The organism is Croceibacter sp. (assembly GCF_002716225.1).
Lineage (GTDB): Bacteria > Bacteroidota > Bacteroidia > Flavobacteriales > Flavobacteriaceae > Croceibacter > Croceibacter atlanticus.
The window spans coordinates 173,014-230,684 of sequence record NZ_PAZX01000010.1; the positions used below are offsets into that span (position 1 = coordinate 173,014).

54 protein-coding genes (2 of these 54 only partly in view) are annotated in these 57,671 nt (G+C 34.3%); 27 read left to right on the plus strand and 27 right to left on the minus strand.

Annotated features, from left to right (window positions below):
* Positions 1-133, minus strand: the 5' portion of a protein-coding gene (locus tag CL818_RS08040) for a riboflavin synthase (protein ID WP_272972982.1). 464 nt of this gene lie to the left of the window's left edge; 133 of the gene's 597 nt are visible here — the first part of the coding sequence; it begins with the start codon at positions 131-133; its stop codon lies off the left edge, out of view.
* Between the two features lie 48 nt (positions 134-181).
* Between CL818_RS08040 and pdxA the strand changes: the two genes are divergently transcribed.
* The 10 genes from pdxA (at position 182) to CL818_RS08090 (ending at position 8,114) form a co-directional block, all read left to right on the plus strand.
* A complete protein-coding gene (pdxA, locus tag CL818_RS08045) occupies positions 182-1,237 on the plus strand; it encodes a 4-hydroxythreonine-4-phosphate dehydrogenase PdxA (protein ID WP_272972981.1) in 1,056 nt (351 codons plus the stop codon).
* Positions 1,238-1,346: 109 nt separating this feature from the next.
* Positions 1,347-1,874 (plus strand): YceD family protein, encoded by a 528-nt coding sequence (locus CL818_RS08050; RefSeq protein ID WP_272972980.1) that lies wholly within the window; start codon positions 1,347-1,349, stop codon positions 1,872-1,874.
* 9 nt (positions 1,875-1,883) lie between these two features.
* On the plus strand, positions 1,884-2,081 hold the full coding sequence (rpmF, locus tag CL818_RS08055; RefSeq protein ID WP_013186235.1) for a 50S ribosomal protein L32: 198 nt from the start codon (positions 1,884-1,886) through the stop codon (positions 2,079-2,081).
* Between the two features lie 167 nt (positions 2,082-2,248).
* Positions 2,249-3,244, plus strand: coding sequence for a beta-ketoacyl-ACP synthase III (locus tag CL818_RS08060; RefSeq protein ID WP_272972979.1), 996 nt, complete (start codon positions 2,249-2,251; stop codon positions 3,242-3,244).
* Positions 3,245-3,278: 34 nt separating this feature from the next.
* Positions 3,279-3,776, plus strand: a complete 498-nt coding sequence (gene accB / locus CL818_RS08065) for an acetyl-CoA carboxylase biotin carboxyl carrier protein (RefSeq protein ID WP_272972978.1) — start codon at positions 3,279-3,281, stop codon at positions 3,774-3,776.
* 60 nt (positions 3,777-3,836) lie between these two features.
* Positions 3,837-5,180 (plus strand): acetyl-CoA carboxylase biotin carboxylase subunit, encoded by a 1,344-nt coding sequence (accC, locus tag CL818_RS08070; protein WP_041241086.1) that lies wholly within the window; start codon positions 3,837-3,839, stop codon positions 5,178-5,180.
* 123 nt (positions 5,181-5,303) lie between these two features.
* The gene (locus tag CL818_RS08075) at positions 5,304-6,434 is read left to right on the plus strand and encodes an NAD(P)/FAD-dependent oxidoreductase (RefSeq protein WP_272972977.1); all 1,131 of its coding nucleotides are present in this window, start codon (positions 5,304-5,306) and stop codon (positions 6,432-6,434) included.
* Positions 6,431-7,129, plus strand: a complete 699-nt coding sequence (gene mtgA, locus CL818_RS08080) for a monofunctional biosynthetic peptidoglycan transglycosylase (RefSeq protein WP_272972976.1) — start codon at positions 6,431-6,433, stop codon at positions 7,127-7,129. The genes CL818_RS08075 and mtgA overlap by 4 nt, the downstream gene beginning before the upstream one ends.
* A 42-nt stretch (positions 7,130-7,171) precedes the next feature.
* Positions 7,172-7,663 carry a very short patch repair endonuclease gene (locus CL818_RS08085; RefSeq protein ID WP_272972975.1) on the plus strand — a complete coding sequence of 164 codons (492 nt, stop codon included), beginning with the start codon at positions 7,172-7,174 and terminating at the stop codon, positions 7,661-7,663.
* Positions 7,647-8,114, plus strand: coding sequence for a hypothetical protein (locus CL818_RS08090; RefSeq protein WP_013186242.1), 468 nt, complete (start codon positions 7,647-7,649; stop codon positions 8,112-8,114). Before CL818_RS08085 ends, CL818_RS08090 begins: the two co-directional genes overlap by 17 nt.
* Here the strand turns inward: CL818_RS08090 and CL818_RS08095 are convergent.
* The 8 genes from CL818_RS08095 to CL818_RS08130 all read right to left on the minus strand — a co-directional run bounded on the left by CL818_RS08095 (position 8,111) and on the right by CL818_RS08130 (position 15,717).
* Positions 8,111-9,025 carry an ABC transporter ATP-binding protein gene (locus tag CL818_RS08095; RefSeq protein WP_272972974.1) on the minus strand — a complete coding sequence of 305 codons (915 nt, stop codon included), beginning with the start codon at positions 9,023-9,025 and terminating at the stop codon, positions 8,111-8,113. The two genes, CL818_RS08090 and CL818_RS08095, sit on opposite strands and share 4 nt — an antisense overlap.
* A 63-nt stretch (positions 9,026-9,088) precedes the next feature.
* Positions 9,089-11,248: a prolyl oligopeptidase family serine peptidase gene (locus CL818_RS08100; RefSeq protein ID WP_272972973.1), complete on the minus strand. Its 2,160-nt coding sequence runs from the start codon at positions 11,246-11,248 to the stop codon at positions 9,089-9,091.
* 86 nt (positions 11,249-11,334) lie between these two features.
* Positions 11,335-11,709: a DoxX family membrane protein gene (locus tag CL818_RS08105; protein WP_272972972.1), complete on the minus strand. Its 375-nt coding sequence runs from the start codon at positions 11,707-11,709 to the stop codon at positions 11,335-11,337.
* 98 nt (positions 11,710-11,807) lie between these two features.
* Entirely contained in the window at positions 11,808-12,206 is a 399-nt protein-coding gene (locus CL818_RS08110) for a DoxX family membrane protein (protein WP_272972971.1), read from the minus strand.
* Positions 12,207-12,246: 40 nt separating this feature from the next.
* Complete coding sequence (locus tag CL818_RS08115; protein WP_272972970.1) at positions 12,247-13,266, minus strand: aspartate-semialdehyde dehydrogenase; 1,020 nt, start codon at positions 13,264-13,266, stop codon at positions 12,247-12,249.
* A gap of 189 nt (positions 13,267-13,455) precedes the next feature.
* On the minus strand, positions 13,456-13,878 hold the full coding sequence (mscL, locus tag CL818_RS08120) for a large conductance mechanosensitive channel protein MscL (protein ID WP_013186248.1): 423 nt from the start codon (positions 13,876-13,878) through the stop codon (positions 13,456-13,458).
* A gap of 79 nt (positions 13,879-13,957) precedes the next feature.
* The gene (alr, locus tag CL818_RS08125) at positions 13,958-15,064 is read right to left on the minus strand and encodes an alanine racemase (protein ID WP_272972969.1); all 1,107 of its coding nucleotides are present in this window, start codon (positions 15,062-15,064) and stop codon (positions 13,958-13,960) included.
* 5 nt (positions 15,065-15,069) lie between these two features.
* The gene (locus tag CL818_RS08130) at positions 15,070-15,717 is read right to left on the minus strand and encodes a thymidine kinase (RefSeq protein WP_272972968.1); all 648 of its coding nucleotides are present in this window, start codon (positions 15,715-15,717) and stop codon (positions 15,070-15,072) included.
* Positions 15,718-15,792: 75 nt separating this feature from the next.
* Between CL818_RS08130 and CL818_RS08135 the strand changes: the two genes are divergently transcribed.
* From CL818_RS08135 to rsmI, 3 genes are read left to right on the plus strand one after another with little or no spacing between them, the layout of a single operon-like run.
* Positions 15,793-16,602 (plus strand): DUF8457 domain-containing protein, encoded by an 810-nt coding sequence (locus CL818_RS08135; protein ID WP_272972967.1) that lies wholly within the window; start codon positions 15,793-15,795, stop codon positions 16,600-16,602.
* A gap of 21 nt (positions 16,603-16,623) precedes the next feature.
* A complete protein-coding gene (locus CL818_RS08140; RefSeq protein WP_013186252.1) occupies positions 16,624-16,977 on the plus strand; it encodes a DoxX family protein in 354 nt (117 codons plus the stop codon).
* Between the two features lie 3 nt (positions 16,978-16,980).
* Positions 16,981-17,649: a 16S rRNA (cytidine(1402)-2'-O)-methyltransferase gene (gene rsmI, locus CL818_RS08145; protein ID WP_272972966.1), complete on the plus strand. Its 669-nt coding sequence runs from the start codon at positions 16,981-16,983 to the stop codon at positions 17,647-17,649.
* Between the two features lie 18 nt (positions 17,650-17,667).
* Here the strand turns inward: rsmI and CL818_RS08150 are convergent, their stop codons facing one another.
* The 3 genes from CL818_RS08150 to CL818_RS08160 all read right to left on the minus strand — a co-directional run bounded on the left by CL818_RS08150 (position 17,668) and on the right by CL818_RS08160 (position 21,663).
* Complete coding sequence (locus tag CL818_RS08150; protein ID WP_272972965.1) at positions 17,668-19,416, minus strand: M1 family metallopeptidase; 1,749 nt, start codon at positions 19,414-19,416, stop codon at positions 17,668-17,670.
* Positions 19,417-19,500: 84 nt separating this feature from the next.
* Positions 19,501-21,054, minus strand: a complete 1,554-nt coding sequence (gene amaB / locus CL818_RS08155; protein ID WP_272972964.1) for an L-piperidine-6-carboxylate dehydrogenase — start codon at positions 21,052-21,054, stop codon at positions 19,501-19,503.
* A gap of 69 nt (positions 21,055-21,123) precedes the next feature.
* The gene (locus CL818_RS08160; protein WP_272972963.1) at positions 21,124-21,663 is read right to left on the minus strand and encodes a 3-hydroxyanthranilate 3,4-dioxygenase; all 540 of its coding nucleotides are present in this window, start codon (positions 21,661-21,663) and stop codon (positions 21,124-21,126) included.
* Positions 21,664-21,746: 83 nt separating this feature from the next.
* On the opposite strand from CL818_RS08160, the gene CL818_RS08165 reads away from it, so the two are divergent.
* The 5 genes from CL818_RS08165 to CL818_RS08185 all read left to right on the plus strand — a co-directional run bounded on the left by CL818_RS08165 (position 21,747) and on the right by CL818_RS08185 (position 25,670).
* Complete coding sequence (locus CL818_RS08165) at positions 21,747-22,625, plus strand: RimK family alpha-L-glutamate ligase (protein ID WP_272972962.1); 879 nt, start codon at positions 21,747-21,749, stop codon at positions 22,623-22,625.
* A 119-nt stretch (positions 22,626-22,744) separates the two neighbouring features.
* Entirely contained in the window at positions 22,745-23,203 is a 459-nt protein-coding gene (locus CL818_RS08170; RefSeq protein ID WP_272972961.1) for an ATP-dependent zinc protease family protein, read from the plus strand.
* A 52-nt stretch (positions 23,204-23,255) separates the two neighbouring features.
* On the plus strand, positions 23,256-24,128 hold the full coding sequence (rimK, locus tag CL818_RS08175) for a 30S ribosomal protein S6--L-glutamate ligase (protein WP_013186259.1): 873 nt from the start codon (positions 23,256-23,258) through the stop codon (positions 24,126-24,128).
* Positions 24,128-25,132 carry a succinylglutamate desuccinylase/aspartoacylase family protein gene (locus tag CL818_RS08180; RefSeq protein WP_013186260.1) on the plus strand — a complete coding sequence of 335 codons (1,005 nt, stop codon included), beginning with the start codon at positions 24,128-24,130 and terminating at the stop codon, positions 25,130-25,132. The genes rimK and CL818_RS08180 overlap by 1 nt, the downstream gene beginning before the upstream one ends.
* Positions 25,104-25,670: a 5-formyltetrahydrofolate cyclo-ligase gene (locus CL818_RS08185; protein WP_272972960.1), complete on the plus strand. Its 567-nt coding sequence runs from the start codon at positions 25,104-25,106 to the stop codon at positions 25,668-25,670. The genes CL818_RS08180 and CL818_RS08185 overlap by 29 nt, the downstream gene beginning before the upstream one ends.
* Here the strand turns inward: CL818_RS08185 and CL818_RS08190 are convergent.
* The 9 genes from CL818_RS08190 to gdhA form a co-directional block, all read right to left on the minus strand.
* Positions 25,667-26,281, minus strand: a complete 615-nt coding sequence (locus tag CL818_RS08190) for a lipoprotein signal peptidase (RefSeq protein ID WP_272972959.1) — start codon at positions 26,279-26,281, stop codon at positions 25,667-25,669. The genes CL818_RS08185 and CL818_RS08190 overlap by 4 nt on opposite strands.
* Before the next feature lie 86 nt (positions 26,282-26,367).
* Positions 26,368-27,012, minus strand: a complete 645-nt coding sequence (locus CL818_RS08195; protein ID WP_272972958.1) for a DUF4097 family beta strand repeat-containing protein — start codon at positions 27,010-27,012, stop codon at positions 26,368-26,370.
* Between the two features lie 62 nt (positions 27,013-27,074).
* Positions 27,075-27,461: a TraR/DksA family transcriptional regulator gene (locus CL818_RS08200; protein WP_013186264.1), complete on the minus strand. Its 387-nt coding sequence runs from the start codon at positions 27,459-27,461 to the stop codon at positions 27,075-27,077.
* 6 nt (positions 27,462-27,467) lie between these two features.
* Positions 27,468-30,872 (minus strand): isoleucine--tRNA ligase, encoded by a 3,405-nt coding sequence (gene ileS / locus CL818_RS08205; RefSeq protein ID WP_272972957.1) that lies wholly within the window; start codon positions 30,870-30,872, stop codon positions 27,468-27,470.
* A 147-nt stretch (positions 30,873-31,019) separates the two neighbouring features.
* Positions 31,020-33,422: a TonB-dependent receptor plug domain-containing protein gene (locus tag CL818_RS08210; protein WP_272972956.1), complete on the minus strand. Its 2,403-nt coding sequence runs from the start codon at positions 33,420-33,422 to the stop codon at positions 31,020-31,022.
* Positions 33,422-34,138, minus strand: coding sequence for a DNA repair protein RecO (recO, locus tag CL818_RS08215; protein WP_272972955.1), 717 nt, complete (start codon positions 34,136-34,138; stop codon positions 33,422-33,424). The genes CL818_RS08210 and recO overlap by 1 nt, the downstream gene beginning before the upstream one ends.
* Positions 34,138-36,423: a type IX secretion system anionic LPS delivery protein PorZ gene (porZ, locus tag CL818_RS08220; RefSeq protein ID WP_272972954.1), complete on the minus strand. Its 2,286-nt coding sequence runs from the start codon at positions 36,421-36,423 to the stop codon at positions 34,138-34,140. The genes recO and porZ overlap by 1 nt, the downstream gene beginning before the upstream one ends.
* On the minus strand, positions 36,420-37,742 hold the full coding sequence (locus CL818_RS08225; protein WP_272972953.1) for an ArnT family glycosyltransferase: 1,323 nt from the start codon (positions 37,740-37,742) through the stop codon (positions 36,420-36,422). The genes porZ and CL818_RS08225 overlap by 4 nt, the downstream gene beginning before the upstream one ends.
* A 79-nt stretch (positions 37,743-37,821) precedes the next feature.
* Complete coding sequence (gdhA, locus tag CL818_RS08230; RefSeq protein ID WP_272972952.1) at positions 37,822-39,165, minus strand: NADP-specific glutamate dehydrogenase; 1,344 nt, start codon at positions 39,163-39,165, stop codon at positions 37,822-37,824.
* Positions 39,166-39,370: 205 nt separating this feature from the next.
* Here gdhA and CL818_RS08235 point away from each other — a divergent pair, with 205 nt between their 5' ends.
* Positions 39,371-40,174 carry a THC0290_0291 family protein gene (locus CL818_RS08235; RefSeq protein WP_272972951.1) on the plus strand — a complete coding sequence of 268 codons (804 nt, stop codon included), beginning with the start codon at positions 39,371-39,373 and terminating at the stop codon, positions 40,172-40,174.
* Positions 40,175-40,217: 43 nt separating this feature from the next.
* Here CL818_RS08235 and CL818_RS08240 read toward each other — a convergent pair whose 3' ends face one another.
* Both CL818_RS08240 and CL818_RS08245 read right to left on the minus strand, forming a co-directional pair.
* Complete coding sequence (locus tag CL818_RS08240; protein WP_286972634.1) at positions 40,218-41,390, minus strand: cystathionine gamma-synthase; 1,173 nt, start codon at positions 41,388-41,390, stop codon at positions 40,218-40,220.
* 12 nt (positions 41,391-41,402) lie between these two features.
* Positions 41,403-41,858, minus strand: a complete 456-nt coding sequence (locus tag CL818_RS08245; protein ID WP_286972636.1) for a DinB family protein — start codon at positions 41,856-41,858, stop codon at positions 41,403-41,405.
* Positions 41,859-41,947: 89 nt separating this feature from the next.
* Between CL818_RS08245 and CL818_RS08250 the strand changes: the two genes are divergently transcribed.
* From CL818_RS08250 to CL818_RS08260, 3 genes are all read left to right on the plus strand, one after another.
* Positions 41,948-42,295, plus strand: a complete 348-nt coding sequence (locus CL818_RS08250; RefSeq protein WP_286972638.1) for an arsenate reductase family protein — start codon at positions 41,948-41,950, stop codon at positions 42,293-42,295.
* Between the two features lie 63 nt (positions 42,296-42,358).
* A complete protein-coding gene (locus CL818_RS08255; protein ID WP_286972640.1) occupies positions 42,359-43,273 on the plus strand; it encodes a DMT family transporter in 915 nt (304 codons plus the stop codon).
* 45 nt (positions 43,274-43,318) lie between these two features.
* Complete coding sequence (locus CL818_RS08260) at positions 43,319-43,699, plus strand: nuclear transport factor 2 family protein (protein ID WP_286972642.1); 381 nt, start codon at positions 43,319-43,321, stop codon at positions 43,697-43,699.
* Between the two features lie 36 nt (positions 43,700-43,735).
* Here the strand turns inward: CL818_RS08260 and CL818_RS08265 are convergent, their stop codons facing one another.
* Together CL818_RS08265 and mfd are read right to left on the minus strand one after the other, a co-directional pair.
* Positions 43,736-44,767 carry a flavin-containing monooxygenase gene (locus CL818_RS08265; RefSeq protein WP_286972644.1) on the minus strand — a complete coding sequence of 344 codons (1,032 nt, stop codon included), beginning with the start codon at positions 44,765-44,767 and terminating at the stop codon, positions 43,736-43,738.
* A gap of 1,036 nt (positions 44,768-45,803) precedes the next feature.
* A complete protein-coding gene (mfd, locus tag CL818_RS08275) occupies positions 45,804-49,184 on the minus strand; it encodes a transcription-repair coupling factor (protein WP_286972648.1) in 3,381 nt (1,126 codons plus the stop codon).
* Between the two features lie 126 nt (positions 49,185-49,310).
* Between mfd and CL818_RS08280 the strand changes: the two genes are divergently transcribed.
* From CL818_RS08280 to CL818_RS08295, 4 genes are all read left to right on the plus strand, one after another.
* Positions 49,311-49,736 carry a lipocalin-like domain-containing protein gene (locus tag CL818_RS08280; RefSeq protein ID WP_272972942.1) on the plus strand — a complete coding sequence of 142 codons (426 nt, stop codon included), beginning with the start codon at positions 49,311-49,313 and terminating at the stop codon, positions 49,734-49,736.
* Between the two features lie 74 nt (positions 49,737-49,810).
* On the plus strand, positions 49,811-50,251 hold the full coding sequence (locus CL818_RS08285) for a lipocalin-like domain-containing protein (RefSeq protein ID WP_013186281.1): 441 nt from the start codon (positions 49,811-49,813) through the stop codon (positions 50,249-50,251).
* 204 nt (positions 50,252-50,455) lie between these two features.
* On the plus strand, positions 50,456-51,823 hold the full coding sequence (locus tag CL818_RS08290; protein WP_013186282.1) for a dihydrolipoyl dehydrogenase family protein: 1,368 nt from the start codon (positions 50,456-50,458) through the stop codon (positions 51,821-51,823).
* Between the two features lie 130 nt (positions 51,824-51,953).
* Positions 51,954-52,697, plus strand: coding sequence for a phage tail-like protein (locus CL818_RS08295; RefSeq protein ID WP_286972652.1), 744 nt, complete (start codon positions 51,954-51,956; stop codon positions 52,695-52,697).
* On the opposite strand, the gene CL818_RS08300 is transcribed toward CL818_RS08295, so the two are convergent.
* Positions 52,694-53,503, minus strand: coding sequence for a TspO-related membrane protein (locus CL818_RS08300; protein WP_272972941.1), 810 nt, complete (start codon positions 53,501-53,503; stop codon positions 52,694-52,696). The two genes, CL818_RS08295 and CL818_RS08300, sit on opposite strands and share 4 nt — an antisense overlap.
* A gap of 19 nt (positions 53,504-53,522) precedes the next feature.
* Positions 53,523-56,393 (minus strand): DNA polymerase I, encoded by a 2,871-nt coding sequence (polA, locus tag CL818_RS08305; protein WP_272972940.1) that lies wholly within the window; start codon positions 56,391-56,393, stop codon positions 53,523-53,525.
* Between the two features lie 238 nt (positions 56,394-56,631).
* On the opposite strand from polA, the gene CL818_RS08310 reads away from it, so the two are divergent.
* Positions 56,632-57,671, plus strand: partial view of a homogentisate 1,2-dioxygenase gene (locus CL818_RS08310; protein ID WP_013186286.1) — the 5' portion only. 121 nt of this gene lie beyond the right edge of the window; the window shows 1,040 of its 1,161 coding nt (coding positions 1-1,040); its start codon is at positions 56,632-56,634; its stop codon lies off the right edge, out of view.

Here is a 57,671-nt window from a genome sequence, read left to right on the forward strand (position 1 = left end):
CGCCATTATGAGCAACACTTTGATCAATTTTTAATTCTGAAGACATATGTGCTTCAATAGAAATATGAAGATTATCTCCTTCTTTAGTCAAATCTTTAACTCTACCTAATTCCTCTACTATTCCTGTAAACATTCAGTATTTATTTAGTTACCTTTATCTTTGCAAAAATAGTTATAATTAATGACCCAAAAACAACAGTTGAAAATAGGAATAAGTATAGGAGACCTAAATGGCATAGGAGCAGAAGTTGTGCTTAAAACTTTTGAAGATGAGCGTATATTAGAATTTTGCACGCCTGTTATTTTTGCAAACTCAAAAGTGCTTTCATTTATAAAGAAACACTTAAATATAGATCTTCAATTTCAAGGTATTTCAGACCTTAATAAGATTATAGATGGTAAAGTAAACGTTTATAATGTTTGGAAAGAAAATGTAAATATCAACTTCGGGACGCCAGACACTAAAGTAGGAAGCTATGCTTTAAAATCTTTGGAAGCTGCAACAGAAGCTTTAAAAAATAAGCAAGTAGATATATTGGTAACAGCACCAATTAACAAAAACACTATACAATCTGAAGCATTTAATTTTCCTGGTCACACAGACTACCTTGCCAAAGAATTACAAGGAGATAGTTTAATGTTTATGGTTTCAGACTCTTTGAGAGTTGGTTTACTTACAGACCACGTAGCCGTAAAAGATGTTGCTTCTACAATTACGCCACAATTAATAGAAAAGAAGGTTAATAGCATATATCATTCATTAGAAGAAGATTTTAGGATCAGGCAACCAAAAATCGCTGTATTAGGCATTAACCCACATAGTGGCGATAATGGTGTAATAGGTAAAGAAGACGAAGAAGTATTAAAACCTACCCTAAAAAATATAAACAACAACGGTAAATTAGTTTATGGTCCATATTCTGCAGATAGTTTTTTTGGCTCACAGAATTATAAAAATTTCGATGCAGTAATCGCAGCATATCATGACCAAGGTCTAATCCCGTTTAAAACTTTGTCTTTTGGTAATGGCGTAAACTACACTGCAGGACTATCAAGAGTAAGAACCTCTCCAGATCACGGTACCGCGTTCGAAATAGCCGGAAAAGGAGAAGCAGACGAAACCTCATTTAAGCAGGCTGTTTTTACAGGAATGCAAATTTTTAAAAACAGAAAAGAGTATAAAGAGCTCACTAAAAACCCTTTAAAAAAACAGCCAAGAAGGAAAGAGAGAAAATAAAATGAACTTACATGTTCATTTTGAATGAAATAAAGTTTTTTAATTCCGTAAAATTACTATCTTTGCACCCGCCTTTTCACAAGGCTAGTGTAAGAGAATAGATGTAGAGATGAAGCAGTTAAAAGAATTTACGATCCCTTTTGTGGGATTGAAAGTAGGAAAACATCAGTTTAATTATACTATAGGACAATCGTTTTTTGACGTTTTTGAGTACGACGAGTTTAATGACGCTAATGTTAATGTGACCTTAGATTTTGAAAAAAAACCAACTATGTTTGAGTTGCTTTTTCATATTTCTGGTACTGTTAATGTTAATGGAGACTTAACTAATGAGCCGTATGACCAGCCTATAGAAAATGAATTAAAGCTGGTTGTAAAATTTGGCCCAGAGTTTAATGACGAAAATGAAGAGCTTCTTATTTTACCTCACGGTGAATATGAAATAAATGTACAGCAATATATCTATGAAGCCATAGTTTTAGCTGTACCATTAAAGCGAATTCATCCAGGCATTGAAGACGGTACTTTAAAGACAGTTGTTTTAAAGAAGCTAGAAGAACTTAGTCCTAAACAAAAAGAGAACGAAGAGGTTGATCCTCGTTGGAATAAATTAAAAGAATTACTAAAAGATAAATAACCCATAGCCATGGCACATCCTAAAAGAAAAATCTCGAAAACTAGAAGAGATAAGAGAAGAACTCATTATAAGGCTAAAGCTCCAACTTTGGCAAAAGATCCTGTAACAGGTGAAACTCACTTGTTTCACAGAGCACACTGGCATGAAGGTAAATTATATTACCGTGGTCAAGTTCTTATAGACAATACTACAGAGGTAGAAGCATAAGCTTCTTACACTCATTTATATTAAAAACTCCCCTTTGGGAGTTTTTGTTTTTTATGCACGAATTATAAAAAACTTCTATTTTTTGAGTCATTACGGGAAATTTTAGTAATTTTCCAACCATTTTTTAGCGTGATAGCCAAATTTTGGCTCTTACTAAAAAGAACTATATGAGCAACATCACAGCAGCAATCACAGCTGTAGGAGGCTATGTCCCAGAATACGTGTTAAGCAACAAGGTCTTAGAGACTATGGTTGATACAAATGATGAATGGATTACCACTAGAACTGGTATAAAAGAACGTCGTTTGTTAAAGGAAGAAGGAAAAGGCACGTCATATTTAGGTATAAAAGCCGCAGAAGATCTAATTCAAAAAATAGATCTAGACCCAACAACAATAGACTTAGTTATTTTTGCAACAGCAACACCAGATATGCCAGTAGCATCTTCTGGAGCATATTTAGCTTCTCAAATAGGAGCTAAAAATGCCTTTTCTTATGATCTGCAAGCAGCTTGCTCTAGCTTTCTATACGGTATGTCAACAGCTGCCAGTTATATACAAAGTGGTCGCTACAAAAAAGTACTATTAGTAGGCGCAGATAAAATGTCTTCTATCATAGACTATACAGACAGAGCAACTTGCATAATTTTTGGAGACGGCGGTGGCGCAGTTTTGTTCGAGCCAAATGAAGATGGTTTAGGACTACAAGATGAAATTTTAAGAAGTGACGGTATTGGTCGTGAATTTTTAAAAATAGATGCAGGCGGATCCATATTGCCAGCTAGCGAAGAAACTGTGGCTAACAAACAACATTTTGTACAGCAAGATGGCAAAACAGTATTTAAATTTGCTGTGTCAAACATGGCAGATGTAAGTGCAAGCATTATGGAGCGCAACAACCTAACAAATGAGGATGTAAGCTGGTTAGTAGCACACCAAGCCAATAAAAGGATTATAGATGCTACTGCTAGAAGAATGAACCTAGACGAGTCTAAGGTTCTTATGAACATACAACGCTATGGTAATACAACTTCAGCCACATTACCATTATTATTACACGATTACGAAAAAAAATTAAAGCGAGGTGACAACCTCATTTTCGCCTCTTTTGGAGGTGGCTTTACTTGGGGTTCAATTTACCTTAAGTGGGCATATAATTCCTAACAAAACTAAATAAACACCTAAACAACGTATCATTATGGAGTTAAAGGACATTCAGAATTTAATAAAATTCGTAGCCAAATCTGGCGCAAGCGAGGTAAAGCTCGAAATGGAAGATGTAAAAATCACCATTAAAACTGGTTCAGACGAAAAAGAAACTATCGTACAGCACATGCAAATGCCTGCACAAATGCCACAACAGATGGCTGCTGCATCTGCACCAGCACCAGCACAACCTGTAGCGCAAGCCGCAGCTGCTGCACCAGCTGATTCTAATAATGGAGATGACTCTAAGTATATTACTGTAAAGTCTCCAATTATTGGTACTTTTTATCGCAAACCATCTCCGGATAAAGATCTTTTCTGTGAAGTAGGAGACTCTATCAAAGAAGGTGATGTACTTTGTATTATTGAAGCAATGAAGCTTTTCAATGAAATAGAAAGTGAAGTGTCAGGAAAAATCGTGAAAGTATTAGTAGACGATTCTTCTCCTGTAGAGTTTGATCAACCATTATTCTTGGTAGATCCTTCTTAATCACCTTTTGTTTTAATCTGAGTTGGTATGATTATATCAACTTCAAATGCTGAAACAGTTATGTTCAAAAAAATTCTAATTGCCAATAGAGGCGAGATTGCATTACGTATTATACGTACTTGTAAAGAAATGGGTATAAGCACTGTTGCTGTTTATTCTACTGCAGATGCAGAAAGTTTGCACGTTAAGTTTGCAGACGAAGCTGTTTGTATAGGACCAGCACCAAGTAACTTATCCTATTTAAAAATTCCAAATATTATTGCTGCCGCAGAAATAACAAATGCAGATGCTATTCATCCTGGATATGGTTTCTTGGCAGAAAATTCGAAGTTTTCTAAAATATGTGAAGAGCACGATATTAAGTTTATTGGTGCTTCTCCAGATATGATTGATAAAATGGGAGACAAAGCTTCTGCAAGAGCTACAATGCAAGCTGCAGGTGTGCCTTGTATTCCTGGATCAGATGGCCTTTTAAAAGATTTTGCAGAATGTAAGAAAGTTGCAAAAGACATGGGTTATCCAGTTATGCTTAAAGCTACTGCCGGTGGTGGTGGTAAAGGTATGCGTGCCGTATGGAAACCTGAAGACCTTGAAGATGCTTGGGATAGCGCAAGACAAGAAGCAGGCGCTGCCTTTGGTAACGATGGTATGTATATGGAAAAGCTTATTGAAGAGCCTAGACATATTGAAATACAAGTTGTTGGAGACAGTACAGGTAAAGCTTGTCACTTATCAGAAAGAGATTGTTCTGTACAACGCCGTCATCAAAAACTTACAGAAGAAACTCCTTCTCCATTTATGACAACTGCCCTTCGTAAAAAGATGGGTGAAGCTGCTGTAAAAGCTGCTGAGTATATTAAATATGAAGGTGCAGGTACTGTAGAGTTTTTAGTGGATAAGCATCGTAACTTCTACTTCATGGAGATGAATACCCGTATTCAAGTAGAGCACCCTATTACAGAACAAGTTATTGATTTTGATTTAATTAGGGAGCAAATCTTAGTTGCTGCTGGTGTGCCAATTTCTGGTAAAAACTATACTCCTAAACTACACTCGATAGAGTGTCGTATAAATGCAGAAGATCCTTATAATGGATTTAGACCTTCTCCTGGCCGTATTGAGATACTTCACGCTCCAGGCGGACATGGAGTTCGCTTAGACACTCATGTTTATGCAGGTTATAGTATTCCTCCAAACTACGATTCTATGGTGGCAAAACTTATTACAACGGCTCAAACAAGAGAAGAAGCTATTAATAAGATGAAGCGTGCTTTAGATGAGTTTGTAATCGAAGGCGTAAAAACAACTATTCCTTTTCATAGACAACTTATGGATCATCCAGATTATATAGCTGGAAATTATACTACTAAGTTTATGGAAGACTTTAAAATGAAAGAAGAATAAAACGTTAACTAACTAACCAATGTTTTAAGGCCTCGATATCGAGGTCTTTTTTTTGCTTTATATTAAACGTAAAATTATTAGATATTTTAGTGGATTTATGGAACAATAAGTATCTTACAATATATGGAAATACTTAATTCAAAAAGCTATTGGGATAGGCAAACCTGGTTTACAACCAACGATTTTATTATAATTGGAAGTGGTATTGTTGGTATAAATACTGCATTAACACTTCGTGAAAAATTTCCAAAAGCAACTATTACTATATTAGAACGCGGCCCTTGGCCACAAGGTGCCAGCACCAAAAATGCTGGCTTTGCTTGTTTAGGTAGCATCTCTGAATTACTGAAAGATTTTAAAACACACTCTTCTGAAGATATTTTTAAACTAGTTGAACAGCGTTTTTTAGGGTTAGAAAGACTTCGTAACATAGTGGGAGATGATCACTTAGAATACAAACAGCTTGGCGGCTATGAAGTTTTTCTTGAAAAACACAAGTCGCTTTTAGAAAAAAGCCTAGATCATCTCAATGAGATAAATGACTTACTATACTCATTGTATAAAGCACCTCTGTTTTCTGTTACTGAAAACACATTTGGATTTTCTGGAATAAATTCAAAGCTTATAGTAAATGCTTTTGAAGGCCAACTTAATACTGGTAAAATGATGCAGGCGCTTATCAAGAAAGCACAAGATGCCAATATTACTATTTTAAATAATTGTAATGTTAATGAATATGTGGAACAACCCACTAATGTGCTTTTACAAACTAATTTAGGTGACTTTAAAACAAAAACATTGCTAATTGCCACTAACGGGTTTTCTGAGCAACTTAACATCTCTAATGTAAAACCTGGAAGAGCTCAAGTATTAATCACTAAGCCAATTAAGAACTTAAATATAAAAGGCACATTTCATATAGATGAGGGCTATTTTTACTTTAGAAATGTGGGTAACCGGTTATTATTTGGAGGTGGAAGAAACCTAGCACTAAAAGAAGAAGAGACCACTAATTTTGGAGAAACAGAATTAATACAAAGTACATTAGACACATATTTAAAAAAACACATATTACCAAAAACTCCTTACGAAATAGACATGCGATGGAGCGGAATATTAGGTGTAGGAAATCAAAAAAAGCCTATTTTAAAAAAAGTATCTAAAAATGTTTACTGCGGTGTCCGTTTAGGTGGTATGGGTGTTGCTATAGGAAGTCTTGTAGGTAAAGATTTAGCAAATTTAGCAACAGAATGATAAAACGTATTTTTAAATTTTTTGGAAAAATTCTACTTTGGTTTTTTGCAATGAGTATTATATGGGTTGCCCTACTCAAATTCATACCTGTTTATATTACACCTTTAATGGTTATCAGGTATTTTGAAAATAATGAACAAAATAAATGGACTCATAAGTGGGTGCCGTTAAAAGATATATCTAAAAACCTTCAGCTTGCGGTTATTTGTTCAGAAGATCAAAAGTTTGTGTATCATAATGGATTTGATACCGAAGCAATTGAAAAGGCATATGAAGCTAACCAAAAAGGAAAAAAACTACGCGGTGCAAGCACCATTTCTCAGCAAACAGCTAAAAATGTCTTTTTATGGCCACAACGAAGTTGGACGAGAAAAGGACTCGAGGTTTATTTCACGTTTTTAATTGAGCTTATTTGGGATAAAGAACGCATTCTAGAGGTGTACTTAAATAGTATTGAAATGGGAGATTCTGTTTACGGAGCTTCTGCAGCAGGTACGTATTGGTTTGGAAAATCTGCTGCTACATTAAGTATAGATGAAGCAGCTGCAATTGCTGCAATTTTACCTAACCCAAGGCGCTATAGAGCCAACCCTGCATCACCATATGTAAAAAGACAAAAAGCCTGGATAAGACAACAAATGTATTATTATGGCCCGTTGATTTTAACTAAAACCAGTACTGAAACTAAAAAATAAATCTGGTTTAATTTTTGAAGTAATTGCTATAAAAAAGCTGTAATGTCTTTACATATAAATAGCAAATCTGTGAACACCTCTATGCGAGGAAATAAAAGCAAGCATACCAAACCAGAATTACTTTTAAGAAAAGCATTATGGGCATCAGGACTAAGAGGTTATAGATTACATTTTAAAAAATTAGCAGGTTCTCCAGATATTGTTTTTTCAACCAAAAAAATCGCCATATTTGTAAATGTTTGTTTTTGGCACAGGTGCCCTAAGTGCAACCTAAATCTTCCCAAAACTAACACTGAGTTTTGGAAAGATAAGTTTGATGCTAATATTAAACGAGACCAGAATAATTACGTAACATTAATAAGATCTAATTGGACCGTTCTCACTATTTGGGAGTGTGACATCAAGAAAAATTTAAAAGAGCAAGTACTTAAAATTGAATCTTTAATAAAAGATGTAAATGCTTACTCTATTACCACTAACGAACCACTGCAATTAGCTGCAGAAGACCTTTTAACCTATGGCTATAACATCTGAATTTAAAATTAAATTACTTTCCCATTGTGAATCTTTAGTATCTACCAAACTAGAAAAGATTAAACATGCAATAGCAGATATTGTAGAATCTTTAGAGTCTGAAACAAAGAGTACTGCTGGAGACAAACACGAGACAGATAGAGCCATGATGGATATTGAGCGTGAACAACTTGGAGCTCGTTTAGATGTTGCAGAACAACAATATCAAATTCTTAAAAATATTAGACAACGTGATATTAAACCTTCTAAAAACATTCATATAGGAAGTTTAGTAAAAACCACTAAAGCTATATACTACATTGCTGTTTCTGTGGGTGCTATTACCTTAGACAACGAAACAGTTTATGTCATTTCAAAAGAATCTCCTATTGGTATGCTTCTTATGAATAAGACTGAGAAAGACACTTTTGAGTTTAATGGTGAAACCATGACTATTAAGAGTGTTTACTAACGATCATTAAAATTTATAAGTATTTCTGTATGTATTGGTAGTGCAGTATTGTGTTTTAAAAGCAAATTATCATTATTAAATACAGCTTCAATTAACCAAAAATCACCTTTAAAATAAGATTGCTTTACAGTTGCCTTATGTTTTCCTAATTCTTCAACCGTAATTTGATAAGGGTAATAAACTTGTTGTTTGTATTTAAATACATCATCAAAAAAAGAGCAAACATATAAATCTTGGGATGTTTTGTAAATAGTCTCAGGCGTGTCTTGTGCAACAAATTTACCGTCTTTCATTACCAAGATTCTATCAGAAAATGATAATGCCTCTTCACTTACGTGTGTTGCTGTAATACAAGAGATTTGTTTGTCTTTTAAATACTTATACAACCGCCTACGCAGCTTATTTTTTCTAAAGTTATCAATATGGCTAAACGGTTCGTCTAACAAAAGTAGTTCTGGTTCTTTAGCTAGAGCTCTTGCTAGTGCAACACGTTGCTGTTGACCTCCACTTAATGTTTTAACTTTTTTAGTTTTAAATGAAGTCATTTCTACAACTTCTAAAAGTTCTGCAATACGTTCTTTTCTAAGAGACATATCTAAACGGGACAAGTGCTTACCAATGTTATCCTCTACAGTTGTATAAGGCATCAAATTAAAGTCTTGTGATACATATTTTATAAAAGGTTCTCCAGGTACAAGATTAAAATCTGGACCTAGCAGCTTCTTATTATTCCAATAAATCTCTCCTGCTTTAAGTTGAAGCGTTCCATACACAAGTTCCAGCAATGTACTTTTACCACATCCACTTTCTCCTAAAATAGAAATATGTTCACCTTTAATAAGCTTAAAGTTTATAGCTTTTAAAACAGGTGTTTTAGCATATTTAAAGGCTTGTATATTTACGTTTAGCATAATGCAAAAATAAACCTGTTAGAGAGTAATCTAACAGGTTATAATTTATATTTAGGAATTATCTTAGTCTTTAAATTGTTTCTTTACCGGCAACTCATCATAACCCATATTGTAAAGCGTAAAACCAAAAATATCTGCGTACTGCTCTATAGTTTTACTTACTGGTGTTCCTGCACCATGGCCAGCATTAGTTTCAATTCTAATTAATGTAGGAGCATTTCCAGCTTGTTTATCTTGCAACTCTGCAGCATACTTAAAACTATGCGCTGGTACTACGCGATCATCATGATCTCCAGTAGTTACCATTGTAGCAGGATAAGAAACACCTTCTTTTACATTGTGTACTGGCGAGTATCCTTTTAGGTATTGAAACATTTCATTGGAATCTTCTGCCGTTCCATAATCATATGCCCAACCTGCGCCTGCTGTAAAGGTATGATAGCGTAACATATCCATCACGCCTACTGCAGGTAATGCTACTTGCATTAAATCTGGTTGTTGTGTCATTGTGGCTCCGACTAATAATCCACCATTTGAACCGCCTCTAATTGCCAAATATTCTTTTGATGTGTAGTTCTTCTCAATTAAATATTCTGCCGCAGCTATAAAGTCATTAAATACATTTTGCTTTTGTAGTTTAGTACCAGCATCATGCCAAGCTTTACCATATTCTCCACCACCGCGCAAATTAGGAACTGCATAAATACCACCTTGCTCCATCCACACAGCGTTTGCTATACTAAAACTTGGTGTTAAACTTATATTGAAACCTCCATAACCATATAATATCGTAGGGTTCTTACCATTAAGCTCTGTCCCTTTTTTATAGGTTATAATCATTGGTATTTTTGTACCATCTTTAGAGTTAAAGAACACCTGTTCACTCTTATAATGGTCTGGATTAAAATCTATTTCTGGTTTTACATATAGCTCTGAAGTCCCATCTTCAATATCATACTTATATATGCTGCCTGGTGTTACATAATTTGTAAAAGAGAAATACAGTTCTTTATCTTCTTTTTTAGCACCAAAGCCACCAACTGTTCCAACTCCTGGAAGTTTAACTTCACGTATTAATTTACCATCATAATCATATTGTTTTACTTCGCTTACAGCATCTACCATATATTCTGCAAAGAAGTAGCCACCAGCTTTACTAGGACTAAGCACATGTTCTGTTTCTGGAATGAAATCTACCCAATTTTCTGGTGATGGGTTTTCAGCATCAACAGTCACAATTTTTTTATTAGGTGCATTTAGGTTTGTTACAATATATAGTTTACTGCCTTCATTTTCTATAACGTATGAATCTGTTTCGTAGCCAGAAATTATAGTTTTAAAATCTGAATTTGGCTTGGTAAGATCTTTTATTCTTAAATCGTTTCCTGAGGTTGATACACTTCCTGAAACAATTAAATACTTACCATCTTCTGTTACACTGCCACCAACATATCTTCTTTTTTCTTCTTGTGTTCCTCCAAAAATAAGTTTATCCTCTTTTTGAGAGGTTCCTAGCTTGTGATAATATAGTTTATGCTGGTCTGTTTTTGCAGACAACTCACTGCCTTTAGGTTTGTCATAACTTGAATAATAAAATCCTTCATTCACGTTCCATGACACACCACTAAATTTAATATCCTGTAAAGTATCTTCAACACGTTCCAAGGTTTCTGCATCTACAACAATTACTTTTCTCCAATCACTACCGCCTTCAGAAATTGAATAAGCTGCTTTACTTCCATCTTTAGAAAAGTTTAATCCTCCTAATGATGTTGTACCGTCTTCACTAAACTTATTTGGATCCAGGAATACTTTAGCATTTTCAGGGCTTTCGGTAGATTTATACCTATAAATCACACTTTGGTTTTGCAACCCATTGTTTTTAAAATAGTAGGTATACTCACCTTCTTTAAAGGGTGATCCCAACTTTTCATAATTCCACAGTTCGGTTAATCTGTTTTTAAGATCTTCTCTAAAAGGAATTTTGTCTAAATATCCAAATGTAGCTTGGTTTTGAGCTTTCACCCAATCTTCGGTTTCTTTACTGCGATCATCTTCTAACCAGCGATATGGGTCTTTCACCTCATTACCAAAATATACATCTACGGTATCTACTTTCTTTGTTTCGGGGTATGTCACTGCTATGGTTCTATCGGTTTTAGTCTCTGTTTTACAGCTAAATATTGTTGCTGCAGTTATTGTTACAAGGATGAGTTGTTTCATTAGTGTGAGTTTAATTCAGCATAAAAATACAAATTAAAAAAAGCCTCTTAATTTTGATTAAGAGGCTTTTAACACATATATACTATTTATGCAAATAGTGGTCTAAACTTAGACCAATGTTTATATATAAGTATTCCATTTAAAATAGCAACAATTAATGCGCCTCCTATTCCTGGTAAATCAAGAAAAAGGTGGAATAACAATATGTTTACAGAGATTGGCGCTAGAAGAACCAATGCAAAAGGTGTCCATTTATTAATTAATAATAAGATCCCAATAAAAATTTCGATTGCACCTACTACTGGCAATACATAACCTGTTGCTGCAAGCTCTGTCATAAACTCTGCTGCGTTTGGAGGCAACTCTGGCATTGGCAAAAGCTTTAAAAATTTATTAAGCCCAAAAACAAGTAACATTAGTGCTAATAGGTAGCGTACAATTTTAGTAAAGGTTGAATTCATAAATTATTAATTTGGTGGTTAGTTCTTTTAAAGATATAAAAAAATCCTCAAGCTTTATGCCTGAGGATTAACCTCTTAATTATTTATGAATTTACTTACTAAGTAAGTATAGATTTATATGCATCCCTATGTTTGTACATTAAATAGGCATTTACAATAGCTACTAAAATTGCTGGACCAATATTAGGAAGGTTTAAAAACGCATGAAACAGCACTATGTTAATAGATATTGGCACTAACATAGCTAACGCCAAAGGCACCCATTTTTTTGTAACAAGCATTACTCCTATAACAACCTCAGACAAGCCTACTAAATGCATTAAGTATCCTTTTCCTGTAGCTTGCTCACCAGCATATCGCAATGCTTTAAATAAATGATCTGCTTCTGGGTAACCTGTAAAATCGAAATCTGGCATAAACCAGAAAAATTTATTTAGACCGAACATTAAAAGCATTAAGCCTAGGCCAATTCTAAGAATAAGGTTTACCCATTTCATTTTTAAGTATTTAAAGTTAGTTACGGAAACTTAGTCCTAACTACACTTCATAACTTACAGTACTGGTGTTTTTAATAAGGTTGTTTTTTAGTAAATATTCAGCAATCTGCACAGCATTTGTAGCTGCTCCTTTTCTTAAATTATCACTAACAATCCAACAATTTAATGTGTTTGGTTGAGAGTGATCTCTTCGTATTCTTCCTACAAATACATCATCTTTACCTTGTGCATAAATAGGCATTGGGTATGTGTTTACGTCTGGATTATCTTGTACTTTAACACCTTCTGTATTTGAAAGAATAGCTCTTACTTCATTTAAATCAAAATCAGAATTAAACTCTAGGTTTACAGACTCACTATGACCACCTACAACTGGTATTCTTACTGCTGTTGCAGTTAGCGCAATACTTTTGTCTGATAGAATTTTTTGAGGTTCACGAGTAAGTTTTAGTTCCTCTTTAGTATACCCGTTTTCTTCAAACACATCACAATGTGGTATAGCATTCTTATGAATTGGGTAAGGGTAAGCCATTTCACCTTTTTCACCAGCAAGCTCATTTCTTAACTGTTCAACAGCTTTAACACCTGTTCCTGTTATTGATTGATAGGTAGAAACTACACACCTTTTAATACCGTATTTATCATGTAACGGCTTTAAAACCATGACTAATTGTATTGTACTACAATTAGGGTTGGCTATAATCTTATCTTCTGTAGTTAACTCATTTGCATTAATTTCTGGCACGACAAGCTTAACACCTTCATGCATTCTCCACGCAGAAGAGTTATCTATAACCGTAGTACCAACATCTGCAAATTTTGGTGCAAACTCTAATGAAGTGCTTCCTCCTGCCGAAAATATAGCGATATCTGGACGCTGTTTTATTGCATCTTCCATACTTATAACCTCGTAAGGTTGATTGTTATAAATAACCTTTTTTCCTATAGATTTCTTTGAAGCTACAGGCAGTAGCTCTGAAATTGGAAATTTACGTTCTTCTAAGACTTTAATCATAACACGGCCTACCATTCCGGTAGCGCCTACAACAGCAACTTTCATCGTTTTAATTTTAAGTTGATTTATACATATTGTAAAATTAAGGAATAGATGGTTATGTAGGTACTCTAAATATGATATTATATGCGTGTATATTTTATTCAAAAAAAGACCCCGAATCTTTTTCGCAAAAGTTCGGGGTTTAATAAAACTAAATGTGCAGTGTAGCGGTGACGCTGCGTATTTTTAATATTATTTCTTTCTTAATTCGTCACGAATTTCGATAAGTAATTCTTCTTGAGAAGGTCCTTTTGGTGCTGCAGGTGCTGCTTCTTCTTTCTTCTTTGTTTTCTCGTAACCTTTAAGTAACATATAAATTACAAATCCTATAATTACAAAGTCTATAATTGCTTGTACAAAATTACCCCAAGTCATTATTGCTGCTCCAGCTTCTTTAGCTGCTGCAATAGTTTCATAGGTCCCACTGCCGTCTAATACCAAGAATAAATCGTTTACATTTCTACCTCCTAGAAGTAGGCCTATAACTGGCATTATAACGTCTGCTACTAAAGAGCCAACAATTTTGCTAAAAGCGCCTCCAACAATTACTGCTGTTGCTAAAGCTACAATATCACCCTTCATTAAGAATGATTTAAAATCAGAAAAAAATCCCATAGTTTTGGTTTTAAGTTATTTGGTTAAATATATTTCTTATTAAATAAATTATAAAAGCATTATCAACTTTTGATAGACCTTATCGACAAAAGGTTCTTTTTACTCGTTGAGATACAGATGTGAGTATTTCGTAGGAAATTGTCTGTGCTCCTTTAGCAAATTCTGATGCATTTTGATAAGCCCCAAATATTATTACCTCATCACCTTCCTGGCACTCAATACCGGTAACATCTACCATAGTCATATCCATACATACATTTCCTAATATTGGTGCTTTTTTACCATTAACTATAAAGCAACCTTTGCCCTTACCATATTGTCTTCCTATACCATCTGCATGTCCTAAAGGAATTGTTGCAGACACAGTAGTTCTATCTGCAATAAATCCACGATTATACCCAACAGAACTGCCTTTAGGAATGTTATGTAATTGAGATATTACAGATTTTAATGTTGCAATAGGTTTAAGAGCAAGGTCTTCTATTGAAGAATTTCCGTATCCGTAAAGTCCTATACCAGAACGCACCATATCAAAATGAGCTTCAGGGTAATTTAAAATCCCCGATGTATTGCTTTGGTGCCTCAAAGGCATATATCCAAATTCAGTTTTAAAGTTTTCAGTAAATGAAACAAATGAGGAAATTTGATTGTGTGTAAAGTCTGTTAGGTTGTGATCTTCACTCGCCACAAGATGAGACATAAGTGAGGTCACTTTTACTGCAGTAGTGTTTTTAAGCAATGAATACATTTCTGGCACATCTTTTTCATTAAACCCTAACCTGTTTAAACCAGAGTTAAATTTTAAATGAATAGGATATTCTTTTTGCTTGAGTGTTTGTGCAGTAGCTATAAATTCTCTAAGCGTTTTTAAACTATAAATACTTGGTTCTAAGCACCGCTCAATTAATTCTTTAAATGCATTAGCTAATGGATGCAATACCAAAATAGGTGTCGTGATATTTTCATCTCTTAATCGTACACCTTCACTAATATATGCCACCGCAAAATAATCTGCACCCAATGTCTGCAACTCTTTAGCAACCATTACAGAATCACTACCGTAGCCAAAGGCTTTTACAACAGCCATTAATTTTACAGAAGTATTTACTTTACTTTTTAGGTAGTTGTAATTGTGCCCTAAAGCACTAAGATTTATCTCTAGGACTGTTTCTTGGGCCTTAGGCATTTTGGTTATAAATTATTTGGTGTTTTTTTAGCCTCTAATTCTTGAGCTTCTTTTACTGGCATGGTTTTTAATTTCTCTCGTAACCTTGCCTTAAAATATGCTGCTCTACTTAAAGGTTCATATTCTTCTGTTTCGCCCAACATAACAAGTTTGTCATTTTCAGACTTTCTAAAACTATATTGCGCTAAATTTCCTGTACGTGTACAAACCGCATGTACTTTAGTAACATACTCTGCTGTAGCCATAAGATTAGGCATAGGTCCAAAAGGATTGCCTTTAAAATCCATATCTAGACCAGCAACAATTACTCTAATACCTTTGTTGGCTAGATCATTACAGACCGCCACAATCTCATCATCAAAAAATTGAGCTTCATCTATTCCAACCACGTCACAACCATCTGCCAACAATCTTATATTTGCGGCAGCAGGTACTGGAGTGGAACGTATTTCGTTAGCGTCATGAGAGACTACCATGTCTTCATCATAGCGTACATCAATAGCTGGTTTAAAAATTTCAACCTTTTGTCTAGCAAATTTTGCGCGTTTTAGCCTACGGATAAGCTCTTCGGTTTTACCGGAGAACATAGATCCGCAAATGACTTCTATCCAGCCAAATTGCTCTTTGTGATTTACCGTGTTTTCAAGAAACATTTTGTAATTTTCAATTCTGAAAGTGCCACAAATTTAACCAAAATCAATTGGCTCTACCTTGAAATCTCATAAATTATGAAGAAAGCGCTTAAAGCCGAATTAACAAGTCTTGCTCATCAAATTTTACAATTGAAATCTACAGAAGATATCAAGACGTTAAAAGAGATGGCTGCAAAACTCCATGATAAGCTTACAATTTTAGAATTTACAGAACGTCATTTTGATGGCCCACAACCTACAATTGGCAGAAAAGATATTGTACAAGCAATTGAGAATGCAGATAACGATTATGAAATTACACCTTCTGAAGATGTTATTGTTCCATTAAAAGACAACACAACTTCTAAAATTGAAGAAGTAAGAGAAGAGGCACAACCAGATTTAGATATTATAAAGGCTACCGAAAAAGAAATTAAACCAAACACGTTGTCCCAAGAAGAAGTAGAGTATCAAAAAAGACAGCAGCAACTAGAAGCCTTAGAAGCTAAAAATAGGCTTATGAAAAATGATATGGTAGATATTGGTGGCGTTAGCTATGATGATTTACCAGAATTTGAACCTATAGGAACACCAGAAAAGCCAAGTACACCAAAAAAAGAGACTGCGAAAGCCACTCAGGACACAAAAAAATCTAAATCCTTAAATGATCGCCTTAATACAGGAATTGCTATTGGTTTAAATGATCGCTTAGCATTTATTAAGCATTTATTTAATGGAAGTGCTGGTGACTATAATAGAGTATTGTCTCAACTAAACACTATAGAAAGTAATGAGAATGCTCAACATTTTTTAGAAACTGTTGTTAAGCCAGATTATAAGAATTGGGAAGGCAAAGAGCTTTATGAAAATAGGTTTAAAGAAATTGTCGAAAAGAAATTTAACTAACCGACTTAAATAAGATAGATTATGAGAATTCAAAAAATTATTTACTGGGTAGCTACAGCTCTATTATGTGCATTAATGCTTTATTCTGCTTCTTTTTATTTTTTAGAAACAGACACAGTAAAAGGCCTTTTTGAAAGCTATAACTATCCTACATATATTGTTATCCCTTTAGCCATTGCAAAAGTACTTGGTGTTGTAATGATTTTATGGAGACGTAATGCTTGGTTAACATCTTGGGCTTACGCGGGCTTTTTCTTTGATATTGTGTTAGCATTTTTTGCTCATCAACAAGCTGGTGAAGACACAACTACAACGTTAATTGCCCTTATCTTTTTATTAATATCTTTTTTCTTTGGAAAAACTGTTAGAGCTTAATTTATGAGTAAACTATTTTTGGTACCTACACCAATAGGAAACTTAGATGATATGACTTTTAGGGCAATACAAACCCTAAAGGATGTAGATTTTATTTTAGCTGAAGACACTCGCACTAGTGGCAAACTCCTAAAACATTTTGAAGTTTCTACTCCTATGCACTCACACCATATGCATAACGAACATAAAAGCGTTGTAGGCGTTGTTAAGCGAATACAATCTGGAGAAACTTGTGCATTAATTTCAGATGCTGGAACACCTGCTATTAGCGATCCTGGATTTTTATTAACACGTGCCTGTATTGAAGCTAATCTAGATGTAGAGTGCCTTCCTGGAGCAACTGCATTTGTACCAGCATTGGTAAATAGTGGGTTACCAAATGACAAGTTTGTATTCGAAGGGTTTTTACCCGTTAAAAAAGGAAGGCAGACACGACTTAAACTTCTAGCTGAAGAAACTAGAACAATGGTTTTTTATGAGTCTCCACACAAGTTGGTAAAAACACTTGGAAACTTTGCTGAATATTTTGGTGCAGACAGACCCGTTTCTGTATCTCGTGAATTAAGCAAACTTTACGAAGAAACCATTAGAGGAACTGCGACTGAAGTACTTAAACATTTTGAAGAGAAAGCACCTAAAGGTGAAATAGTAATTGTAGTTGCCGGCAAGTAACTCAAGACTTTCTTAGCCTTAAAGTTTTTCAGACTCTATATAAAAGTCTTTTTTAATAACCACTTTCTTTATAGTTTCTGGAAAGGTTTCTGTAGTCCACTCTTCTGTTGGAACTATCCATTTTTCATTTCCATTTACAGAAATTGTTATAGGCATGTCAAAACCTTTAACAACGTTAGCATACCTAAAAGACATTTTACTGCCATCTACTTTATATTCTAATTTAGGAATTTTAGTGGTTCTTAAATACTGATCCCAAAACTGGGTTAGATTTATTCCTGTTTCTTCACTCAAATAATTTTCTAACTGCTCAGAAGAGATTGTTTGGTGATAAAACTCTTTATTAAGACCTCTTAAAATATCTCTCCATTTTGCATCGTCATCAACCAATTGTCTTAACGTGTGCAGTGTATTTGCACCTTTATAATACATATCTCCACTACCTTCGTGATGAACATTATAAGTTCCAATTAATGGTCTGTCGTTTCTTATGGATCTTCGGGTACCTATAACATATTCAGATGCTGCCTCTTCACCGTAATAATAGTCTAAAAACAAACTTTCAGAATATGCTGTAAAAGATTCATGTATCCACATATCTGCCACATCTATATGTGTTATATTATTTGCAAACCACTCGTGACCAGCTTCGTGAATTATAATAAAGTCAAACTTTAAACCCCAACCTGTGCCACTTAAATCGCTTCCTAAATAACCATTTTTATACTTGTTGCCATAAGTAACGCTACTTTGGTGCTCCATTCCTAAATAAGGAACTTCAACTAATTTAAAACTGTCTTCGTAAAATGGATAAGGGCCAAACCAATGCTCAAAAGCTTCCATCATTTTCGGTGCTTGCTTAAACTGAGATTTTGCTTTTTCCAAATTTTCACTCAAGACCCAATAGTCCATATCTAAAGGTCCTTTTTCACCATCATAGGCTTCAGAAAAATTAACGTAATCTCCAATATTTATATTTACACCGTAATTATTTATAGGATTAACAACTTGCCAATACCAGGTTTTTGTATTACCGTTATCTTCGGTTTTTACTAACCGACCATTACCTACTACTGTTAATTCTGCTGGTGCTGTAAATGCCATTGTCATACCGTTGTCTGGCTCATCATACGCATGATCTTTGTTAGGCCACCAGATACTAGCGCCAATTCCTTGGTTTGATGTAGCAATAAATGGTTTGCCATTACCATCTTTTTTCCAAGAAAAACCACCATCCCAAGGTGCATTTTTAGCTTCTTGAGGTTTACCAGAAAATGTGAGAACAATATTATAGTCTTCCCCTATTTCCTGCTTTTCTTGTAATGTGATAAAATGTGCTGCTCCTTCTGAAACTACTTTTAAAGGCGTTCCGTTTTGCTCTACCTTATCTAAAGACATTGGTGACTGTAAATCTATCTGTAAAACATTTCCTTCTGAAAGTACTGTATAGGTTAACGTATTAATTCCGCTTATAGATTTACTTACTGGAAATACCTCAACATTTAAATCGTAGTGTTTTAAATCCCACCACGCACGTTCTTCAGTTATACTACCTCGTAACGTATCTTGTCTTGTAAACTCTTGTGCAGAGAGTGTTAAATTCACTAATAAAAATACAATCACCCACATTCTATTTACAGTAAACCCTAATATCATAACTCTAGCCTTTAATTTTGAAATGACTACAAATATAATGCTTAGTGATAGGATATCTATAAAAGAATGTTTTTCTGCAGTAACTATTATTAAGAATATAAAAAACCTCATAAACTTAAAAGCTTATGAGGTTTAGTATTTGTAATTACTCTTTAATCGTAATAAACCTTAAAGAGCATATTGTTTGTACAACAATTACAGATCAAACTTAATACCTTGTGCTAAAGGAAGTTCTGTTGTGTAGTTAATTGTATTAGTTTGGCGACGCATGTATACTTTCCAAGCATCACTACCACTTTCGCGGCCACCACCAGTTTCTTTCTCTCCACCAAAGGCTCCACCTATTTCTGCTCCAGATGTTCCAATATTTACATTTGCAATACCACAATCACTACCTGCTACAGATAAGAAGTGTTCTGCTTCACGTAAATTATTTGTCATAATTGCAGAAGACAAACCTTGGTTTACACTGTTTTGTAAATCGATAGCATTTTCAATATCACCAGAATATTTTGTTAAATATAACACTGGCGCAAAAGTTTCGTGTTGTACGATTTCAAAGTCATTTTGAGCTTCAGCTATAGCTGGTTTTACGTAGCAACCACTTTCGTAACCTTCACCTTCTAAAACACCACCTTCAACAATAATTTTTCCGCCTTCTTCTACTACGCGCTCAAGTGCTTTGTTGTAGTTAGCCACTGCATCTTTATCTATAAGTGGACCAACGTGATTAGTTTCATCTAAAGGATTTCCAATCTTTAATTGTCCATAAGCATCGACAATAGCTTTCTTCACCTTATCATACATAGAATCGTGAATAATAAGACGACGTGTAGATGTACAACGCTGTCCTGCTGTTCCTACTGCGCCAAACACAGCACCAATTACAGTCATTTTAATATCTGCATCTGGTGTTACGATAATTGCATTGTTACCACCTAATTCTAATAAAGATTTCCCTAAACGTTCTCCTACTTTAGATGCTACAATTTTACCCATTCTAGTAGATCCTGTAGCAGAAATTAATGGCACACGTTTATCTGTAGTCATAAATTCACCAACCTTATAATCTCCATTAATTAAGCAAGAGATACCTTCTGGTAAACCATTTTCTTTAAATACACGTTGTGCAATGTTTTGACAAGCTACACCTGTTAATGGTGTTTTTTCTGAAGGTTTCCAAATACATACATCTCCACAAACCCAAGCTAAAGCAGTATTCCAAGCCCAAACAGCTACTGGAAAATTAAATGCAGAGATAATACCAACTACTCCTAATGGGTGGTATTGTTCATACATACGGTGTCCTGGACGCTCACTATGCATTGTTAAACCGTGCAATTGTCTGGAAAGTCCTACTGCAAAATCACAGATATCGATCATTTCCTGAACTTCTCCCAATCCTTCTTGGTAAGATTTTCCCATTTCATAAGATACTAACTTACCTAATGGTTCTTTAAGACGACGTAGCTCCTCATTAAATTGTCTTACAACTTCACCACGTTGTGGAGCTGGCATTTTACGCCAAGTTTTAAATGCGCTTGATGCTGTTGTAACAACTTTTTCGTAGTCGTCTTTAGTTGTTGTTTTTACTTTAGCTATTAATTGTCCGTCTACTGGAGAGTAGGAAGAGATTTCTTCACCAGAAGAAAACCAATCTGATCCTGTAGATGTGCCATTATTAACTTCATTTATGCCTAATTGCTTTAAAGCTTCGTCTATTCCGAATTCAGTTGCTACTGCGCTCATTTAGTCTATTGTTTTAAGTTGTTTTCACAAAAATAGGTAAATAGAATTGGGCTGAAAAACTTATGCAACTTATTCAGTTGCAACAAATCGTTCATCAACAGGCATAACAGTTCCGCAGTTGTCACAAGTACGTTTTTCTTTACTGCCATAAAATTCCTTAAAGTGTTTTAAAAAATCTTTTTCAATATCATTTAAAGGGAATTTTACTTCATAAAGTTTGTTATTGCAGTTATCGCAATACCACAATAAACCATCATCTACATTAAGCTTTTTACGCTTTCTCTCTACAACCAAACCAATTGAATTTTCATGACGCACTGGTGAGTGAGGTACACCTGCTGGATGTAAATACATATCTCCAGGTCCAAGTCTCATTGTTTTTTTCTCGCCATCTTCTTGAATATGCACTTCAATATGACCCTCTAACTGATAAAAAAGTTCTTCTGTTTCATTGTAATGATAATCTTTTCGAGCATTAGGTCCGGCAACAATCATCACTATGTAATCTTCTGCATCTTTATATAAATTCTTATTACCAACTGGTGGCTTTAGGTGTTCTCTATGTTCTTCAACCCACTTATTTAAGTTGAATGGTTTTGCTATTGCCATAACGTATTTTCTATATTATTTTACTATCACTAAAGATACAAAACTTTCCACGCGTTTTAAGAAAATACTATATTGCAAGCTCTATGAATATAGCCATACTTTCGCGTAGCGAGCACTTATACTCTACCAAAAGCTTGCTGAAAGCTGGAAGATCTAGAGGTCACGATATGGAAGTTATAGATCCTTTGGCTTGTAACTTAACTATTGAAAGTGGTAAGGCTGTACTAAGGTATTATGATGAGATAGTTAATGATCTGGATGCCGTTATTCCACGCATTGGCTCATCACAAACTGCAACTGGTGTTTCTGTAGTACGACAATTTGAAGCTTTACAAGTTTTTTCCACTGTTTCCTCTCAAGCAATCCTTAACTCTAGAGATAAATGGACATGTTTTCAACTTTTGGTAAGACAACAAATACCAACTCCAAAAACTGTTATTGGTAATTTTTATGGTGATGCCGAAGGATTATTAAATCAGTTTCCTGACGGGCCAATCATAATTAAACTTCTTGAAGGTACCCATGGAAATGGCGTTATATTAGCCGAAGGCCGAAAACATGCGTTAACTACTATTGAAACACTTGAATCCTTAAATGCCCGTTTTGTATTGCAGGAGTTTATTGAAGAATCTAAAGGCGCAGACCTTAGGGTTATCGTGGTAGATGGCATGGTGGTTGCCGCAATGAAACGCCAATGTGCTAAAGGAGATTTTAGAAGTAATTTACATAGAGGCGGCACTGCAAAAAGTGTTTCACTCTCAAAAGCCGAAGAACAGGTTGCGATTAAAACGGCTAAGACTTTAGGTTTAGGGGTTTGTGGTGTAGATATTTTACAGTCTAAAAATGGCCCTATGGTCTTAGAGGTAAACTCCACACCTGGTTTAGAAGGTATAGAAAAGACAACACAAAAAAGTGTTTCTAAATCTATAATAAGCTATATTGAAAGACATTATAAACTTTAAAGTTTTCTCTTCTCTTTAGTAATTAAACTTTGTATTTAATTTTTGGCGCTACTAAATATCCCATTGCTATCTTGTAACTTTGCAGCTTTGGTTTTAAATTTTATTACCTTGCAAATACTATGGACAAAAAGGTTATAGGACGTGTAGACGTGGTTAATTTCCCTAAGTTAAATCTTAATGAAATATCTATTAAAATAGATACTGGCGCTTACACCTCTAGCATACATTGCAAGGATATAGAAGAAGTTGATGGTGTTTTAAAATGTAAGTTTTTAGATGACACTCACCCAAACTATAATGGTAAAAAATTTAGCTTTACCAATTACGATGTAGTATATGTAAGAAGTAGCAACGGCCAGGTAGATGTAAGATATAGTATAGACTCTAACATTAAGATTTTTAATAAAGTTTATAAGATATCATTATCACTTAGTAGTAGAGATGATATGCGCTATCCTGTTCTTATTGGTAGAAAATTTTTAACCAAAAAGTTTATAGTAGACACAGAGTTTTCAAACCTCTCTTTTGAAGCAACTTCCCAAGAAAACACTAAAGATGTTTCTTCAGAAATTTTATAACCTTTAATTTAACGAAGCACTCAAAATTAAAGGCTTCAATTATATTGATCTTATGAATATCAAAATTTTATCTAGAAATGCTAACCTTTATTCAACACAGCGTTTAATTGAAGCATGTAAAAAAAGAAAGCACGATGTAGAGGTTATAGATCCTTTAAAGTGTGATCTTATTATTGAAAAGAGAAAACCAACTATTGTATATAAAGGTCGTGTATTAGAACACGTAGATGCTGTAATACCTCGAGTAGGTGCCTCTATCACATTTTACGGTACAGCTGTTGTACGCCAATTTGAGATGATGGGTGCTTTTACTACTACAGAATCTCAAGCTTTAGTAAGAAGTAGAGACAAACTAAGAAGTTTACAGTTGCTTACCAAAGCAAGGTTAGGTATGCCAAAAACTGTCTTTAGCAATTACTCTAAAGACGTTTCGCAAATTATTAGTCATGTTGGTGGCGCTCCAGTTATTATTAAAGTACTAGAAGGCACACAAGGATTAGGTGTGGTTTTAGCTGAAACTGAAAAGGCGGCAGAATCTGTTTTAGAAGCATTTAATGGCTTACAAGCTCGTGTTATTGTACAAGAATTTATAAAGGAGGCAAAAGGAGCAGACATTAGAGCATTTGTGGTAGATGGACAAGTTGTTGGTGCAATGAAACGTCAAGGTAAAGAAGGAGAATTTAGAAGCAACCTGCACCGTGGAGGATCTGCAAGCATTATTGAATTAACAGACGAAGAAGAGATTGCAGCAATTAAAGCCGTAAAAGTTATGGGGTTAGGTGTTGCAGGTGTAGATATGCTACAAAGTGAGCGTGGCCCATTGATACTTGAGGTAAACTCATCTCCAGGATTAGAAGGTATTGAAACAGCAACTGGAAAAGACATTGCAAAATCAATTGTTCGTTATATAGAAAAGAACATATAATGGCTCATATAGACGATCAAAACGTACTTTACATTTTTGACCAAACTATTTTACCAGGAGCAAAAGCTACCATTAATTTTAATATGGCTAAGCTTTACACTACAACCAATGTAGATGTGCCTATAATTATTGAGCGCTCTAAAGTTCCTGGCCCAACAGTACTTATAACTGGTGGTATACATGGTGATGAAGTAAATGGTGTCGAAATAGTAAGGCAACTAATATCTAAAGGCATTAATAAACCTAAAATAGGGACTATTATATGTGTTCCTGTTTTAAACGTCTTCGGATTTTTAAATATGAATCGTGAATTTCCAGATGGTCGCGACCTTAATAGAGTATTTCCAGGCTTTAAGAATGGTAGTTTAGCAAGTAGACTTGCTTACCAATTCACAAAAAATATTTTACCTGTTGCTAATTATTGTTTAGACTTTCACACTGGTGGTGCAAGTCGATTTAATGCACCACAGATTAGAGTGAAAAAAGGAGATGCAGAAGCTTTAGATTTTGCTAAGGTATTTAACGCGCCTTTCACTATGTATTCTAAAACAATCCCAAAATCTTACAGAGAAACTTGCGGAAAACTAAATATTCCTATATTACTTTTTGAAGGCGGAAAATCTCAGGATAACGATAAAACCATTGCGAAATATGGTGTTGATGGATCTATGAGAATCTTAAATCACCTAGGTATGTTAGATGATAAATTTAGTGTGCCAGACGTAAATGCTCCTACAGTAATTATAGACTCTAGCACATGGATAAGAGCTAAATATAGTGGTTTGCTACACACAAAAATAGAATGTGGTAAACACGTAGAAAAAGGAGAATATATTGCCACAATAACAGACCCATATGGTCAATTTAGACATAAGGTTAAAACTAATAATGAAGGGTATATTATTAATGTAAATCAATCTCCTATGGTATATCAAGGAGATGCCATTTTTCATATTTCAACTTCAAGTCAATCTAATGAAGAAGCAGAAGGCGAGGACAACTAATAAACTACGTAGGCAAAACCTAAGTGTAGAAACTCGTGAAGAATTAAGCATGAGAATTGCAAATAAAGCATTGCAACTTCCTATCTGGGAACATTCTTTTTATCACATTTTCCTAGCAATTGAAACACAAGCCGAAATTAATACAGAATACCTGCTACATATTTTAAATGGTAAGGACAAACAAGTAGTAATACCTAAAACAGACTTTAAAACAAGAGCTATGAAAAGCATCTTGTTATTGGACAATACACGGTTAAAGTTAAACGCCTACAATATACCAGAACCATTAGATGGTATTGAAATCACTTCTACACAAATAGATGTTGTATTTATACCTTTATTAGCTTTTGACAAAACAGGGCAACGCGCAGGTTATGGTAAAGGGTTTTATGATGCCTTTTTAGCACTATGTAAACCTGAAACCATTAAAATTGGATTAAGTTTTTTTGAAGTTGAAGAAGAATCCTTTGAAGATGTCTTAAACACAGACATACCTCTAGATTATTGTGTAACACCAGAAAAGGTGTATTCTTTTTAAGCTTCTTCCTCTTCTGTTTTAGGAAATGCTTTCTTATTGAAGATTAATAACATTACAACCCCTATAAATATTACAGAATCTGCAATATTAAAAACAGGCTCAAAGAATCTAAAATACTCACCACCCCAAAATGGCACCCATTCTGGTAAGTAACCTTGGTATAAAGGAAAGTAAAGCATATCTACTACTTTACCATGAAATAACGAAGAATAACCTCCTTCTTCCGGTAGGAAAGTAGCCACTTGATGCAAGCTGTCATTAAAAATAATCCCGTAAAATACAGAGTCTAAAATGTTTCCTAAAGCACCAGCAAATATTAATGCTATTGAAGCTATTAAAACTTTAGAACCATTTTTCTTTACACTATCCCACAACCAATATCCTATACCAGCAATAGCAACTATTCTAAATAAGGTAAGAATTAACTTTCCGTAGTTACCTGGCAACTCGAAACCCCAAGCCATTCCAGGATTTTCTATGAACCTAATTTTAAACCAACTTAATACAGCTACCTCATCACCTAGTATAAAATTAGTTTTAATGTAAATCTTAGAAATTTGGTCTATTAATAAAACCACTAGTATAAGTAAGGATGCTTTCTTTAAAGACATAAATTGTTTCTTATTATCAAAATAGTGTAAATACGCTGCTATAATAAAATTGAACGCACTTTAACGGGAGCAAAAATAAGCTTTTTTTATTGAGATTTTGTGATGGTAATATTGCCATCTATAGTTTTAAGCTTTAAGAGTTGTTGTCCTGTATAATCTAGGTTATTTGTAAGTGTACCGTGCCTGGATTCTGCTTCTACTCTTGATGGGCTTGTTGCTACTGCAATATTTCCGTTATAGGTGTTAACCAATAAATTACCATTAAAATTATTGAGGACACATTGTCCTGATTTTAATTCTAATTGTAAGTACTCAAAACTACCTTCTCCAAACACTGAGGCTACATTGCTTTGTATTTGTACAGATAAATTTTCTGGCACTTCAAGAATAACTTCCATAGCCAATACTTTGTGAGCGCTTAGCTTATCATAACCACTTGTAAGTATTTGTGGATATTTTGACGTTACTTTTAAAATTTCTCCAGTAAGTTCTGTAATTAAAGATATGTTTTGATAGTATTCACCTTCAGAGGTTGTTTTAATTGTTACAAACGGTGTCTTCGCTGTTTTTAATGTGATTTTGAAAACCTCATTACTTTCTACCAAGATGGTTGTTATACCATTTGCATCAATTTGTTGTTCTGTTTGTTTTTGAGCAAAACTATTATGTTGAACAAGAATTGCGAAAAAACAACAGACTGTAAAATAAATTTTAATACTACGTATCATCATTTTATAACATCAAAAAACGCCCCAAATAGGAGCGTTTTTAAAAATTATCTTTTAATAAACAACTACTGTTGCATATTTTTAGCCTCTATACTTAAAGTAGCATGTGGCACAAGTTTAAGACGCTCAGGATTTATTAGTTTTCCTGTTACACGACAAATACCGTACGTTTTGTTTTCTATACGTACTATTGCATTCCTAAGATCACGTATAAATTTTTCTTGTCTTCTAGCTAACTGTGCGTTGCTTTCCTTACTCATTGTTTCACTACCTTCATCAAATGCCTTAAATGTTGGCGCAGTATCTTCTGTGCCATTACCACTTAAGTTATTGTATGCTTCTTCATACATTTTAAGTTGATGTTCTGCAGATTCAATTTTTTCTAATATAATAGCTCTAAATTCTTCTAAGTGCTTATCGCTATATCTTTCTTTTACATCTGTTTGTGCCATAATGATTTAGTTTTTATCTATAAATAGCTTAGTAGTTACATCATCAAACTCAACTACTGTACCATTATCTAACTCTTCTACAAGATCGAGACTTGTAGCTAGAGTTTCGTTTTTAATATACTCCATATTGTCTGTTACGGCAGTCTCGATTTTGCCGTCTTTTTGTATTTTAATAGCAATGGTGTCTGAGACCTCATAGCCACTATCTTTACGTAGGTTTTGAATACGATTGACAAACTCTCTTGCAATTCCTTCTTTTCTAAGATCTTCAGAAATTGTCACGTCTAACGCTACCGTGATTCCAGAGTTGTTTGCAACTAGCCAACCTTCAATGTCTTGAGAGGTGATTTCGACATCTTCGAGGGTCAATTTAGTTAAATTCCCATTAACATCAATACTGATTTCGCCTTCTTGCTCAATTTTTGTGATTTCTTTAGCATTCATCTCTGATATTGCTGAAGCCACAAAGCGCATGTCTTTTCCAAAACGTGGACCAAGAACTTTAAAGTTAGGCTTAATCTGCTTTACAAGAATATCGCTTGCATCATCTAAAAGCTCTATAGTCTTAACGTTAACCTCTGTTTTTATAAGGTCTGCTACTGCTAAAATCTCGCTACGCTGTTGGTCGTTTAATACAGGTATCATAATACGCTGTAACGGCTGGCGTACTCTTATTTGTTCTTTTCTTCGTAATGAAAGTACTAAAGAAGACACTATTTGTGCCTTTTTCATTTTACTCTCTAAACTTTTGTCAATGACCGTTTCATCTGCTATCGGAAATTCGGCCAAATGTACACTTTCAAACGGTTCCTTATTTGAAGCCATTATTAAGTCTCTGTAAAGTTTGTCCATAAAAAATGGAGAGACTGGAGCTCCGAGTTTAGATACGGTTAACAAACACTCAAAAAGTGTTTGATATGCTGATATTTTATCTGTTTCATAATCGCCTTTCCAGTAACGCCTTCTGCTTAATCTTACAAACCAGTTACTAAGGTTTTCTTGTACAAACTCAGATATTGCTCTAGTTGCTCGTGTGGCATCATAATCATTATAATATGAGTCTACATCTTTAATAAGTGAATGTAACTCAGATAATATCCAACGATCTATTTCTGGGCGTTGCTCTAAAGGAATAGGGTTTTCATCATATGTAAAGCCATCTAGGTTTGCATACAGACTAAAGAATGAATAGGTGTTGTAAAGCGTTCCAAAGAATTTGCGTCTTACTTCTTCTATACCTTCAATATCAAACTTTAGGTTATCCCAAGGATTGGCATTGCTTATCATGTACCATCTTGTTGCATCTGGTCCATAAACAGAAAGTGTTTCAAAAGGATCCACAGCATTTCCTAAACGCTTAGACATTTTTTGACCATTCTTGTCTAAAACTAATCCATTAGAAACTACATTTTTGTATGCAACATCATCAAAAATCATTGTTGCAATTGCGTGCAAGGTGTAAAACCATCCTCTTGTTTGGTCTACGCCTTCTGCAATAAAATCTGCTTTACGCCACGTGGTCTCAACAAGTCTTTTATTCTCGAATGGATAGTGAAACTGTGCATATGGCATACTACCACTATCAAACCAAACATCAATTAAATCTGCTTCACGACGCATTGGTTCTCCTTTAGAAGATACCAAGATAATTTGGTCTACTATATTTTTATGTAAGTCTATCTTATCATAATTTTCTTCGGAGTTATCTCCTACTACAAATTCTTCAAAAATATCTTTCTCCATTATGCCTGCTTCAACAGACTTTTTCATTTCAATTTTAAGGTCTTCAACAGAGCCTATCATTAACTCTTCCTTACCATCTTCTGTTCTCCAAATTGGCAGTGGAATTCCCCAATAGCGAGATCTAGACAAGTTCCAGTCATTAGCATTTGCTAACCAATTTCCAAAACGGCCTTCTCCTGTTGCTTTAGGTTTCCAGTTAATTGTTGTGTTAAGCTCGTGCATACGATCTTTAACATCTGTTACTTTTATAAACCAAGAATCTAACGGATAGTACAAGATTGGCTTATCTGTACGCCAGCAGTTTGGATAACTGTGCACATATTTCTCTACGTGAAATGCTCTATTTTCTTCCTTTAGCTTTATGGCTAATTCAACATCTACAGATTTCTCAGGTGCTTGCCCTTCATCATAGTATTCATTTTTCACATATTTACCAGCAAACTCACCCATATGTTTCGTGAATTTTCCTTGTAAATTGACTAGTGGCACAAGGTTGTCATTATCATCTTTTACTAATAACGGTGGTATTTGCGGTGATGCCTGCTTAGCTACCAAAGCATCATCTGCACCAAAAGTTGGTGCTGTGTGCACTATTCCTGTACCGTCTTCTGTTGTTACAAAATCTCCAGAAATTACTCTAAATGCATCTTGAGGGTTTTCGTACGGCTTAGCATAAGATAATAGTTGCTCATAGCGTATACCTACTAAATCTTTTCCTTTATGTTCTGAAACTATTAAGTAAGGTATCTTTTTGTCGCCTTCTTTATAGGCTAAAAGTTCTTCTTCTGTTTCAACAGCGCTAAAACGCTTGTTAAATTGTTTAGTTACTAACTTTTTAGCTACAATTACTGTAATTGGCTCAAAAGTATATTGGTTATATGATTTTACAACCACATAATCTATCTTAGGTCCAACTGTTAATGCTGTATTACTTGGTAGTGTCCAAGGTGTTGTTGTCCAAGCTAAGAAGAATAAATTGTCTTTATATGCCTTTAGCTCTTCGGGCAATGTTGAAGCATCTGCTTTAAATTGTGCCACTACAGTAGTATCAGACACATCTTGATATGTTCCTGGTTGGTTAAGCTCATGAGAGCTTAAACCTGTTCCTGCTTTTGGAGAATAAGGTTGTATGGTATAGCCTTTATAAAGCAAACCTTTGCTATAAATTTGAGACAACAACCACCAAACGGTTTCCATGTATTTAGACTTGTACGTAACATATGGATCTTCCATATCTACCCAATAGCCCATTTTTTCGGTAAGGTCATTCCAAACATCTGTATATCTCATTACTGCTTTCTTACAAGCTTTATTGTAATCTTCTACAGAGATTTTAGTACCAATATCTTCTTTAGTAATGCCCAGTTCTTTTTCTACTCCAAGTTCAATTGGTAAGCCGTGAGTATCCCAACCTGCTTTACGCTTAACTTGAAAACCTTTCATACTCTTGTAACGAGGAAAAATATCCTTGATACTACGTGCTAATACGTGATGAACTCCAGGCAAACCATTTGCAGATGGTGGTCCTTCAAAAAAGATAAAGGGCTTATTGTCATCTTTAGAGCTGATAGATTTTTCGAAAATCTTGTTTTCTTTCCAGTAGTCAAGAATTTCTGATGCTATTTTAGGCAGGTCAAGTCCTTTGTATTCAGTGAACTTCGTACTCATTACTGTGCATTTTCTAATGAAGTGCGAAAGTAATGAATTTTTGGGTAAAAATTGGGGTCTTTAGTCTCTGTAAACATTGTAGTTACTTCACACTAAAGCGTTTTTATAATTTGAAAAAACTTGAGTTAAGATTTTTAAATTCTTTTATTAAAAATCATAGCTTAAGGCAAGTATAAGATTTCGTCCTGCCGCTGCTATTCCAGAAGAGTAAGTTCTGTATCTCTGGTCTGTTATATTTTCTACAGTTGCTGTTGCTTTTAGGTTATCTAAAACATCGTATTGAGCTGTAAAATTTAAGGTGTACCAAGATGGCGAATATGGATTTCCATTCTCATCAATTGCATATAAATATGGTTTATCCTGCTCACTTGGTGCTAATTCTTCAAAACTAAATTCTCCATTATATTCTGCAAATGCATCTAAAGTAATTTTGTTTTTACTGAATTTAAAGTGTGTATTTCCAAAAACTGGAGCCGCGTGTCTCAAAGGTGCTTCTGTACCATCATCTAATTCTTGTGTGCCTTCTGTAATGTTTATTTGAGATGTAAGCTGAAGGTTTTTATTGAAATTTACTTCTGTACCTGCTTCGAAGCCATATACTTTTCCACTTGCTGCATTTTGTATGGCTTGTACTTGGCTAGGTTCTCCTTGGTAATCTATGGTAGACTCTCCATTTAATGTAAAATCTCTTCTAACTAATGCATTATTTAAAAGCGTATAAAAACCACCTATATCAAACTTTACATTATTATTAAAGTTTAGTGTAAATCCTATTTCTGTATTATATGCATATTCTGGATCTAAATCTGGATTTGGTACTACTACAGAACCTGGTTCACTATCAAAAACCTTCCCTACATCGTCTATATTAGGAGCCCTAAATGCGGTTGAAAATCCTAATTTTGTTCCAAATAATTCTGTTGGTTGCCAAGATAATCCCGCACTACCTGTAAGTGCACCTGTGTTAATATCTGCTTTGTCGAATGGGAAATCGTAAAAACGGTCATTAAATGTTGCGTTAACAATCACTTGATTATATCTGGCACCAGTTGTTAATGTTAAGTCTTCTTTCAATGACCATTGTGCGCTTGCATAAGCAGCTGCAGATTGCCAAGTAGAGCCATCTGGGTATCTTGAGGCATCTTCAACAGATTCGTTTGTATTTATATTTGTTTGTTTTCCGAAGGAGCTTACTTTATTATGAACATACTCTAAACCATAAAACACCTTATGCTTCCCTAGTGATTTTGTAAAATCTAGATTGGTAGAATAGGCATTTACAACTTCATCTGTTTCAAAACGTATATTTTCACCAAAATTTCTATCATTTCTACTTTCTTCAAATTTTTGGTAAGCTAGCGTAAGATTAGCTTCATCATAAAATAATGTAGATTGCGTTTGCCTTATATCTAAATTTGTAGACAGCCAAGATTGAGGTCCATAATACCACTCTGCTGCTCTAAACTCTCCTTCACTCTTACGTATTAACCTATCATATCTTGGGTAGTCTGAGGTTTCAGAATAGCTTATTCCTAAATTAAAATCCCATTTTGTATTAGGAGAAAACCTAGCTTTTTGCATAAGATAAATTTGATTAAAACCTGTCTCTACCTGCACTTTAGGATCATCATTAAGCACAACCAGGTCTTCTCCGTTTTGAGTAGTTTGATAGTCTGGTCTTAAATACTCATCTGGACCGTGACTCCCCATTTTTAAATCGTCAAAATCACTATAACTTACACTAGTTAAGAACGCCCATTTTTCTTTTCCAAAATTTATATCTACGTGGCCTGTTTTTTCAGCATTTGCAGTAGCATATCTCACCAATGCATTTCCAGAAGTTTTTAGATTAGCATCATTAGAAAACTTAGGTTTTTTAGAATAAAAATTCATGACACCACCAACAGCGTCACTACCATAAACTACAGAGCCAGGTCCTAAAATAACCTCTGTGTTCTCTACAGCTAATGGGTCTATAGAAATAATATTCTGTACATTTCCTCCTCTAAATATTGCCGTATTAAACCGAACACCATCTACAGTTATAAGCAACCTATTTGTTGAAAATCCTCTAATAATTGGACTACCACCACCAAGTTGACTCTTTTGAACAAAGACCTGACCAGTACTCTCAAGTAAATCTGCTGAAGTTTGAGGGTTTGCAGCTATAATATCCTTAGCTTTAATACTTACTATTTTTTGAGAGACTTCTTTTTCTTTCTGAGAAAATTTAGACACAGACATTACAACTTCATCTAATGCGTTTTCTGAAGCTTCTAAATAAATCGTATTTCCTTCTTTTAAAATACTTGCTTTAGTGGTTTTAAACACTTTATGAGCAAGGTGCTTAAAGATTATAGTTTCAGTTAGTGTAAATGATTTGAGACTAACACTACCGTTAAAATCTGTTACACTACTTTTTGATTTATCTAGATTAAAAACAGCCACATTAAATAATGGGTCTTCTGTATCTTCAGACAACACTATAACTTCTTGTGCTTTTAAAGTACATACACACAGTAAACATAAGCTTAGTATAAGTAGACGCATTAGGAGTAAATTTCTTTTAAAACCGTTAAGGATTTCGGTTTTCTGAAGCCTTGCAAATGCAGCTCATAATAAAGAAGCAACATAGACAACATACCCGAACGGTTGGTTTGGTTTAGTTTTAGTTCTTCTAAACCATCAAAATTTATGCCTAATAACAGTTCTAAAGTATCTTTATGAATTCCAGAAATACAATATGAATTGGTTGAAACTCCTTGGAACGTACCATCTAACAAATTGAAAAATGATGCATTTTTGTTAGTTCCTTCTGGGTAAAATCCTAAAAACAAGCTTAGTTTGACTAAAAATAACAAGTGAAAGTTTGATGAATTATACTTATCAAACCATAAAAAAGCGGTTTCTAGAAAGCTAAATAACTCTGGATTTTTTTCCTCTTCTTGTATTGCATTCCTTAGTAATTCTGCCAAAAACATGATGACAGTTGACTTTAATAAGTCTGTGTGAAGTGTTTGATATGTTGCTAAGATTTTAGCATCTCTTAGTGTTTCAAGAGTTCCTTTATCTTTATGTTTTGCTACGACTTCCAGCAATGTTAATGGCTGAAATTGTGAAGCCCTAAATTTACCTCGCTTACTTTTTAAAATTCCTCTTAGAAGATAAGATTTTAAACCACTACTTTCTGTGAAGAGTTTTACAATAAGGTCTGCTTCTCCATACTTTATTGCACTTATAACTATTGCTTTTGTAGTTACGAGCATTAGCGAATAATCATAAGTTTATGCACCTTAGTTTCCAGCGCATCTTCTGCAGTAATTAAAATTAAATAAACGCCAGAAGCTACTCTATGTCTTCCAAATGCTGTAGTATCCCACTCAATACTTCCACCTACAGAAGTATCTTCATAAACAAGATTTCCAGTAATGTCTGTTATTTTAACATTAGCTCTTGCTGTAAGACCATCTATAACCACTACGCCATTAAAGTTTGGTCTTACTGGGTTAGGGTAAGCTCTAACATTTTCTAAATTATCTTGAGGGCTAGTTGCTGTAGCATTATAAGCCAAAAGACCATTTGGAGTACCAATATATACTCTACCAGAAGCTTCATCTATACGTATATCTGTAATAATATTTGATGGTAATGGTGAGTTTTCTTTTGTAAACCTTAATAAGGTTTCTTGTCCATTTGGTGATAAGTAAAAAACACCAGATTGTGCTGTACCTATCCATTTATTGTTTGCGCCATCAACTTCAATAGATGTTACAAACTGACTAAATAACAATTCTTGTGGCACACCATTCTCTTCAATAATAATAGGCTCTACAGTTACATTATCTTCTGTAAAGATACTTTGTGGATTAAAAAGAACTCGCAGGCCTGTTAAAGACCCTATCCACAGTCTTCCATTTTGATCAAACTCTAAAGCTCTAATATCATTATCTGGTAAGCCAGCTCCGCCAACATCATCTTTTAATTGTGTAACTATTCCTGTAGAAGGCTGGTAGCCTACTAAACCTTGTGTTTGTGATCCTATGTATAAATTATCATTTCTATCTATTACTATTTTACCTAACAAACCATCTCCTAAGGTTGGAATGTTATCTATCAAATCATCAATAGGCATAATAACATCACTGTCTTGTTCCTTTTTATATAAAGCAATATCTGTAAATCCTTGAGCTAAATACAGAGTACCTTCTGAGTTAAATGCCGTACCATTAACACGGCTCCCATCTGTACCATTAGGAATAAAATCGAAAATTGCAGAATTATTTCCTGTAAAAAATTGCGTTGGCACTTCATTATTCACTTCTAAAAGCCCATCGCCAAAAGAGCTAAAAAAGACTTGTTCGGAGTTAAATGGGTTTGAGGTAACTTCAATAATATCTAAAGCACCCATTAAACTGTCATAAGGAATATTTCGCCATTCATCTTCTACCAAATGACTTATACCTCTATCGCTTCTAGGGTAAGGGTTATAAAATATGTTATGCTCACCAAAAGTAACCCACAGCTCATTGTCTAAAGCTTCCATATTAAATATGCTGTTTAATAATGGTCCGTCTGGACTTATAACTACAAATTCTGGAGATAACGTTGTGCTTGTTGCAATTAAGCCAACCTCATCATGACCAATAAAAAACTCGCCATTTACCACAGTAGTTGCCACATAGTTCTGTGAAATATCCTGAAGCGTTGTTATGGCATTTAAAATGTTTAAATTTTCATCATAAACCCTTACAAAGCTTTGGGTTGTTAGTATTAGTTCGTTTTCATTATTTACACGCAAATCTCTAGCTCTTATTCCTAAAGATTCTTCAAACACTAAATTGGTTCCTTCTATACGGTGTAAGCTTCCGTTATTTTGAGCAGCATAGACTTGGCTTCCTACTACCTGTACTGCATCAAAACTAGATGTTGTTATGCCTTGCCACTCTTCAAAATCTATAAGATCTTCACTAGTGACATCTGCATATCTTATACCTCCTGAAAACGTTGCAGCATATATTGTTTCGCCACGAACTGTTGTTTGTTTTACTTGTAATTCTTCTCCATTATCTCCTATCCTATATGTGTCTCCAAATTCTAAGTTAGGAAGATTATATAGGACAATTCCAAAGTCTGTTGATACATAGATATTATCTTCAAACTCCATAAAATGATTAATACGTTTATCTAATGGTGAAATTGAAACTTCTTCTATAATACCTCCTACCGAAGTAACCTCTGTACTATTATCATTTATAACTTCAATTAACCCATTTTCATAACCAATAATTAAGGATTCGTATGTTTCTGAATAATGTATTGCAGTAATAAGCTCTCCAGATAATCCGTTAACAGAAGATACAGTTCTTACAGAATCTGTTGGTATATCATAAATAAGTATTGCGTTCTCTGCTGCTGCATAAATCTTATTGTTTCCATTACTAACATCTTTAATGTTGTAGTAGGAATAAAACTCTGTCCAATTCTCTGAGAAATCCTGAGCAATTAATGACATTGGCAGAACCAGCACTAACAATTTAAAAACTAACTTCATTTCTTTTTTCTAATAAGCTGTGTAAGCCTTACACTATAACTTGCAAGGACAATTATTATTGCAGGTAAATAAGGAAACGAAAACCTGTAATTATCTGAATATATGATAGCAGCCTGTAATATAGACCCTAAAATTACCAACGCAAAAATAAAGGATAACAAATGTACAGATATACGTTTTCTTAAAACACCTTTAATAAAACTCCATAAGAACAGCCCTACAAATAAAATTTTACCAAAAACAATAAGCGGTCTTTGCAAAAACCAAATGCTTTTATACACTATTACCACTGCAGGATTACTGATATGAGACTGATCCCAATATAATTTTACTCCCCAAAAAAGTTTCCAGGATAAAAACACTTGCTTAATATAATCCTTTGGGTTGGCTATAATTGTTGCCTTAGACATATTAGCAAGCTCATTAGAAAGATCATAAAAATTATAACCTGTAGCTTTCATCATAGGTTGATATGCGTCCCAAATTGAATAATATGTATACCCTAACTGTTCTTTATCTTTCTCTATTTGTTCTACATAAATATCCCTTACAGTTACATAATCATCGGGTGCTTTATGTATAAAGTTAACTGTTTGTTGTGCTAGGTTGTACCCAAAATAGCTACTTAACGTTGCGTATCCTGTATTTTGTTTATTTAAAAACGCCCAACTTCCTACTGCTAAAAGTGTTGGTATTGTAATAATTAAAATAGGCTTAATGATTTTAAATTGTAATTGACTCCAAAGTGCTATTCCTAAAAAGAGGATAATAATTGGCAGGATGTAAATGAAAAATGGCTTTGTCATTACCAGCAACAATATTGACACTGAGAGAATTCCAAAATGACTTGGTTTAAACTTTCTCTTTATAATATGAAGTTGTAAGATATAAAGTATCGCAGTTAGCAGAAATGCTGAAAAAGTTTCTGTAAGAATTCCTTTTTCAAAAAAAACAACATGCAATAAACACGAATATAAAATAGCAGCACCTATGGCTACTCCCTTATGAAGGGCAATACTTCTTAAAAGCCAATACATAAATAAACTGGTGCAAATACCTAGAAGATGTTGAATTAAAACAACTAAGCATAAATTTTGAAAGCCTAGAAGAATAAGCATTGAATAACCTGGTGTTCTGTAACCTTCGTATCCTATTAGATTAGCCTCAAGCAAGCGCTTTGCTAAATCTAAATAGTTTTCCGAATCATTAAATAGTGTTGTATTGGGGTAGAAAATAAACGTAATGAGTCTCACTACAACTGCAAAAGCAATAATAGATAGTTCAGGGTTTTTAAAAACAAATTTTGTAATCCTATTCACTATAGTTTAATATAGTCTAAAAATAAAAAAAAGCCATCTACAAAACTGTAAATGGCTTTTAAATAAATTATTTGTTTGTTTATACAGCGCCTTGAGCTAGCATTGCATCTGCTACTTTTACAAAACCTGCAATATTTGCACCTTTCACGTAGTCTACATAGCCACCTTCTTCGCTACCGTATTTTACACATTGGTCATGAATGTTGTTCATGATCTCATGTAATTTTTTGTCTACTTCTTCTGCTGTCCAGCTATAACGCATAGAGTTTTGAGACATTTCTAATCCAGATGTTGCTACACCACCAGCGTTAGACGCTTTTCCTGGAGAGAATAATATCTTAGCATCTTGAAAAACAGTTACAGCTTCTGGAGTACAAGGCATATTAGCACCTTCACCAACTAGCATACATCCATTCTTAACTAATGTCTTAGCATCGCTTTCCTCTAACTCGTTTTGAGTAGCACAAGGCAAGGCAACATCACAAGCTACAGACCAAGGTGTCTTACCTTCAAAGTATTCTGCATTAGTGTATTTATCTAAATATTCTTTAATACGACCTCTTTTTTCATTCTTAAGCTCCATTACAAACTCAAGTTTTTCTTGGTCTATACCATCATTATCTAAGATATACCCTGAAGAATCTGAAAGTGTTACAACCTTTCCTCCAAACTCAATAACCTTTTCTGCAGCAAATTGAGCCACGTTACCAGATCCAGAAATAACAACTGTTTTATCTTCAAAAGAATCTCCTTTTGTTTTAAGCATATTTTGCGCAAAGTATACGTTACCGTAACCTGTAGCTTCAGGACGCATTAAAGAACCACCATACTCACGGCCTTTTCCTGTTAATACACCTGTAAATTCGTTTCTTAGTCTTTTGTACTGTCCGTACATAAAGCCTATTTCTCTTCCGCCTACACCAATATCTCCTGCAGGAACATCTGTATCTGCACCAATATGACGTTGTAGCTCTGTCATAAAGCTTTGGCAAAAACGCATAACTTCATTATCAGATTTTCCTTTAGGGTCAAAATCTGAACCTCCTTTACCACCACCCATTGGTAATGTTGTAAGAGAGTTTTTAAATGTTTGCTCAAAAGCCAAAAACTTAAGTACGCTTAAGTTAACTGTTGGGTGAAAACGTAAACCACCTTTATATGGACCGATAGCAGAATTCATCTGAATTCTGAATCCTCTATTCATTTGTATTTTACCGTTATCATCTAACCAAGTTACACGGAACATGATAATACGTTCTGCCTCAGTCATACGCTCTAATAAACGTTTATTCTGATATTTTTTATTTTCTTTTATAAAAGGGATGACAGTTTCTGCAACTTCATGAACTGCTTGCATGAATTCTGGCTCATTAGCATTTCTTAGAGAAACTCTGTCTAAAAATTCTTTTACTTCTTGTTCCATAATTAAAGTATTGTTTCGGTTTGCGAAAACGTTTGAAATAAATAAAGTGCAAATATAATGGTTATATAAAAAAGGGCGTTTAATTTTGTGATATTCCTATTATTTTTTAAGAATTTTTTATTCTTAACTTTTAAAACACACACCTTTCTATTTTGTTAAGTAACTATTTATATATTTGTTTTGTCTCAAAACTAAACCTACTAAAATGAAAATCAAGGATATTTTACTTGGTTTGGCCCTTCTTTTAGTGTCATTACAAACCACAAACGCACAACTTGGGTTTTCTCAAGAAATAGGTGTTGCAGTTGGTCCTGTTGCCTTCTTCTCAGATTTTGGACAGCGTTATGACATACAAACAAATACTCACAATTCTGGATTAGGAATTGGCTTATTACATTACATAAATTTTGCATATCGCGCAGATTGCAATTGCTATACAAGAGACAAGTATTTTAATGACCACTTTAAACTTAGAACTGAAGCAGATTACCACGCTACTAACCTAGATTTTTTTGGTGATGATGCAGAAAGCAACACATTTCAAGGTGCTAAATTAAGAGCTCAGCACGGTAAAGCAAAAGTTTTTGAAATAGGATCAAGTTTAGAATATTGGCCACTAAGCATTAGGTCTTTTCAAGCAAACGGTTATAGGCTAGCACCCTTTATAAGTGCTGGTGTACATTATGTTTACTACACACCAGAAGTATATTCAGATTTAGGTCCTTTAGGCTCACCAAGCACAACATTTAATTCTTTTTTACCAGACCCTACTGTAGGCAGAGAAGCTAGTATTGTTCCAGAAGACAGCTCTACTTATGCTATAGTTGGTGGTCTTGGAGCACGTTATAAACTTGGACCTTTAAGCGATCTTATTTTTGAAGGACGATGGCATTATTATGGCTCAGATTGGGTTGAAGGTTTTTCTCCACAACAACCAGGAAACCCAGATAACAGAGCTAATGACTGGATTTTTTGGATTCGTTTTGGATACATTTATTATCTCGAATAAGCATATTTAATTAATTTAAATAACATCTTATTAATTTAATTTTTTATCCTAATGCTTGCTTAAGATCTGCTAGTAAATCTGATTCGTCTTCTATACCTACACTTAATCGTATAAGAGAATCTACAATACCCATATTTAAACGGTCTTCTTTAGGGACACTTGCGTGTGTCATACTTGCCGGATGTCCTGCAAGACTTTCTACTCCACCAAGAGATTCTGCTAATGTAAATACTTTTAAGTTTTCTAAAATCTGAATTGCAGACTCCCAAGATCCTTCTTTAGTTGAAAAAGATACCATGCCTCCAAAATCTTTCATTTGTGCTTTAGCAATTATATGGTTAGGATGCTCTTGAAATCCTGGCCAATATACCTTTTCAACCTTTGGGTGACTTTTTAGAAAATGAGCTACAGCTTTTCCATTCTCACAATGTCTTTGCATTCTTACGTGTAAAGTTTTAATGCCTCGTAAAGCTAAAAATGCATCTTGCGGACCACATATTGCACCACTAGAGTTTTGTATAAAGTAAAGTTTATCTGCTAGTGCCTTATCATTTACAATTANAGCTCCCATTACCAAATCACTATGACCACCAATGNATTTAGTAACAGAATGCATTACTATATCTGCNCCTAAATCTAATGGTNNTTGAAGGTAAGGTGTCGCAAACGTATTGTCCACAGCTAGAANAAGTTTATGTTTAGACGAGATTTGAGAAACTGNTTTTATGTCTATAATATTCATCATAGGGTTTGTTGGCGTTTCTATCCAAATCATTTTAGTGTGGTCATTAATATGCTCAACAATATCTTGAGCATTTTCCATATCNACAAAATGAAACTTTATACCAAACTTCTGGAATATCGATGTAAACAAACGGTAAGAACCNCCATANAGATTATTTGTAGTTACAACCTCATCGCCAGGCTCAAGNAACTTTAATACAGCATCGACCGCAGCCAAGCCAGAGCCGAAAGCTAATCCATACTTTCCGTTTTCTAAACTTGCTAAACTTTGCTCTAAAGAGGATCGTGTTGGATTGGCGCTTCTAGAATACTCATACCCTTTATGACCGCCAGGTGTAGTCTGCTTATAAGTAGAAGTCTGGTAAATAGGCGTCATTACAGACCCGAATGCTGGGTCTATATCGTGTTGTCCTCCGTGAATTGCTTTTGTATTAAATTTCATTGTATTGTTTTTAACTGTTTGCGTAAACACTTAGATTAATCTTTACACAAACTTTTTTAAAGACATAATTACTCCTANATGTAAACCTTCGTGATAATTATTAAACTGTAAGGCGTCTGTAACATTGGTTAGCGTGTTTCCTAACATTACCGGATANTCATTATAAGTTTGAAAACGGCCTGCACTTATATCTAATTCTGTTTGTTCTATAGTGTATAATAGTTGCTCTTTTATAATTGANACATCCTTTTCAGAAACATCTCCCATTGGCTTTGTGCCTTTTGTATATGCTTTTACAAAGTCTTTTTCAATTTTAAAGTTGAGGTTAGACAATCCATAAACCAGACCTTGCTGCACAGAAATTACGTGAGCTAAATTCCAAATAATGTTGTTATTGAATGCTTCTGGAATATAATTAAGTTGTGCTACAGAAAGTGGTTCTATGATTTTCAACATGGCTTTTCTATTGCGGTATGTAAGATCTAAAATAGCGTTCATAGGTATTATTATAAAAATTCTAACATATCAAAAATACCATTTCAAATTGGGAAAAGATACCTTTGTAAAATCATAAAAATAACCACGTTATGAAAAAAATATATTATCTATCTACGTGTGACACCTGTAAGCGTATAATGAAAGAATTAAACCTTCCTTCTTCNTTTATNAAACAGGATATAAAAACACAGGGTTTAAGCGAGCAAGATGTAGAGGAAATGCAAAATCTTGCCGGAAGTTATGAAGCGCTTTTTAGTAAAAGAGCACAACTTTATAAACAACGTAATCTTAAAGATGAAGATCTTATAGAAGATGATTTTAGAGATCTTATTCTTGAACACTATACCTTTTTAAAACGGCCTGTGATTATTAATAACGATCAAATTTTTATTGGTAACAGTAAGAAAGTTATTGAAGCAGCTAAAGAAAGTTTATAATTTTTTTTGAATAGCTTAGTCTTACATTTTCCTTAAAGACTAAAGCACAATACCAGCCAACCTATGAACAACCGTATTCTTGCATTGCTGGCAGCTTTTGCAGCAAGTGCTATTTATGGTGCAAACCACACTATTGCCAAAGATTTAATGCCAACTGTTATACAACCCTTTGGTTTTATNCTTTTAAGAGTGTCTGGTGCTGCATTATTATTTTGGGTTGCTAGTTTGTTTTTACCTCGAGAAAAGATAGATCGTAAAGATTGGTTACGTTTTGTAGCCTGTGCTCTGTTTGGCATGGCAATTAATATGCTGTCCTTTTTTAAGGGATTAAGCCTATCTACTCCTATTAATAGCTCTGTAGTTATAACATTATCTCCTGTTTTGCTTTTAGTGCTTTCTGCTATTTTTTTAAAGGAACGTGTTACCCTACTAAAATCTATAGGTATTGGGTTGGGACTTGCAGGCGCNTTGCTTCTAATTTTATTCGGAATGAAAGAGCAACCTAATGCCCCTAATATTCCTTTAGGTAATTTGTTGTTTGTATTAAATGCCTCTTCTTATTCTGTTTANCTCATCTTAGTGAAGCCCATTGCTAATAAGTACAGGCCTGTTACTCTTATGAAGTGGTTTTTCTTATTTGCTGTAATTATAAATTTACCTATTGGCCTTTCTGAATTTACCCAAGTGGAATGGACAGCGTTAAGCTTANGCTCTATTTGGANAATGCTTTTTGTAATAATTGGCACTACNTTTTTAACTTATCTATTTAATATTTATGCNTTAAAAATACTAAGCCCATCTACTATAGGTGCTTTTATGTATTTNCAACCACTACTTGCAACATTAATTGCTGTTTTAGTAGGTTCGGACATCTTAACAACGCTTCGCATATTTGCTGCTGCTTTAATCTTTACAGGTGTTTATATAAGCTCTAGAAAACCTAAAAAAAGGTTACAATCTAATAATATTCAGCATTAAATAAATAGTGTATCTTAGTGTCATTAACCTTAATACCAAAAGATTATGACAACCCAAGAAGTAGCAGACCAATTAGTTAAATGGTGCAATGAAGGNAATGAAGCAAAATGCTATCAAGAGCTTTACAGCCCAGATGCCGTAAGTTGGGAAATGGAAGCAGACCCAAATGATGCTATGGCAAAATGCGAAGGCATGCAAGAAATACAGAAAAAAGGTGANTGGTGGTACGAAAATTTTGAAGTTCATAGTAGCAAAGCCAGTGAACCAACTGTAGCAGATGGATACTTTACAACACGCTTTGATATGGANACAACTCACAAACCTAGTGGACAACGTTCTAAAATGAGTGAACTAGGTGTTTATAAGGTAAAAGATGGTAAAATTACAGAAGAGCGCTTTTTTTATCAGAATGGAGAACAACAGTAGTCTTATACTGTTTTAANCTAAAAGANTCTGTAACTCTTATTTTATTTGTTTNGACAAATATTCTGCATCTTTTTTGATGCCACCTAGAGTTGCAGATCCTCTTGTGTGCAACCAAGGTAATCCTATAAAATACAANCCTTCAATAGTACTTACACCACGTTTGTGCTTAGGGTAACCTTCATGATCTAGCTCTAAACCTTCTATCCAACTAAAATTTGGACGATAGCCAGTTGCCCATATCACATTTCTTACATCGGTTAACTGTTTCTTTTCTGTTTCAATTATATAATCATGAGCATCATTAGTTCTACCTACAGCGGTAACTTGTGGTCTTGCTAAAATCTCTTTTACATCTGTACCAATTACTGGTTGCTTAGAGTGATTTATTTTNTTACCAATCCAAGAGTTTTTACTAAAACTTAAAAACCCTGTAATGGTAAACCACCACCATAATGTCTTACCTAAGATTTCTTGAGGTAGTGTTTTTACGTCTGTATCTCCAGAAAAATAAGTTTTCCTNCCATTATCGGATATTTCATCTANAATTTGAAATCCGCTATCTCCAGCACCAACNACCATTGCTGGTCCTTCTTGTAATTGTTTAGGGTTTTTGTAANAATTACTNTGTATTTGAAATATGTCTTTAGACATTAATTTAGAACAAGGCGGCGTGTATGGGATATGAAAAGGACCTGTTGCTACTACAACCTGTTTTGCTTCATATANTCCATTATTAGATGTAAGAATAAATTTGCCGTCTCTTTTTTCAATTTTCTCTACCAAACAATTTAATTGTACNGGTATGCTAAATTCATTTACATAAGCTTTAAAGTAACTTGCTACCTCATATTTGTTAGGGTAATANCCTTTTTTAGCAGGAAATGGCATACCTGCTAAATGGTTAAATTCTGTTGGTGTAAATAAGGTTAATGAATCCCAACGATTTAACCAACTNGCACCAANTTCANCTTCTTTGTCTAAAACTAAATACGATTTGCCCTGTTGCTTTAAATAATAAGCCATGGAAAGTCCTGCTTGTGCTGCACCAATTATTATAAAGTCTANCATTGTAAATATTATTAGGNATTTAGTATTCTAATTTGCTCAATGAGTATAATACAATAGTTAAAGAGATTTAAAAAATCCTATTATGTATTAAGTTTAAGGCTGGTTTGAAAACGCAAATATAAAACTATCCAAAGGGTTTAGTGGTTATCGTCTTCCTTTTTACCNAACAGAAATCCTAATGGCAAAAACACTAAGAAAAACATATACCAACCTGTTACCAAACCTACGATAGTAATAATGGTAGCTATGATTACAATAATCCATTGAGNTTTTCTAGAGAANTTCAATACCTATANTTTTATAAACTTTTCTCATAACACTCTAAGCATTCATTTAATGGCGAGCCATTGTTATGAACACAATCACAAAACACAAGACAAGCCTCNGGATTAGTGGNATNCNTACAATCTTGTTGGCAGTCTGAAATTGAATTTCTAGGCATAAGTAGTGTTTTGTTTATTACAACAATAGACCCTACAATTACCACAAACACNATAAAAGAACCTACAACAAACCTCCAAGGAAAGTNCTTTGTTTTTTCATNAGCAACTATTAAGTTTTCNGTTGATGTTTTATGATACCACGGAAAGATAAATTTAAGCTTATGGTAATCCCAACAAAGTAAAAATATATTGGCCAAGAGCATTAATGGTGATGACAANAAAGAACCATCAAACCTTACAGAGAAAGATAGTAGCGCAATATTTAAAATAACAGGGAAATACAAAAGTGCTCCTAATGTTGCTGTTCTGGGAATAAGCAATANNACGCCAGCAAGTACTTGAGCAACACCAATTGCTGTATAGTAATATCCTGTATGNAATAACGCNGTTAAATAGCTTCCCATAGGATGCATATCTGGAAGCGCTGTGAAACGNTCTCCAATAATCTTTGTAAAACCCGCAGGAATAAAACCAATAGCAAGTACAATCCTACAGAAAATAGCAAACCANCCAATCCATATATTATGCCTGGCTTTTTTATGAGCTCGTTCAAACCTTGTTANAAGATGATGCATTACAACTAAAATTCTGTTTTAAGACACTTGTTCTTGTTGTGCTTTTTGAGACTTAAAATCTAAAGGTTTTAAAACCTCTAAAGCCTTATCAATTGTCTTTACTTTATCAAAAGTAACTAAAAGCCTTAAGCCGTTTCTTGTTTTCTTTTCTTTCATCACTACTTGACGAGGATGTGTTTGCACATATTGTAAAACCTTAGTAAAGGTATTACTTTGGTAAAAAGGACTTTGTTGATCGTTTATAAAGTAGCCAATCATTTTACCTTGCTTAAGTATTAGCTTTTCAATACCCACTTGCGTAGCTATCCATTTTACCCTTACAGAGTTTAATAAATCTTCTGCTTGTTGTGGCAACTCTCCAAAACGATCTAACAGGCGTTTTTCGTATGCCTCAAGTTCCTTCTCTTCAGAAATAGAGTTTAGCTCTGTATAAAGGTTTAAGCGTTCAGAAATATTATTTATATAATCATCTGGAAATAAAAGGCTAATATCTGTATCTATAGTGGTGTCTTTTAAGAAAACTCTATCTTCTTCTTTAGTGTCNTAAAGATCTTTAAATTCTGTTTCCTTAAGCTCTTCNATAGCTTCATTTAAAATTTTCTGATAGGTATCGAAACCAATTTCATTTATAAATCCGCTTTGCTCACCTCCAAGTAAGTCTCCTGCTCCACGAATTTCTAAATCTTTCATGGCAATATTAAAACCGCTTCCTAAATCTGAGAATTGCTCCAATGCTGTAATACGTTTTCTGGCATCATCTGTCATTGCAGAATATGGTGGTGTAATAAAATAACAGAATGCCTTTTTATTACTACGACCAACACGGCCACGCATTTGGTGAAGGTCTGAAAGACCAAAGTTATTGGCATTGTTTATAAATATGGTATTGGCATTTGGTACATCTAAACCACTTTCAATAATTGTAGTAGACACTAAAACATCAAAATCTCCATTCATAAAACTTAGCATAAGTTGCTCCAGTTTTTTTCCTTCCATTTGNCCGTGACCAATTCCAATTTTTGCATCTGGCACTACACGTTGTATCATACCAGCAACTTCCTTAATGTTTTCTATACGGTTNTGTACAAAATAAACTTGACCNCCTCGTTGTATTTCATATTGCACAGCATCACGAATACTTTCTTCTGAAAANCTAATTACATTAGTCTCAACAGGATATCTGTTTGGTGGTGGCGTTGTNATGGTACTTAAATCTCTTGCAGCCATTAAACTAAACTGAAGCGTTCTAGGTATTGGTGTTGCTGTTAAGGTAAGTGTGTCTACATTTTCTTTTATGGTTTTTAGCTTGTCTTTTACAGCCACACCAAATTTTTGTTCTTCATCTACAATTAACAGCCCTAAATCTTTAAACTTTACAGTCTTATTTACTAATTGGTGAGTTCCTATAATGATATCTACCTTACCTGCCTCTAAATCTGCTATGGTTTCTCGTCNTTCTTTAGCGCTTCTAAACCTATTTAAATATTCCACNGTGACAGGAAAATCTTTTAAACGTTCACTAAATGTTTTATGATGCTGAAACGCCAAGATTGTAGTTGGTACTAAAACTGCTACTTGCTTACCATTATCTACAGCCTTAAATGCTGCTCTTATGGCAATTTCGGTTTTACCAAAACCTACATCACCACAAACTAAGCGATCCATTGGCCGCTCGTTTTCCATATCTTTTTTTACATCTTCTGTAGCACTACTTTGATCCGGTGTGTCTTCATATATAAAAGAAGATTCTAACTCAAGTTGCATTGTGGTATCTGGACCAAATGCAAACCCTTTTTCTAGGCGTCGTTTTGCATATAATTTTATAAGGTTAAAAGCTATTTCCTTAACCTTAGACTTGGTTTTTTGTTTCAGTTTTTTCCAAGCTTGGCTACCTAATTTATAAACTTTAGGTGCTTGCCCATCTTTGCCATTATACTTGGTTATTTTGTGTAGTGAATGTATGCTTAGGTAAAGAATATCTCTATCTCCATAAATTAACTTAATAGCTTCTTGCTTCTTACCCTCAACATAAATTTTCTGTAGACCACCAAATTTTCCAATACCGTGATCTATATGTGTAACATAATCTCCCACAGTAAGGTTGGTTAGCTCTTTTAAAGTAATGGCTTGTTTTTTAGCATAGCCATTCTTTAAATTAAATTTATGATAACGCTCAAAAATTTGATGATCTGTATAGCAAACGCTATTACTTTCATCATCTATAAAACCTTGGTATAAAGAAACTGTTACTGTTTCATATTGCTTTACGTTAAGCTCTGCATCATCAAAAATATCATGAAAACGCTTGGCTTGCTGTTCACTCACGCAAGCTATATAGTTGTGATAACCATCTTCATGGTTTTCATTTAAATTTTCAATAAGCAAATTAAATTGCTTATTAAAGCTTGGTTGTGGTCTTGTATGAAATTGTATGGTGTCTGCCGCACCAGTACTTTTATTTAAAATTTCAAAATGCGTAAATCCTTTAAGTTGCTCTTTTAACAGTGCTCCTGTAGCAAATAACTCTTCTGGTTCACTGTGTTTAGTTTCTGCATTTAATGTTTTAAAAGCTTGTACAGCCTTATCAAAGTTTGAATCTATTCTTCCAAATACAAGCTCTGTATTTTTACTGAAGATGATAGTTTTATGATGAATATATTTCAAGAAGCTTTCTCTGGATTCTTGAAGCAACTTATTTTCGACATTAGGTATTATCGAAATTTTTTTGGTTTGCTCTAAAGACAACTGTGTCTCTACATCAAAAGTTCTTATACTATCTACCTCATCCCCAAAAAATTCAATTCTAAAAGGCTCATCGTGACTAAAGCTAAATACATCTAAAATACCACCACGTAAAGAAAATTCGCCTGGTTCAGTAACAAAATCTACACGATGAAACTTGTACTCAAACAATACTTCATTCACAAAATCAATAGAAACCTGTTCTCCAACACTAAGTTTTAGCGTGTTTTTCTCCAACTCCTTTTTGGTCACCACCTTTTCAAAAAGTGCATCTGGATAGGTAACGATTAAGGCTGGTTTTCTTCTGGAATTAAGTCTGTTTAAAACCTCAGCCCTAAGTAGTACATTGGCATTATCTGTTTCTTCTATTTGGTAAGGTCTTCTGTAGCTTCCGGGATAAAACAGCACCTCATCATCTTTTATAAGTTGCTCAAAATCATTTAAATAATAAGCTGCTTCTTCCTTATCGTTAAATATGGCCAAGAATGGTTTATCTGCTTGCTTAAAAGCTTCTGCAATAGCAAAAGATACAGCAGATCCAACAAGTCCAGTAAGGGTTGTTTTATGATAATTTTCTTGAGATTGGGCAATAGTGTCCTGCAGTTTCCTAAGTTGAGGAGACCGAGAAAAGGCTTGGGAAATAGATGTCTTACTCATGTATACTACAAAGATACTTGTAACCTCTAAATTATAGAATGTTATCTATAAGTTTTTACAATAAATGTATAGCGTACCACAACCGCGATTATAACATACATTTAGTATATTTAGAAAAACTATATTTTGAAGAACCTTATCCTAGCAATTACTTTTCTTTTATGTTTATGCAGTTGCAGCAATGATGATGATAGTACGAACCAAACGTCTAATTTTGAAAATTTAATTGTTGGGGAATGGCAATTAATTGAAAGCTACGAGAATGAAGAACTTATTTCTTTAGGGGAATGTGAACTAATGACCACCTTTAATTTTGATAGTAATAATGAATTTGGGTTTGTTGATGTTTTCACAAATACAAATGGTACCTGTAGTGTTTTTAGCATATTAATTGGTACTTATGCCATAAGTGAGTCTATTCTCACTTATACATTATCATCTGGAGATGTTTCTCAAGTTCAAATTACCCAACTTAATACCACATTATTAGAACTTACCGTAAGTACAGACGATGGCACATTAACTAAAGTGTACTCTAAAATAAGCTCTTAATTTTGATTTTGGGTAATATCATTTTATAGTCTTTATATTTTTATAATTTAGCAGCAAAATAAACAAAACTCAAAATGAAAACATTTAAACTTATTTTATTAGCTGCAATAATAGCCTGCACCACTGCGTCTTGTAGTAGCGACGACGACTCCAACAATGGAGATGTTGCAGATTTCAACACACTAATTATTGGTCAGTGGCGCTTAACTTCTGAAGTAATTAACGGAGAGCCAGAACCTTTAGATGATTGCGAAACCTCTAGCACAATTACATTTAGTGAGGACACTGTAACTTCTGTATATGTTTATACTAATGACGAAAATGAATGTGAAACAGAAACACCAGATGTTTCAACCTACACTATTTCTGGAAACACCGTTACTATAAGCTACGATGGCGGTTCAGATAGTGGTTCAATAGAAACTCTAAACAACTCGACACTTACATTTTCATTTACAGATTCTTTTGGAGACGAAACAGAAGTGTTTACAACAACTTATACAAGAGTTAATTAAAACGTTTATTGCGTTTAATGTCTAAGCATCACTTTTTAGTGGTGCTTTTTTTGTGTCTAGATATTTTAAGAATCCCTAACTGTTATGTAAGCTTTAAAAACATAGCGTGACTTATTTAAGAGAATTTGTGTTTAGGCAGCCTATTATTTACAATTTCTATAACACGGCTGTTATACACCAACTCTTAATTTTACATAAAAAGTTATGGCCTACAAACATTTTGACGTCTTTATAATAGGATCTGGAATTGCAGGACAAACCTGTGCAAAAAAACTTGCTAAAGAAGGATTAAACGTTGCAATTGCAGACGACAGAGAATTTGGAGGTACTTGTGCTAATAGAGGTTGCGACCCTAAAAAAGTTATTTATGGTCTAACCCATATCTTACAGAGAAGTAATGATCTTTTAGGAAAAGGCATTACCACAATGCCAGAATATTCTTGGAAAGATCTTATGGCCTATAAATGTAACTTTACAGATGCAGTGCCAGCTGTAACAGAAGAAAAGCTTGAAGATTTAAATATCACTTTATACCACCAATCTCCTGAATTTATAGACCAGAGCACTATCTCTGTAGAAGGAAAAACTGTCACTGCAGATAAGTTTGTTATTGCCACAGGTTTACATCCAAGAAACTTAGGATTTGATGGGTGTAAACTCATGAAAGTAAGTGATGATTTTCTTGAGTTAGAAACACTTCCTGAAACTATGATATTTGTAGGCGCAGGTTATATCGGGATGGAGTTTGCCCATATGGCTGCACGTTGCGGTGTAAAGGTTACAGTTATTGATTTTGCCAAACGACCTTTAGGTAATTTTGATGAAGATATAGTTGAAGAACTTGTAAAGGCTTCAAAAAAATTAGGTATTAAATTTATTTTTGAGGCTGATGTAAGACAAGTAAAACATTTAAGAAAAAACTACGAAGTTGAGTATCTAAAAGATGGTAAACTGCAAACTGCAAAGGCAGAACTTATTTTTAATGTAGCTGGACGAGTTCCTGCTACAGAAAAACTTAAACTTCAGAAAGGTAATATTGAATTTAATAAAAATGGGATTGAGGTAAATAGCTATTTGCAAAACCCAACAAATAAAAATGTATATGCCTGTGGAGATGTTAGTGATCACGCAGTACCACTAACGCCTTTTTCCGGCAGAGAAGGAAGTACCGTAGCCACAAATATTTTAGCAGAATTAAACTCCAAAACAACTTCTAAGAAAAAAATTACTTTTCCTCCTACACCATCGGTGTGTTTTACAATACCTAATGTAGCAAGTGTTGGCATTTTAGAAGCCGATGCTAAAAATGAGTCTTTAGAGTATATTGTAAAATCTGGAGATGGTAAAGATTGGTATAATGCTAGAAGAGTAAACACTTCTGTATACGCCTATAAAATAATTATACACAAAGAGACCGATAAGATTTTAGGTGCACATTTAATTGGTCCACAAGCTTCAGAAGTTATCAACCTTTTCTCAATGGCTATATTTAAAGAGATGACAGCTGCAGAGCTTAAACAAATGGTCTTTGCATACCCAACTTGGGGAACAGATGTAGCTGCAATGGTATAAAATTTTGGTATTAGGCACGATATTTGGTCTTTTAACGGATATAAATACACATTAACGTTTTACAAATTTCTATCTTTGTTTTTTTTAACATAGTATTAAGATTTCTATTTCATTAGATTTTAAATTATTTATGCGCACCATTTTTACCTTTATACTTTCATTTATTCTATTTGTTTCTAATACAAATGCACAGGTAGGCATCTCTACTACAACACCTCAAGCAGCTTTAGATATAACCTCCACAGATTCTGGTATATTAATACCAAGAGTTGCATTAAACTCTTCTGCAGACACTGGCACGGTTTTAAATCCAGACGGCACAGCTTTAGTTGAAGGAACAATGGTTTACAATAATGGTAACGGTACATTAACAGAAAAAGGATTTTACTTTTGGAATGGTTCAGATTGGGATAAACTTGTAGATAATACACCGCATATTCATATAGGTAAATTTAGAATTACCTCAACAGGCATAGTTAATTTTACAGGATTACCTTTTAAGCCCACTCGAATTAGTTTCACGGCGTATGCCAATGTTGATGATTATAACCAAAGCGCTAGCAATAGTACTGGTAACAATAACAACAACACTAAGGAAAACACTCACGGTTCAATGAAGGGTTATGCTTATGAAATTGATGGATCAATCTTACAGCAATCTATTTTTAACGGTGGTTCTGGAAACTCTATTAATGATATATCACGTTACGCCTCTTCAACAAATTGTATTGGCTTAAGGTACACCAATCAAAATGGAGGTAATTTAGGGCTAACAACTGCTACGCTTACAGCATTTAATGATGATGGTTTTACATTAAATATCACCAATGCAGTAGATAATGTAGTAGTAATTTATGAAGCTTACAGGTATTAAGAGTTCGGTTCTTTATTTAAGTACTCTAAACATTTTTGGTAAGGGCATGTATCTTTATTTTTAATAGCATGAACGCTACTACTTACAAGTAATAACCCTCCAGTAATTAAAGCACAATAAACAACAGCTTCCTCTATATTATAGTTTGCCACACCAATAGCCACTATTGCCCAAGCACCTACCAATGCAAATTCTCGCATGTTCCTGGTCCAAGTAATGGCTAAATTAATACCAGTAGCAATTACTATCATAACTATTGTCCAAAACTGAGGTGATAGTCCAAAAGCAGTCCACTCAATTTTTGTAAGATATACAGAAACATTTGCAATGCATGCAACTGTTAACCAGCCACTATAAAACACAAACGGCCACCAAATGCATACAATTACAGATATTGGAGCATCCCAAAGCTCCATACTATTTTTATATATAATTTTTAAAAGACAAAACAGCAAGAAGAAAATGGTAATTACTGAAGCTAATATATAATCTGAAACAAACAAGTAACACCACAAGCTATTAGCTAAGCAACTTAGTACAAACCACCAACCTGTTTTTTGTATAAAATCATCATCCCTAACTTTAACAACCAAACTTCTCGATTGGTAAATCACAAAGCCGAAAAGCAACAAGTAAATAAGACCCCAAATTGAAAATGCATAACCAGCTGGCGTAAACATATTACTATACTTAGCACTTATTTCTGCTTGAGTTGCACCGTTAAAAAGACCTGCGCTGGACGCATAATTCATAAATATTGTAATAGCAAACACAACTATGTTTACTATTTGTAAGGTCTTTTTCATGTTTTAAGAGTTTATTTTATTAATGCGCTTCTAGCCAATCGTTACCTACGCCAACCTCTACATCTAAAGGTACGTTTAAGGTGTAAGCGCTTTCCATTTCTGTTTTTACTAAAGTTTTAATGTCTTCTAACTCATTTTTTGGAACATCAAAAACCAATTCATCATGTACCTGAAGTAACATTTTAGTTTTAAAGTTTCCTTCGGCTAATTTTTTATGAATATTAATCATAGCCACTTTAATTATATCTGCTGCACTACCTTGTATTGGCGCGTTTACAGCATTTCGTTCTGCAGCACCTCTTACAACACCATTACTAGAATTTATATCTTTTAAATAACGACGCCTTCCTAATACGGTACTTACATAACCATCTTCACGAGCATCATCTACTAGATTACTCATGTAGTTTCGAAGCTTTGGGTAGGTTTTATAATACGTGTCGATTAAGTCTTTCGATTCACTTCGTGTAAGGTCTGTTTGGTTACTTAACCCAAAAGCTGAAACACCATATATAATACCGAAGTTTACGGTTTTAGCATTACTACGCTGTTCTCTTGTTACCTCATTAATAGGTACATTAAAAACTTTTGCTGCAGTACTGGCGTGAATATCTTCACCATTTTTAAAGGCTTCAATCATTGTGTCTTCCTCGCTTAATGCCGCGATAATCCTTAATTCAATTTGACTGTAATCTGCAGCGAGTAGTACATAGTCTTCATTTTTAGGTACAAATGCCTTTCTTACTTGCCTTCCTCGTTCTGTACGTATTGGTATATTTTGAAGATTAGGGTTATTACTACTTAAACGACCTGTAGCAGCAACGGTTTGCATATAATCTGTATGCACTCTACCATCTTCTTCAACTTGCTCTGGTAGTGCGTCTACATATGTACTTTTAAGTTTTGCCAACCCACGATAGTCAAGTACATTTTGAATTATTGTGTGATCTGCGGCAAGATAACTTAGTACATCTTCAGCAGTTGAATATTGTCCTGTTCTGGTTTTCTTAGGCTTTTCTACTAGTTTAAGTTTATCAAAGAGAATTTCGCCCAGTTGTTTTGGCGAGCCAATATTAAATTCTTCTCCAGCTTCTTTATAAATCGAAGCCTCTAAAGTTGCAATGTCATTGTTTAAGTCTTCAGCTAAACTATTTAAAAATGCTTTGTCCAAATTAATACCTTCCAACTCCATTGCTGCCAATACACGTAGTAATGGAATTTCAATATCATCAAACAATTTTTGGGTATTGGCATCTCCCAATTCTTTTTCAAAATGCTCTTTTAATTGAAGTGTGATATCTGCATCTTCCACCGCGTACTCGGTTTGATCTTCTAAAGGCACATCTCGCATACTTTTTTGATTCTTACCTTTTTTACCAATTAAAGTTTCTATTGAAACCGGTGAGTAATTGAGGTATGTTTCTGCAAGCACATCCATATTATGGCGCATGTCTGGATTTATAAGATAATGCGCTAACATGGTATCAAAAAGAGGTCCGCGAACTTCTATATCATACTTATGTAGTACTTTAATATCATACTTTAAATTTTGCCCAACTTTCTGAATGTCTTCGTTTTCAAAAAATGGCCTTAATTCTTCTATTAATTGTTGTGCCTCTTCTTTGTTATCTGAAAACGGCAGGTAAAATCCTTTACCAGCTTCCCAAGAAAACGCAATGCCTACCAACTCGGCAGTTAAAGGATTAAGTCCCGTAGTTTCTGTATCAAAACAAACCGATGTCTGTTTGTTTAAATTTTGTAGAAATAGCTTTAAGCCCATTCCAGATGTTGCTACACTTTGGTAATGGTGTTCCTTTGTTTTTATGGTCTGCCTTGATGATGCCTCTTCAACATCATCTGCTATCGTGCTATTAGCATCAAATAAGTTATATTGTCCTGCACCTGCTTGAGCTGCTTTTTTCGAAGCTGTTTCAATCTTCTTAGCCGTTTCTGTATTAGAGACTGCTGCACCAACACTGGCTTCTGCCTCACCAGAGAAAATTTTTACAAATTGATCTTTAAGTCTTCTAAATTCTAGGTCATCAAAAATTTCTGCTACAGCTTCTGCATCTGGCTCAGACAACTCATAGTTTTCTGCATTAAAAGTAACATCACAATCTAGCATGATTGTTGCCAATTTTCTAGAAAGTCTTCCTAACTCTGCGTTAGCAATAACTTTCTCTTTCATTTTACCTTTAAGCTTATCTGTGTTTTCTAATAAACCTTCTAATCCTCCATATTGCTTAATAAATTTTTTGGCAGTCTTATCTCCAACACCTGGCAAACCTGGAATATTATCACTAGCATCACCCATCATCCCTAAGTAGTCTATTACTTGCTCTGGTCGCTCTACTTCAAACTTTTTCTGCACTTCTGGTATTCCCCAAATTTCTATACCATTACCCATACGCGCAGGCTTGTACATAAAAATATTTTCTGAAACCAATTGCGCATAATCCTTATCTGGTGTAACCATAAAAACTTGGTAGCCTTCCTTTTCTGCTTGCTTAGAGAGTGTTCCTATTAAATCATCTGCCTCTACACCTTCAATTTCTATACAAGGCACGTGCATAGCTTTTAGTATACTTTGTATGTATGGCACTGCTATTTTAATTGCGTCTGGAGTTTCATCTCGATTAGCTTTATAATCTTCATACATCTCTACACGATCACTACTACCACCTTTATCAAAAGCTACGGCTAAGTGGTCTGGTTTTTCACGTTTAATAACATCAAACAATGAATTCATAAAACCCATGATGGCACTTGTATCCATCCCTTTTGAGTTTACTCTAGGGTTTTTTATCAACGCATAATAGCCTCTAAAAATTAGAGCATAGGCATCAAGAAGAAATAAACGTTTTTGAGTGTTTTCTGGAGTATTGGTCATGAGAATGTGTTGAAAATCTTGAGATGTTGAATAGCTTCAAAGTTACTAAAATGAAGAGTAACCTCATGATTTATTTATACTATAGGTTTAAAGAAACAGCATTCCTATTAATCTTAATAATTAATACACCTACACAAATTGGCGATGCAATTAATTGTCCTTAAATTTATCGATATTTGTAACTAAGCATTTTAGGTCTAAGTTCAGATTTTGTATATTAAGATAAAAATTAAAACACATGCCTTTTTACCATAAACTCGGTAAGATTCCTCATAAGCGTCATACCATTTTTAAGAAACCAGATGGCTCATTATACTATGAGCAGCTTTTTGGCACAATTGGTTTTGATGGTATGAGCAGTAACTTATACCACGAACATAGACCTACACAGGTTAAGAAAATAGACGGCAGTTATGATGTTACTCCTAAAGTAGCTACCAAAAACAATATGCATTCTTTACGCCTTAAGGGTTTTCAGGTAATACCAGAACCAGATTACTTAGAAAGCAGAAAGGTTGTGCTTACAAATAGCGATGTAGATATTACATTAGCATCGCCTCAAAATTTAACACAAGACTATTTTTATAAAAATGCAGATAGTGATGAGTTATTATTTGTACATAAAGGTAGCGGTGTCTTAAGAACGCATTTAGGTAATTTAGATTTTAAATATGGAGATTACCTTTTAATACCTAGAGGTGTTATTTATAAAATAGATTTTGATGATGAAAACAATAGACTATTTATAGTTGAGTCACGTCGTCCTATATACACTCCTAAACGTTACAGGAATTGGTTTGGACAATTGTTAGAGCATTCTCCATTTTGTGAGCGTGACCTAAGACAACCTCAAGACTTAGAAACTCATGATGAGGTTGGAGATTTTGTAATTAAAGTAAAAAAGAATAACGAAATCTTCAATATGGTTTATGCCACGCATCCTTTTGATGTAGTTGGGTATGATGGCTATAATTATCCATATGCATTTTCAATACATGATTTTGAACCCATAACTGGTCGCATACACCAACCGCCACCAGTACACCAAACATTTGAGACAGATGCCTTTGTAGTATGTAGTTTTTGTCCGAGAAAATACGATTACCATCCAGAAAGCATTCCTGCACCTTACAACCATAGCAATATAGATAGTGATGAAGTGCTGTATTATGTAGATGGTGATTTTATGAGCAGAAATGATATTGAGCCAGGACACATATCATTGCATCCTGCCGGCATACCTCACGGCCCACATCCAGGTGCTGTAGAACGTAGCAT

What these genes read in the sequence shown, in the direction of transcription:
- pdxA (WP_272972981.1), top strand. Translation starts at nt 182, where the DNA reads ATGACCCAAAAACAACAGTTGAAAATAGGAATAAGTATAGGAGACCTA.
- CL818_RS08050 (WP_272972980.1), top strand. Translation starts at nt 1,347, where the DNA reads ATGAAGCAGTTAAAAGAATTTACGATCCCTTTTGTGGGATTGAAAGTA.
- rpmF (WP_013186235.1), top strand. Translation starts at nt 1,884, where the DNA reads ATGGCACATCCTAAAAGAAAAATCTCGAAAACTAGAAGAGATAAGAGA.
- CL818_RS08060 (WP_272972979.1), top strand. Translation starts at nt 2,249, where the DNA reads ATGAGCAACATCACAGCAGCAATCACAGCTGTAGGAGGCTATGTCCCA.
- accB (WP_272972978.1), top strand. Translation starts at nt 3,279, where the DNA reads ATGGAGTTAAAGGACATTCAGAATTTAATAAAATTCGTAGCCAAATCT.
- accC (WP_041241086.1), top strand. Translation starts at nt 3,837, where the DNA reads ATGTTCAAAAAAATTCTAATTGCCAATAGAGGCGAGATTGCATTACGT.
- CL818_RS08075 (WP_272972977.1), top strand. Translation starts at nt 5,304, where the DNA reads ATGGAAATACTTAATTCAAAAAGCTATTGGGATAGGCAAACCTGGTTT.
- mtgA (WP_272972976.1), top strand. Translation starts at nt 6,431, where the DNA reads ATGATAAAACGTATTTTTAAATTTTTTGGAAAAATTCTACTTTGGTTT.
- CL818_RS08085 (WP_272972975.1), top strand. Translation starts at nt 7,172, where the DNA reads ATGTCTTTACATATAAATAGCAAATCTGTGAACACCTCTATGCGAGGA.
- CL818_RS08090 (WP_013186242.1), top strand. Translation starts at nt 7,647, where the DNA reads ATGGCTATAACATCTGAATTTAAAATTAAATTACTTTCCCATTGTGAA.
- CL818_RS08095 (WP_272972974.1), bottom strand. Translation starts at nt 9,025, where the DNA reads ATGCTAAACGTAAATATACAAGCCTTTAAATATGCTAAAACACCTGTT.
- CL818_RS08100 (WP_272972973.1), bottom strand. Translation starts at nt 11,248, where the DNA reads ATGAAACAACTCATCCTTGTAACAATAACTGCAGCAACAATATTTAGC.
- CL818_RS08105 (WP_272972972.1), bottom strand. Translation starts at nt 11,709, where the DNA reads ATGAATTCAACCTTTACTAAAATTGTACGCTACCTATTAGCACTAATG.
- CL818_RS08110 (WP_272972971.1), bottom strand. Translation starts at nt 12,206, where the DNA reads ATGAAATGGGTAAACCTTATTCTTAGAATTGGCCTAGGCTTAATGCTT.
- CL818_RS08115 (WP_272972970.1), bottom strand. Translation starts at nt 13,266, where the DNA reads ATGAAAGTTGCTGTTGTAGGCGCTACCGGAATGGTAGGCCGTGTTATG.
- mscL (WP_013186248.1), bottom strand. Translation starts at nt 13,878, where the DNA reads ATGGGATTTTTTTCTGATTTTAAATCATTCTTAATGAAGGGTGATATT.
- alr (WP_272972969.1), bottom strand. Translation starts at nt 15,064, where the DNA reads ATGCCTAAGGCCCAAGAAACAGTCCTAGAGATAAATCTTAGTGCTTTA.
- CL818_RS08130 (WP_272972968.1), bottom strand. Translation starts at nt 15,717, where the DNA reads ATGTTTCTTGAAAACACGGTAAATCACAAAGAGCAATTTGGCTGGATA.
- CL818_RS08135 (WP_272972967.1), top strand. Translation starts at nt 15,793, where the DNA reads ATGAAGAAAGCGCTTAAAGCCGAATTAACAAGTCTTGCTCATCAAATT.
- CL818_RS08140 (WP_013186252.1), top strand. Translation starts at nt 16,624, where the DNA reads ATGAGAATTCAAAAAATTATTTACTGGGTAGCTACAGCTCTATTATGT.
- rsmI (WP_272972966.1), top strand. Translation starts at nt 16,981, where the DNA reads ATGAGTAAACTATTTTTGGTACCTACACCAATAGGAAACTTAGATGAT.
- CL818_RS08150 (WP_272972965.1), bottom strand. Translation starts at nt 19,416, where the DNA reads ATGAGGTTTTTTATATTCTTAATAATAGTTACTGCAGAAAAACATTCT.
- amaB (WP_272972964.1), bottom strand. Translation starts at nt 21,054, where the DNA reads ATGAGCGCAGTAGCAACTGAATTCGGAATAGACGAAGCTTTAAAGCAA.
- CL818_RS08160 (WP_272972963.1), bottom strand. Translation starts at nt 21,663, where the DNA reads ATGGCAATAGCAAAACCATTCAACTTAAATAAGTGGGTTGAAGAACAT.
- CL818_RS08165 (WP_272972962.1), top strand. Translation starts at nt 21,747, where the DNA reads ATGAATATAGCCATACTTTCGCGTAGCGAGCACTTATACTCTACCAAA.
- CL818_RS08170 (WP_272972961.1), top strand. Translation starts at nt 22,745, where the DNA reads ATGGACAAAAAGGTTATAGGACGTGTAGACGTGGTTAATTTCCCTAAG.
- rimK (WP_013186259.1), top strand. Translation starts at nt 23,256, where the DNA reads ATGAATATCAAAATTTTATCTAGAAATGCTAACCTTTATTCAACACAG.
- CL818_RS08180 (WP_013186260.1), top strand. Translation starts at nt 24,128, where the DNA reads ATGGCTCATATAGACGATCAAAACGTACTTTACATTTTTGACCAAACT.
- CL818_RS08185 (WP_272972960.1), top strand. Translation starts at nt 25,104, where the DNA reads ATGAAGAAGCAGAAGGCGAGGACAACTAATAAACTACGTAGGCAAAAC.
- CL818_RS08190 (WP_272972959.1), bottom strand. Translation starts at nt 26,281, where the DNA reads ATGTCTTTAAAGAAAGCATCCTTACTTATACTAGTGGTTTTATTAATA.
- CL818_RS08195 (WP_272972958.1), bottom strand. Translation starts at nt 27,012, where the DNA reads ATGATGATACGTAGTATTAAAATTTATTTTACAGTCTGTTGTTTTTTC.
- CL818_RS08200 (WP_013186264.1), bottom strand. Translation starts at nt 27,461, where the DNA reads ATGGCACAAACAGATGTAAAAGAAAGATATAGCGATAAGCACTTAGAA.
- ileS (WP_272972957.1), bottom strand. Translation starts at nt 30,872, where the DNA reads ATGAGTACGAAGTTCACTGAATACAAAGGACTTGACCTGCCTAAAATA.
- CL818_RS08210 (WP_272972956.1), bottom strand. Translation starts at nt 33,422, where the DNA reads ATGCGTCTACTTATACTAAGCTTATGTTTACTGTGTGTATGTACTTTA.
- recO (WP_272972955.1), bottom strand. Translation starts at nt 34,138, where the DNA reads ATGCTCGTAACTACAAAAGCAATAGTTATAAGTGCAATAAAGTATGGA.
- porZ (WP_272972954.1), bottom strand. Translation starts at nt 36,423, where the DNA reads ATGAAGTTAGTTTTTAAATTGTTAGTGCTGGTTCTGCCAATGTCATTA.
- gdhA (WP_272972952.1), bottom strand. Translation starts at nt 39,165, where the DNA reads ATGGAACAAGAAGTAAAAGAATTTTTAGACAGAGTTTCTCTAAGAAAT.
- CL818_RS08235 (WP_272972951.1), top strand. Translation starts at nt 39,371, where the DNA reads ATGAAAATCAAGGATATTTTACTTGGTTTGGCCCTTCTTTTAGTGTCA.
- CL818_RS08285 (WP_013186281.1), top strand. Translation starts at nt 49,811, where the DNA reads ATGAAAACATTTAAACTTATTTTATTAGCTGCAATAATAGCCTGCACC.
- CL818_RS08290 (WP_013186282.1), top strand. Translation starts at nt 50,456, where the DNA reads ATGGCCTACAAACATTTTGACGTCTTTATAATAGGATCTGGAATTGCA.
- CL818_RS08295 (WP_286972652.1), top strand. Translation starts at nt 51,954, where the DNA reads ATGCGCACCATTTTTACCTTTATACTTTCATTTATTCTATTTGTTTCT.
- CL818_RS08300 (WP_272972941.1), bottom strand. Translation starts at nt 53,503, where the DNA reads ATGAAAAAGACCTTACAAATAGTAAACATAGTTGTGTTTGCTATTACA.
- polA (WP_272972940.1), bottom strand. Translation starts at nt 56,393, where the DNA reads ATGACCAATACTCCAGAAAACACTCAAAAACGTTTATTTCTTCTTGAT.